The organism is Roseomonas populi, from assembly GCF_024594815.1.
GTDB classification, from domain to species: Bacteria; Pseudomonadota; Alphaproteobacteria; order Acetobacterales; family Acetobacteraceae; genus Roseomonas; species Roseomonas populi.
This window is the reverse complement of sequence record NZ_JANJOU010000008.1, coordinates 1-55,184: the sequence shown is the minus strand read 5'-3', so window position 1 is coordinate 55,184 and position 55,184 is coordinate 1. Positions and strand designations below refer to the sequence as shown.

At 70.7% G+C, this 55,184-nt stretch carries 58 protein-coding genes (1 of these 58 running past the window's edge); 23 read left to right on the top strand and 35 right to left on the bottom strand.

Annotated features, from left to right (window positions below; translation table 11 throughout):
* Positions 1–360, top strand: partial view of an alpha/beta fold hydrolase gene (locus NRP21_RS11095; RefSeq protein ID WP_257716264.1) — the 3' portion only. Its footprint begins 507 nt before the window's first position; 360 of the gene's 867 nt are visible here — the last part of the coding sequence; its start codon lies beyond the left edge, outside the window; the stop codon is at positions 358–360.
* A 48-nt stretch (positions 361–408) separates the two neighbouring features.
* On the opposite strand, the gene NRP21_RS11090 is transcribed toward NRP21_RS11095, so the two are convergent.
* The 14 genes from NRP21_RS11090 to NRP21_RS11025 form a co-directional block, all read right to left on the bottom strand.
* Positions 409–2,181 carry an ABC transporter substrate-binding protein gene (locus NRP21_RS11090; protein WP_257716263.1) on the bottom strand — a complete coding sequence of 591 codons (1,773 nt, stop codon included), beginning with the start codon at positions 2,179–2,181 and terminating at the stop codon, positions 409–411.
* Between the two features lie 50 nt (positions 2,182–2,231).
* Complete coding sequence (locus tag NRP21_RS11085; protein WP_257716262.1) at positions 2,232–2,513, bottom strand: DUF2160 domain-containing protein; 282 nt, start codon at positions 2,511–2,513, stop codon at positions 2,232–2,234.
* Between the two features lie 14 nt (positions 2,514–2,527).
* The gene (locus NRP21_RS11080) at positions 2,528–3,436 is read right to left on the bottom strand and encodes a carbohydrate ABC transporter permease (protein WP_456300234.1); all 909 of its coding nucleotides are present in this window, start codon (positions 3,434–3,436) and stop codon (positions 2,528–2,530) included.
* Entirely contained in the window at positions 3,433–4,320 is an 888-nt protein-coding gene (locus NRP21_RS11075) for a carbohydrate ABC transporter permease (protein ID WP_257716261.1), read from the bottom strand. The genes NRP21_RS11080 and NRP21_RS11075 overlap by 4 nt, the downstream gene beginning before the upstream one ends.
* 2 nt (positions 4,321–4,322) lie before the next feature.
* The gene (locus tag NRP21_RS11070; RefSeq protein WP_257716260.1) at positions 4,323–5,378 is read right to left on the bottom strand and encodes an ABC transporter ATP-binding protein; all 1,056 of its coding nucleotides are present in this window, start codon (positions 5,376–5,378) and stop codon (positions 4,323–4,325) included.
* Positions 5,378–6,454 (bottom strand): ABC transporter ATP-binding protein, encoded by a 1,077-nt coding sequence (locus NRP21_RS11065; protein WP_257716259.1) that lies wholly within the window; start codon positions 6,452–6,454, stop codon positions 5,378–5,380. Before NRP21_RS11065 ends, NRP21_RS11070 begins: the two co-directional genes overlap by 1 nt.
* A gap of 214 nt (positions 6,455–6,668) precedes the next feature.
* On the bottom strand, positions 6,669–8,618 hold the full coding sequence (locus NRP21_RS11060; RefSeq protein ID WP_257716258.1) for an elongation factor G: 1,950 nt from the start codon (positions 8,616–8,618) through the stop codon (positions 6,669–6,671).
* Between the two features lie 222 nt (positions 8,619–8,840).
* Positions 8,841–9,554 (bottom strand): amino acid ABC transporter permease, encoded by a 714-nt coding sequence (locus NRP21_RS11055; protein WP_257716257.1) that lies wholly within the window; start codon positions 9,552–9,554, stop codon positions 8,841–8,843.
* A 32-nt stretch (positions 9,555–9,586) separates the two neighbouring features.
* Entirely contained in the window at positions 9,587–10,414 is an 828-nt protein-coding gene (locus NRP21_RS11050) for an ABC transporter substrate-binding protein (RefSeq protein ID WP_257716256.1), read from the bottom strand.
* A 110-nt stretch (positions 10,415–10,524) separates the two neighbouring features.
* The gene (locus NRP21_RS11045) at positions 10,525–10,998 is read right to left on the bottom strand and encodes a MaoC family dehydratase (protein ID WP_257716255.1); all 474 of its coding nucleotides are present in this window, start codon (positions 10,996–10,998) and stop codon (positions 10,525–10,527) included.
* Entirely contained in the window at positions 10,995–12,602 is a 1,608-nt protein-coding gene (locus tag NRP21_RS11040) for an acyl CoA:acetate/3-ketoacid CoA transferase (protein WP_257716254.1), read from the bottom strand. Before NRP21_RS11040 ends, NRP21_RS11045 begins: the two co-directional genes overlap by 4 nt.
* Positions 12,602–13,744 carry an acyl-CoA dehydrogenase family protein gene (locus tag NRP21_RS11035; protein ID WP_257716253.1) on the bottom strand — a complete coding sequence of 381 codons (1,143 nt, stop codon included), beginning with the start codon at positions 13,742–13,744 and terminating at the stop codon, positions 12,602–12,604. Before NRP21_RS11035 ends, NRP21_RS11040 begins: the two co-directional genes overlap by 1 nt.
* An 8-nt stretch (positions 13,745–13,752) precedes the next feature.
* Positions 13,753–14,130 (bottom strand): tautomerase family protein, encoded by a 378-nt coding sequence (locus NRP21_RS11030; RefSeq protein ID WP_257716252.1) that lies wholly within the window; start codon positions 14,128–14,130, stop codon positions 13,753–13,755.
* Positions 14,130–15,149: a LacI family DNA-binding transcriptional regulator gene (locus NRP21_RS11025; protein WP_257716251.1), complete on the bottom strand. Its 1,020-nt coding sequence runs from the start codon at positions 15,147–15,149 to the stop codon at positions 14,130–14,132. Before NRP21_RS11025 ends, NRP21_RS11030 begins: the two co-directional genes overlap by 1 nt.
* Positions 15,150–15,290: 141 nt before the next feature.
* Between NRP21_RS11025 and NRP21_RS11020 the strand changes: the two genes are divergently transcribed.
* Entirely contained in the window at positions 15,291–16,238 is a 948-nt protein-coding gene (locus NRP21_RS11020) for a dihydrodipicolinate synthase family protein (protein WP_257716250.1), read from the top strand.
* Positions 16,239–16,250: 12 nt separating this feature from the next.
* Entirely contained in the window at positions 16,251–17,144 is an 894-nt protein-coding gene (locus NRP21_RS11015) for a dihydrodipicolinate synthase family protein (protein WP_257716249.1), read from the top strand.
* A gap of 52 nt (positions 17,145–17,196) precedes the next feature.
* Here NRP21_RS11015 and NRP21_RS11010 read toward each other — a convergent pair whose 3' ends face one another.
* From NRP21_RS11010 to NRP21_RS10960, 9 genes are all read right to left on the bottom strand, one after another.
* Positions 17,197–18,057: an ABC transporter substrate-binding protein gene (locus NRP21_RS11010; RefSeq protein WP_257716248.1), complete on the bottom strand. Its 861-nt coding sequence runs from the start codon at positions 18,055–18,057 to the stop codon at positions 17,197–17,199.
* Between the two features lie 187 nt (positions 18,058–18,244).
* Positions 18,245–19,150, bottom strand: a complete 906-nt coding sequence (locus tag NRP21_RS11005) for a LysR family transcriptional regulator (RefSeq protein WP_408639615.1) — start codon at positions 19,148–19,150, stop codon at positions 18,245–18,247.
* 51 nt (positions 19,151–19,201) lie between these two features.
* The gene (locus NRP21_RS10990) at positions 19,202–19,498 is read right to left on the bottom strand and encodes a DUF4286 family protein (protein ID WP_257716247.1); all 297 of its coding nucleotides are present in this window, start codon (positions 19,496–19,498) and stop codon (positions 19,202–19,204) included.
* Positions 19,495–20,418 (bottom strand): dihydrodipicolinate synthase family protein, encoded by a 924-nt coding sequence (locus NRP21_RS10985; protein WP_257716246.1) that lies wholly within the window; start codon positions 20,416–20,418, stop codon positions 19,495–19,497. Before NRP21_RS10985 ends, NRP21_RS10990 begins: the two co-directional genes overlap by 4 nt.
* On the bottom strand, positions 20,415–20,858 hold the full coding sequence (locus tag NRP21_RS10980; RefSeq protein ID WP_257716245.1) for a MaoC family dehydratase: 444 nt from the start codon (positions 20,856–20,858) through the stop codon (positions 20,415–20,417). The genes NRP21_RS10985 and NRP21_RS10980 overlap by 4 nt, the downstream gene beginning before the upstream one ends.
* Positions 20,859–20,862: 4 nt before the next feature.
* Entirely contained in the window at positions 20,863–21,264 is a 402-nt protein-coding gene (locus NRP21_RS10975) for a MaoC family dehydratase (protein WP_257716244.1), read from the bottom strand.
* Complete coding sequence (locus tag NRP21_RS10970; RefSeq protein ID WP_257716243.1) at positions 21,261–22,424, bottom strand: acyl-CoA dehydrogenase family protein; 1,164 nt, start codon at positions 22,422–22,424, stop codon at positions 21,261–21,263. The genes NRP21_RS10975 and NRP21_RS10970 overlap by 4 nt, the downstream gene beginning before the upstream one ends.
* Positions 22,421–23,620: a CaiB/BaiF CoA transferase family protein gene (locus NRP21_RS10965; protein ID WP_257716242.1), complete on the bottom strand. Its 1,200-nt coding sequence runs from the start codon at positions 23,618–23,620 to the stop codon at positions 22,421–22,423. Before NRP21_RS10965 ends, NRP21_RS10970 begins: the two co-directional genes overlap by 4 nt.
* A 168-nt stretch (positions 23,621–23,788) precedes the next feature.
* On the bottom strand, positions 23,789–24,565 hold the full coding sequence (locus tag NRP21_RS10960; RefSeq protein ID WP_257716241.1) for an HpcH/HpaI aldolase family protein: 777 nt from the start codon (positions 24,563–24,565) through the stop codon (positions 23,789–23,791).
* A 395-nt stretch (positions 24,566–24,960) separates the two neighbouring features.
* Between NRP21_RS10960 and NRP21_RS10955 the strand changes: the two genes are divergently transcribed.
* From NRP21_RS10955 to NRP21_RS10935, 5 genes are all read left to right on the top strand, one after another.
* The gene (locus tag NRP21_RS10955; protein ID WP_257716240.1) at positions 24,961–25,644 is read left to right on the top strand and encodes a phosphoribosyltransferase; all 684 of its coding nucleotides are present in this window, start codon (positions 24,961–24,963) and stop codon (positions 25,642–25,644) included.
* A 165-nt stretch (positions 25,645–25,809) separates the two neighbouring features.
* Positions 25,810–26,280 carry a (2Fe-2S)-binding protein gene (locus NRP21_RS10950; RefSeq protein WP_257716239.1) on the top strand — a complete coding sequence of 157 codons (471 nt, stop codon included), beginning with the start codon at positions 25,810–25,812 and terminating at the stop codon, positions 26,278–26,280.
* Positions 26,281–26,292: 12 nt separating this feature from the next.
* Positions 26,293–28,515, top strand: a complete 2,223-nt coding sequence (locus NRP21_RS10945; protein WP_257716238.1) for a xanthine dehydrogenase family protein molybdopterin-binding subunit — start codon at positions 26,293–26,295, stop codon at positions 28,513–28,515.
* A 183-nt stretch (positions 28,516–28,698) separates the two neighbouring features.
* Complete coding sequence (locus tag NRP21_RS10940; protein WP_257716237.1) at positions 28,699–29,694, top strand: Bug family tripartite tricarboxylate transporter substrate binding protein; 996 nt, start codon at positions 28,699–28,701, stop codon at positions 29,692–29,694.
* 132 nt (positions 29,695–29,826) lie between these two features.
* Complete coding sequence (locus NRP21_RS10935) at positions 29,827–30,192, top strand: c-type cytochrome (RefSeq protein WP_257716236.1); 366 nt, start codon at positions 29,827–29,829, stop codon at positions 30,190–30,192.
* A gap of 105 nt (positions 30,193–30,297) precedes the next feature.
* On the opposite strand, the gene NRP21_RS10930 is transcribed toward NRP21_RS10935, so the two are convergent.
* Entirely contained in the window at positions 30,298–31,095 is a 798-nt protein-coding gene (locus NRP21_RS10930) for an SDR family NAD(P)-dependent oxidoreductase (RefSeq protein WP_257716235.1), read from the bottom strand.
* A gap of 11 nt (positions 31,096–31,106) precedes the next feature.
* Complete coding sequence (locus tag NRP21_RS10925; RefSeq protein WP_257716234.1) at positions 31,107–32,132, bottom strand: Bug family tripartite tricarboxylate transporter substrate binding protein; 1,026 nt, start codon at positions 32,130–32,132, stop codon at positions 31,107–31,109.
* Positions 32,133–32,231: 99 nt separating this feature from the next.
* Here NRP21_RS10925 and NRP21_RS10920 point away from each other — a divergent pair, with 99 nt between their 5' ends.
* The 7 genes from NRP21_RS10920 to NRP21_RS10890 are packed head-to-tail and all read left to right on the top strand — an operon-like array spanning position 32,232 to position 38,243.
* The gene (locus NRP21_RS10920) at positions 32,232–33,032 is read left to right on the top strand and encodes an IclR family transcriptional regulator (RefSeq protein ID WP_257716233.1); all 801 of its coding nucleotides are present in this window, start codon (positions 32,232–32,234) and stop codon (positions 33,030–33,032) included.
* A 25-nt stretch (positions 33,033–33,057) separates the two neighbouring features.
* A complete protein-coding gene (locus NRP21_RS10915) occupies positions 33,058–33,630 on the top strand; it encodes a carboxymuconolactone decarboxylase family protein (RefSeq protein WP_257716232.1) in 573 nt (190 codons plus the stop codon).
* Positions 33,627–34,574, top strand: coding sequence for an SMP-30/gluconolactonase/LRE family protein (locus NRP21_RS10910; RefSeq protein ID WP_257716231.1), 948 nt, complete (start codon positions 33,627–33,629; stop codon positions 34,572–34,574). The genes NRP21_RS10915 and NRP21_RS10910 overlap by 4 nt, the downstream gene beginning before the upstream one ends.
* Positions 34,575–34,602: 28 nt before the next feature.
* A complete protein-coding gene (locus tag NRP21_RS10905) occupies positions 34,603–35,580 on the top strand; it encodes a Bug family tripartite tricarboxylate transporter substrate binding protein (RefSeq protein WP_257716230.1) in 978 nt (325 codons plus the stop codon).
* Between the two features lie 37 nt (positions 35,581–35,617).
* Positions 35,618–36,418 (top strand): SDR family NAD(P)-dependent oxidoreductase, encoded by an 801-nt coding sequence (locus NRP21_RS10900; RefSeq protein WP_257716229.1) that lies wholly within the window; start codon positions 35,618–35,620, stop codon positions 36,416–36,418.
* Positions 36,419–36,441: 23 nt separating this feature from the next.
* Entirely contained in the window at positions 36,442–37,419 is a 978-nt protein-coding gene (locus tag NRP21_RS10895) for a Bug family tripartite tricarboxylate transporter substrate binding protein (protein WP_257716228.1), read from the top strand.
* Entirely contained in the window at positions 37,419–38,243 is an 825-nt protein-coding gene (locus NRP21_RS10890) for an amidohydrolase family protein (protein WP_257716227.1), read from the top strand. Before NRP21_RS10895 ends, NRP21_RS10890 begins: the two co-directional genes overlap by 1 nt.
* Before the next feature lie 53 nt (positions 38,244–38,296).
* On the opposite strand, the gene NRP21_RS10885 is transcribed toward NRP21_RS10890, so the two are convergent.
* From NRP21_RS10885 to NRP21_RS10860, 6 genes are all read right to left on the bottom strand, one after another.
* Positions 38,297–38,713: an FAD-dependent monooxygenase gene (locus NRP21_RS10885; protein ID WP_308219877.1), complete on the bottom strand. Its 417-nt coding sequence runs from the start codon at positions 38,711–38,713 to the stop codon at positions 38,297–38,299.
* A 43-nt stretch (positions 38,714–38,756) separates the two neighbouring features.
* A complete protein-coding gene (locus NRP21_RS10880; protein ID WP_257716226.1) occupies positions 38,757–39,011 on the bottom strand; it encodes a hypothetical protein in 255 nt (84 codons plus the stop codon).
* The gene (locus NRP21_RS10875) at positions 38,996–39,574 is read right to left on the bottom strand and encodes a hypothetical protein (RefSeq protein WP_257716225.1); all 579 of its coding nucleotides are present in this window, start codon (positions 39,572–39,574) and stop codon (positions 38,996–38,998) included. The genes NRP21_RS10880 and NRP21_RS10875 overlap by 16 nt, the downstream gene beginning before the upstream one ends.
* A 730-nt stretch (positions 39,575–40,304) precedes the next feature.
* Positions 40,305–41,471 carry a CaiB/BaiF CoA transferase family protein gene (locus tag NRP21_RS10870; protein WP_257716224.1) on the bottom strand — a complete coding sequence of 389 codons (1,167 nt, stop codon included), beginning with the start codon at positions 41,469–41,471 and terminating at the stop codon, positions 40,305–40,307.
* A complete protein-coding gene (locus NRP21_RS10865; RefSeq protein WP_408639619.1) occupies positions 41,471–42,673 on the bottom strand; it encodes an acyl-CoA dehydrogenase family protein in 1,203 nt (400 codons plus the stop codon). The genes NRP21_RS10870 and NRP21_RS10865 overlap by 1 nt, the downstream gene beginning before the upstream one ends.
* Positions 42,674–42,784: 111 nt before the next feature.
* Positions 42,785–43,672 carry a LysR family transcriptional regulator gene (locus tag NRP21_RS10860; protein WP_257716222.1) on the bottom strand — a complete coding sequence of 296 codons (888 nt, stop codon included), beginning with the start codon at positions 43,670–43,672 and terminating at the stop codon, positions 42,785–42,787.
* Positions 43,673–43,793: 121 nt separating this feature from the next.
* Between NRP21_RS10860 and NRP21_RS10855 the strand changes: the two genes are divergently transcribed.
* The 5 genes from NRP21_RS10855 to NRP21_RS10835 are packed head-to-tail and all read left to right on the top strand — an operon-like array spanning position 43,794 to position 48,850.
* Positions 43,794–44,675 carry an HpcH/HpaI aldolase/citrate lyase family protein gene (locus tag NRP21_RS10855; protein ID WP_257716221.1) on the top strand — a complete coding sequence of 294 codons (882 nt, stop codon included), beginning with the start codon at positions 43,794–43,796 and terminating at the stop codon, positions 44,673–44,675.
* 18 nt (positions 44,676–44,693) lie between these two features.
* A complete protein-coding gene (locus NRP21_RS10850; protein WP_257716220.1) occupies positions 44,694–45,689 on the top strand; it encodes a Bug family tripartite tricarboxylate transporter substrate binding protein in 996 nt (331 codons plus the stop codon).
* A 3-nt stretch (positions 45,690–45,692) separates the two neighbouring features.
* Entirely contained in the window at positions 45,693–46,967 is a 1,275-nt protein-coding gene (locus tag NRP21_RS10845; protein WP_257716219.1) for a CaiB/BaiF CoA transferase family protein, read from the top strand.
* Positions 46,968–46,990: 23 nt separating this feature from the next.
* Positions 46,991–47,839, top strand: a complete 849-nt coding sequence (locus tag NRP21_RS10840; protein ID WP_257716218.1) for an amidohydrolase family protein — start codon at positions 46,991–46,993, stop codon at positions 47,837–47,839.
* 27 nt (positions 47,840–47,866) lie between these two features.
* A complete protein-coding gene (locus NRP21_RS10835) occupies positions 47,867–48,850 on the top strand; it encodes a Bug family tripartite tricarboxylate transporter substrate binding protein (RefSeq protein ID WP_257716217.1) in 984 nt (327 codons plus the stop codon).
* A gap of 36 nt (positions 48,851–48,886) precedes the next feature.
* On the opposite strand, the gene NRP21_RS10830 is transcribed toward NRP21_RS10835, so the two are convergent.
* From NRP21_RS10830 to NRP21_RS10815, 4 genes are all read right to left on the bottom strand, one after another.
* Positions 48,887–49,465 (bottom strand): RES family NAD+ phosphorylase, encoded by a 579-nt coding sequence (locus NRP21_RS10830; RefSeq protein ID WP_257716216.1) that lies wholly within the window; start codon positions 49,463–49,465, stop codon positions 48,887–48,889.
* Positions 49,462–49,995 carry a type II RES/Xre toxin-antitoxin system antitoxin gene (gene parS / locus NRP21_RS10825; protein ID WP_257716215.1) on the bottom strand — a complete coding sequence of 178 codons (534 nt, stop codon included), beginning with the start codon at positions 49,993–49,995 and terminating at the stop codon, positions 49,462–49,464. Before parS ends, NRP21_RS10830 begins: the two co-directional genes overlap by 4 nt.
* A gap of 66 nt (positions 49,996–50,061) precedes the next feature.
* Positions 50,062–50,895, bottom strand: a complete 834-nt coding sequence (locus NRP21_RS10820) for an SDR family oxidoreductase (protein WP_257716214.1) — start codon at positions 50,893–50,895, stop codon at positions 50,062–50,064.
* A 38-nt stretch (positions 50,896–50,933) separates the two neighbouring features.
* Entirely contained in the window at positions 50,934–51,818 is an 885-nt protein-coding gene (locus NRP21_RS10815; protein ID WP_257716213.1) for a DMT family transporter, read from the bottom strand.
* Positions 51,819–51,957: 139 nt separating this feature from the next.
* On the opposite strand from NRP21_RS10815, the gene NRP21_RS10810 reads away from it, so the two are divergent.
* The 3 genes from NRP21_RS10810 (at position 51,958) to NRP21_RS10800 (ending at position 54,353) form a co-directional block, all read left to right on the top strand.
* Complete coding sequence (locus NRP21_RS10810) at positions 51,958–52,710, top strand: SH3 domain-containing protein (RefSeq protein ID WP_257716212.1); 753 nt, start codon at positions 51,958–51,960, stop codon at positions 52,708–52,710.
* 245 nt (positions 52,711–52,955) lie between these two features.
* Positions 52,956–53,360, top strand: a complete 405-nt coding sequence (locus tag NRP21_RS10805) for a hypothetical protein (protein ID WP_257716211.1) — start codon at positions 52,956–52,958, stop codon at positions 53,358–53,360.
* A gap of 291 nt (positions 53,361–53,651) precedes the next feature.
* Positions 53,652–54,353 (top strand): PEP-CTERM sorting domain-containing protein, encoded by a 702-nt coding sequence (locus NRP21_RS10800; protein WP_257716210.1) that lies wholly within the window; start codon positions 53,652–53,654, stop codon positions 54,351–54,353.
* Positions 54,354–55,184 lie beyond the last annotated feature (831 nt).

Sequence of the window (55,184 nt, the reverse complement as noted above, 5' to 3'; positions counted from 1 at the left end):
CGGGACGTCTATCTGTTCTGGCCGTGGTACCGGCGCGACGCCGCGCATCGCCGGAACCTGGGGCTGCCAAGCGCGGAGGAGTTGCACGACAAGGTCGTGGAGGTGCTGAAGGCCGCGCGCACCTACCACATCCCGTACAATGCCGCCTTTGCCTACGACAAATCGGCCCGGCTTCCGCTCGTGCGGGTTCCCACGCTGGTCGCCTGCGCGAAGTCCGACATGTTCGCCGAGTACTTCGATCGCGTGAAGGACCTCATCCCGGGGTCGGAGGCCTTGCTGACCCCCGGCACAGGAAGTGAGGAAGGGCTCGCGGGAACGGTGGCGCTGTTCGAGGCTTTCCTGAACCGCCCGGCACCCTAGCCACGCGGTTCCGGGGGAGCGGCATCGGGTCCGCTCCCCCGCACCGCGTCAGTTGCGCTTCGGCGGTGTGGCCGGCCAGCCGCGGATCAGGGTGTCGTAGTCAACCGTCTCCCCGCGTGGCTTCTCATCCGCCAGCTTCCGTTGCGGCGCGATGTTGCCGTCCTTATGCGCCTGCTCGTACCAGTGCTCCGCGCTGGTGCGCGGGTTGAGGCGCGGCCCGCAATCGCCCTGGACGTTCGCGCGCTGCAGCCGCTCCATCACCCCGTCCTGTGCCGCGGCCAGGGCATCCATGGCCTGCTGCGGCGTTCTCGCGCCGGAGGAGGCGTCGCCGATGTTCTGCCACCAGAGCTGGGCGAGGCGCGGGTAGTCCGGGATGTTCACGCCGGTCGGCGTCCACTGCACCCGGGCCGGGGAACGGTAGAACTCGACCAGCCCGCCCAGCTTCGGCGCCCGCTCCGTGAAGGACTCGTGCCAGATGTCGCTCTCCCGGATGAATGTCAGGCCGACATGGCTCTTCTTCAGGCTGGTGGACTTGGCGACGCAGAACTGGGCGTAAAGCCAGGCAGCGCGGCGGCGATCGGCGGGGGTGGACTTCAGCAGCGTCCAGGACCCGGCATCCTGGTAGCCGAGCTTCATGCCCTCCCGCCAATAGGACCCGTGGGGGGAGGGCGCCATGCGCCACTTCGGCAGCCCCTCGGCGGTCACCACTGGCAGTCCGGGCTTCACCATGTCGGCCGTGAAGGCGGTGTACCAGAAGATCTGCTGCGCGATGTTGCCCTGGGCCGGGACCGGGCCGCTCTCCGAGAAGGTCATGCCGGCCGCCTCCGGCGGGGCGTACTTCTTCATCCACTCCACGTACTTCGTCACGGCATAGACCGCGGCCGGCCCGTTGGTGTCGCCGCCCCGCTCGATGGAGGAGCCCGTCGGGCGGCAGCCCTCCATCCGGATGCCCCACTCATCCACCGGCTTTCCGTTCGGGATGCCACGGTCGCCATTTCCCGCCATGGAGAGCCAGGCATCGGTGAAGCGCCAGCCGAGCGACGGGTCCTTCTTGCCGTAGTCCATGTGGCCATAGACCTTGACGCCGTCGATCTCCTTCACCGTGTTCGTGAAGAACTCGGCGATGTCCTCATAGGCCGACCAGTTCACGGGCACGCCGAGGTCGTAGTTGAACTGGCGCCGGAAGGCCTCCCGGATCTGCGGGCGGGTGAACCAGTCGTAGCGGAACCAGTAGAGGTTGGCGAATTGCTGATCGGGGAGCTGGTAGAGCTTGCCGTCCGGCCCTGTCCCGAAGCTGCTGCCGATGAAGTCCGGCAGGTCCAGCGTCGGCAGCGTCTGCTCCTTGCCCTCGCCGGCCATCCAGTCCGTCAGCGGTACGGCCTGCTGGTAGCGGAAATGAGTGCCGATCAGGTCGCTGTCGTTCACCCAGGCATCGTAGACGTTGCGGCCGGACTGCATCTGGGTCTGGATCTTCTCGACCACGTCGCCTTCCTGCAGCAGGTCGTGCCGCAGGCGCATGCCCGTGATCTCCGAGAAGGCACGGGCCAGGGTCCGCGCCTCGTACTCATGCGTGGTGATCGTCTCCGACACCACGTTGATCTCCTGGCCGCGGAAGGGCTGCGCGGCGCGGGCGAACCAATCCAGCTCCTGCATCTGCTGGTCGCGGGACAGGGTGGAGGGCTGGAACTCGCTCTCGGCCCATCGGCGGGCCGCATCCGTGGCCTGCGCCAGGCTGTGGCGCGGCGCCAGGATCGCCGGGGCGGCGAGTACGGCACCGCCCCCGATCAGCAGCCTTCTCCGGCTCGTGCTCATGTCGTTCATTGGCGTTTCCTCCCGTATGCCATACGCGCCCGGCGCGGAGGCGCCGGCAGTCAGGCCCAGCGGAACAGGGCTGCGCCGAAGAGAAGCGAAAGGATGCTCGCGCCCCAGAGCGGGGCATCACCGGCCAAGGCCAGCCAGCCGAGATGGATGAATGCGGCACCGAGCAGCGTGAGGAAGAGCCGGTCCCCCCGCGTGGTCGGCAGGCCGAGGATCCCGATCCGCTCCGTTTCCGGCCGGAGGGCCGCCAGGAGCGTCATGACCACCAGGGTGGCGAGGAGCAGCGCGAAGAAGAGCGCCGTCTGCCAAGTCCACGCCATCCAGGACAGGCCCATCACATCCGCCCCCCTCACACGCGGCCGAGCGCGAAACCGCGCGCGATGTGATTGCGGACGAACCAGATGACGATGGCGCCGGGAATGATGGTGAGCACGCCGGCCGCGGCCAGGAGTCCCCAATCCATGCCGGCGGCGGAGACGGTCCGCGTCATGGTGGCGACGATCGGCTTCGCGTCCACCGTGGTCAGCGTGCGGGCCAACAGAAGCTCCACCCAGGAGAACATGAAGCAGAAGAAGGCGGCGACGCCGACGCCACCCGCGACCATCGGCAGGAAAATCCGGACGAAGAAGGCCGGGAAGGACCAGCCGTCGATGGCCGCCGTCTCGTCGATCTCGCGCGGCACGCCGGACATGAAGCCTTCCAGGATCCAGACGGCGAGGGGGATGTTGAAGACGCAGTGCGCCAGCGCGACGGCCCAGGGTGTGTCGAACAGGCCCACCGCGCTGTAGAGCTGGAACACCGGCAGCGCGAAGACGGCGGCCGGCGCCATGCGGTTGGAAAGCAGCCAGAAGAACAGGTGCTTGTCGCCGAGGAAGCGGTAGCGGCTGAACGCGTAGGCCGCCGGCAGGGCGACCAGGAGCGAGATGGCCGTGTTCAGCAGCACGTACTTCAGGCTGTTGATGTAGCCGCTGTACCAGGAGGCATCGGTGAAGATGCGCCTGTAGTTCTCCAGCGTCGGCCTTTCCGGCCAGAGCGTCATGCCGGATGCGATCTCGGCATTCGTCTTCAGGCTCATGTTGACCAGCCAGTAGATCGGCACGAGCAGGAACACGATATAAAGGGCGAGCAGCAGGCGTGGCCCGATCGCCCGCAACATCTCCGGCCGCGCCGAGCGGCGGGTGCCCGGCAGGACCGCGGGGACTGGTGCCGCGTCCTTGCGCCCGACAGGTGCGGCCACGCGGGGCTGGGCACCGCTCATCGGCCCGCCTCGCCCTGCCCACGGGTGGTCGTGGCGAAGAAGACCCAGCACACCGTCAGGATGATCAGGTTGTAGACGATGGACACCGCCGCCGCCTTACCCAGATCGAATTGCCCAAGCGCGATCTTCACGAGGTCGATCGAGAGGAAGGTCGTCGCGTTGCCCGGCCCGCCGCCGGTGACGACGAAGGGCTCCGTGTAGATCATGAAGCTGTCCATGAAGCGCAGCAGCACGGCGATGGTCAGCACGCGCTGCATCTTGGGCAGCTGGATGGCCCGGAACACGGCCCAGGCCCCGGCGCCGTCCACCTTCGCCGCCTGATAGTAGGCGTCCGGGATGGCGCGCAGCCCGGCGTAGCAGAGCAGGACGACCAGGGAGGTCCAGTGCCAGACATCCATGGCGACCACGGTGATCCAGGCGTGCAGCGGGACCTGGGCGTAGTTGAAGTCGATCCCCAGGCCGTTCACCGCCGCGCCCAGCAGGCCGATGTCGCGCCGCGCGAAGACCTGCCAGATGGTGCCGACGACATTCCAGGGGATGAGCAGCGGCAGCGCCAGCACGACGAGGGCGGCGGCCACGCCCCAGCCCCGCCGCGGCAGGACCAGCGCAACGGCGATGCCGAGCGGGATCTCGATGAGCAGGCACAGCGCGCTGAACAGCAGCGTCCGCCACAGCGCATCGAGGAAGCGACCGCCCAGATCGGTGGAAGGGTCCAGCAGTTCCTTGAACCAGCCGGTGCCGTTCCAGAAGAACTGGTTGTTCCCGAAGGTGTCCTGCACGGAGTAGTTCACCACCGTCATCACGGGGATCAGGGCCGAGAAGGCCACCAGTGCCACCACCGGCAGGACCAGCAGCCAGGCCCGGTTGTCGCGCGGCTTGGCCATGGCTAGGCCTCCCCCCGGGCCAGGCGCCCGTCGGCGTATATGTGCAGGCGGGCGGGATCGAGGGCGAGGCGCGGCTCCGCCGGCACCGGCATTCCTTCGGGCAGGGTCGCGGCGAAAGGGCGCCCGTCCAGCAACAGCCGCGCGATGCGGCGGCGGCCGAGATCATCGACGCGCTGAACCGTAACCGGCAGCCCGTCGCGCGCCAGGGTCGCGAAGTCCGGGCGGATGCCGAGCTCAACCTTCCCGGGAAGCGCCGGGTAGGCGTGCGGCAGCGCGATGCGCCCACCGCCTGCCAGCACGGCCTCCCGGCCCTCTACGGTGCAGGGAAGCAGGTTCATCCCGGGGCTGCCGATGAAGTGCCCGACGAAGGTATGCGCCGGGCGCTCGAACAGCGCCTCCGGCGTGCCGACCTGCACCACCTCCCCCGCCGACATCACGGCCACGCGGTCGGCGAAGGTCAGCGCCTCCGTCTGGTCGTGGGTCACGTAGATCATGGTGACGGGCACCTGGCGGTGCAGTTCCTTCAGGCGGGACCGCAACTCCCACTTCAGGTGCGGGTCGATGACGGTCAGCGGCTCGTCGAACAGGATGGCGGCCACGTCGTCGCGCACCAGGCCGCGCCCGAGCGAGATCTTCTGCTTCTCGTCGGCGCCCAGGTTCCTGGCGCGGCGGTCGAGGTCCCGGGTCAGCCCCAGGAGCCCCGCGACGTGCTCCGCCCGTGCCCTGGCGGCCGCCGCGGGGACGCCCCGGTTCCGCAGCGGAAAGGCCAGGTTCTCCCGCACCGTCATGGTGTCGTACACGACCGGGAACTGGAACACCTGCGCGACGTTGCGCCGCTCCGTCGGCAGTGCCGTCACGTCGGTGCCGTCGAACAGCACCCGCCCTTCGCTGGGCCGCAGCAGGCCGGAAATGATGTTCAGCAGCGTTGTCTTGCCGCAGCCCGAGGGGCCCAGCAGGGCATAGGCGCCGCCATCCTCCCAGACCATGTCCATGGGCTTCAGCGCGTAGCCGCCACCAGGATAGGCATGGGCCAGGTGGTCGAAGCCGATGCGGGCCATCACGCGGGCTCCGCCAGCGCGGCGGCGGCCAGCTGCCCGTCCGCGCCGAAGGCGAGGCACCGCCGGGGGTCGAGCCAGACCGTGGCAGCCTCGCCCGGCTCCGGCCGCCGGATGCCCGGCGCCAGCACGACCCAGGGCAGGCCGCCGACATCCAAGTGGATGTAGCTCTCCGATCCCGTGACCTCGGCGACGCGCACGACCGCCGGGATCGGCACCGCCCCCGGCAGCGGATCCAACGACAGCTCGTGCGCGCGGATGCCGATGGTGCACGGCCCGTCCGGCAGGAGGGCCGCGGGCGCCGGCAGCACGATCCCGCCCGCCAGGACGAGCCGCCCATCCCCCTGCCTCGCCGGCGCCTCGTTCAGCGGCGGGTCGGAGAAGACGCGCGCGGTGGCGAGGTCCGCAGGGCGCCGGAACACCTCACCCGCCGGACCCACCTGCGTGACGCGGCCTTCCGAGAGGGTCGCGACGCGGCCACCGAGCAGCAGGGCCTCCGCCGGCTCCGTCGTTGCATACACGAAGACGCTGCCGCTCTCGGCGAAGAGCCTCGGCAGTTCCTCCCGCAATTCCTCGCGGAGCTTGTAATCCAGATTCGCCAGCGGCTCGTCCATCAGCACCAGGGCCGCGCGCTTCACCAGCGCCCGGGCGATCGCGGTGCGTTGCTGCTGGCCGCCCGAGAGCTCCAGGGGGCGGCGGGATAGGTAGGGGGTCATCCGCAGCAGCCCCGCGGCGCCCTGCACCCGCGCCTCAATTTCCGCGCGCGGCAGGCGGGCGACGCGCAGAGGGGATGCGATGTTCTCGAACACCGTCATGGACGGGTAGTTGATGAATTGCTGGTACACCATGGCGACGCTGCGCCCGCGCACGGGGCGGCCGGTCACGTCGCGCCCTTCGGCGAAGATGCGGCCGGAACTCGGCCGGTCCAGCCCGGCGAGAAGCCGCAGCAGGGTCGTCTTGCCCGCACCGGTCGGGCCCAGCAGGACATGGGGCCGGGCGGCGGACAGCTCCATCGTCACGGGGTGCAGCAGCGGTTGCCCGCCGGCGGTCAGGCCGATGCCCTCGAGCGAGACGCTCACCCCGGAGCCTTCCCGGCCGTCGCGGCCCTGGGCGGCAAAGGCCCGCGCCGGCCCCGGGCCAGCCCTGGGCCGCCGGTGCCGCCGGCGACGAAACGGTCCCGGATCTTATGGCGATCCTTCCCCGGCACGCTGGAAATCCTTGAGGCGTTTCCTGGACGTCCAGGCACTCTGACGACATCGAAACCATGTCACAAATGAAAAATGCCGCCCCTGCCTAACGGCTTCGCACCTCCGCCAGATGATCGAAGCGGTGCACGAAGCTCCCCAGGCCCTGGGTCTGCGAGCGCAGCTCGATGATGAAGTCGCCGAGTTCGGCGGCGGGCACCAGGGCCTGAACCTCGTCCCAGCCATCCCAGCCATCCTTCGCGGAGAAGCCGAGGATCTGCCCCCGCCGCCCCGTCAGCAGGCGCTGGACAGTGGAGGTGAAGCCGGCGGGGGTCGAGACGGCCACGTCCTGCACCGGTTCCAGCAGGAAGGGGCCGGCCGTCGCCAACCCTTCCTGCATCGCCATGCGCGTGGCGGTCGCGAAGGCCATGTCGCTGCTGTCCACGGCGTGGAAGCCGCCATCCAGCAGGATGACCGCGATATCCACCACGGGCTGGCCCAGCGGTCCCTTCCGGGTGGCCTCCTCCGCCGCCTGGGCGATGGCGGGGATGAAGCGCTTCGGGACGGATCCGCCCACCACCTTCTCGTCGAAGTGGAAGCCGGAACCGCGAGGGCGCGGCGCGATCTGCAGCTTCACGTCGGCGAACTGGCCGTGCCCGCCGGTCTGCCGTTTCAGGCGCGCGTGCTGGGTCACGGCGTGGCGGATCGTCTCCCGGAAGGCGACGGGGGGCGGGGCCGTGCGCAGCTTCACGCCCGTCAACGCGGCCAGGCGGTCCAGGGCGGCGCGAAGGTGGATCTCCCCCTGGCCGCCCAGGACCGTCGTGCCGCTCTCGGCATCCTGGGTCACCGTCAGGGCCGGGTCCTCCTCCGCCAGCCGCTGCAGGCCGGTGGACAGGCGCACGTCGTCGTTCCGCGCCTCCGGCGCGATACCCAGGGCCAGGCTGGGCGGCGGCGGCTCCGGGAAGGGAAGGGGGGCAGGCCCGCCGAGGACGGCCCCGGTGCGGGCGCCCTCCAGCCGCCCGAGGGCGACGAGGTCCCCCGCCACGGCCTGGCGCACCTTCTCCATCTCGCCGCCGGGGAAGCGGTAGATGCCGCCGACGCGCTGTCCATCCAGCGCCATGCCATCCTCCAGCACCCCCCGCCAGGCCCGCACGAAGGACAGCCGGCCGGCATGGCCGGCCTGGAGGGTCCGGAAGACCTGTGCGAGCGGCGCGCCCGTCCCCTCCACGCCGCGCCGTGCCGCCGTCTCGGCCGCCGAGGGGACATCGTGGCGAAGGGTCTTCCAGAGGCGCTGGATGCCGCTACTGCGCTCGGCCGAGGTGAGGAGAACGCTCATCACGGCACCGCTCCCCTCGCCGTGGTGGAGCGGCCGGTAGATCTCGGCGGGCTCCGGCGACAGGTCGTCCAGGATCTTCTCCAGAAGCGCGTCGTCATGGTCGGCGAGGGTCTCGAGAAGCTCGCTGCGGGCCTCTCCCTTGCGGGCCTGCACCGCGTCCGGCAGGTCCACGCGCTCGGACGGCTCGCCGCGGCGGTAGCGGTAAGCGCGCTCGCTCACCAGGTCCACGTAACCGGTGACAGCTTCCCCGTCCCGGATCGGGATCTGCCGCAGGACCAGCTTGCGCCGCGTTTGCCCTTGCAGGGCCGCGAGGCTTTCCCGGATCGTCCCGGCCAGCGTGTCGATTTTGTTTATGACGACGATGGCGGGCGTCCCTGTCTCCTCGAGGCGGCGGAACAGCGGCGCGAGGCTCGCGCCGCGCGCCGGCGCCGCATCGCAGACCACCACGGCCAGATCGGCGGCCGCGAGCGCCGCCTCCGCCTGGTAGGTGAACTCGACGGAGCCCGGGCAATCCAGGATCGACCATTCCGACCCTGCCACCCGGCAATGCGCCAGCCGCAGCTCCGTACCCGGCCCGCGCTGCGCGGCCCGGCGCGCGGGCGGGGTGCCGGACGCGGTCAGGAGAGCCTCGAACAGGGCAGACTTGCCGCTTCCCTGCGGGCCCACCAGCGCGATGGCGCGGTGCGGAACGTGGCCGGACGGGTCATCGGGTTGGGGTGCCATCGAACGTCCTCCCGAACGGCCCCTTGTTCATGTTTTCCTGGCCGATCCCCCGGATCATCAATCAGGAAGACGCGGAAGCGGTTGTCATAGTGCCGTGACCGACCTCATCGGACCCTGCCCCGGCAGCTCTCCCCAGGTCATCCTTCCAGAATTCATGGCGGCGTTTCTATTCCCGAGCCTTCCCTCGCTTTTCGACGCTGAACGTCCGATCAGATGGCGACCTCACACCGCTTCCGCGGTCCGGGCCTGGATCGGCGCCGCCTTGCGGGTGACCTCGGCGTAGCCTCGCCCGTAGTGCCGCTCCAGCCGGACCTGGACGAGATTCCACAGCGTGGTGAGCACAAGGTAGTAGACGGCCGCCACGCAGTAGAGCTCCAGCACCTCGAACTTCTCCTGCATCAGCACCTGGCTACGGCGCATGACCTCCTCCAGCGAGATGACGGAGGCGAGGGAGGTGGCCTTGAGCAGCCCGTTCAGCGAGTTGCCCAGCGGCGGGATGATGAGGCGGGCGACCTGCGGCATGAGGACGAGGCGCAGCGTCATCCAGCGGGAGAGGCCGAGTGCCTTGGCGGCCTCAGTCTGGCCCTTGGCCACGCCGTTGAAGCCGCCGCGGATCGTCTCGGAGAGATAGGCGGCCTCGTTCAGGCTCAGGGCGAGCAGCGCGGAGGGCAACACGCCGAGCCGGATGCCGAGCTGCGGCAGGCCGGTGTAGATGAGGACGAGCTGCACCAGCAGCGGCGTGCCGCGGAAGACCCACACGTAGAAGCCAGCCACGCCCGAGAGAGCGATGCTCTTCGACATGCGCATCAGCGCCAGCGCGGTGCCGAGGATCAGGCCAATGATCATGGTGGCGATCGTCAACCCGATCGTCACCCCGACGCCTTCCAACAGGTAGGCATTGGTCAGGTAGGACAGGAAGGCCCCTACGTCGAACATCGGCCCGATCCTTCTCGGTTGGTCGCAGTGGCTCAGTTCGGCCCGTTGCCGCGAATGGCGAAGGTGGCGTTCGCCAGGCTCGTCATGCCGAACTTGTCGAAGAGGCGGTCATAGGTGCCGTCGGCCTTCAGCTCGTTCAGCGCGGCGGCGAAAGCCTCGGCCAACGCCTTGTCGCGGAAGGCGAAGGTGATGTCGGTGCCGAAGAGGCTGCGGACGTGGATCTTCGCGATGCCGCGGCTCACCATCTCGTTCGCCGTCTCGTCGATGTTGATCGCGGCCTCCAGCTGGCCGGCGCGCAGGGCGGCAACGGTCTCGCTGGCGGTGGAGAAGGTGCGGAAGTTCACGGGGCGCAGGCCGCGCGCCACCATCTCCGCATTCGCCTCGCGGGCCTTGCGCTCGTTGTAGGTGCCGGTCTCCACGCCTACCGTGCGGCCGGAGAGGTCGTCGAACTTCGTCAAGCTCAGCGTGCTGTTCGGCAGGGTGTAGATGCTGATGGCCTGCTGCGCGTAGGGCACCAGGTAGAACATGTTGGACCGCTCCTCGGTCCAGAACATGCCGGTGTTGATCGTGTCGAACCGGCCGGCGCGCAGGCCGGGGATCATCGGCGGGAAATCCATCCGCATCAGCACGGGCTCGATGCAGATCTTCGCGGCGGCGGCGCGTGCCAGTTCCACGTTAAGGCCCTGCAGCTCGCCCTTGCTGTCCACGAACTGCTGTGGCGGCAGGGTGGGGTTGATGGACATGGTCCACTTGCCCGCTTCCACGAAGCTGCCAGCCGGCACGCGGGGCGTGCAGGTCTGCGCCGTGGCGGCAGAGCCGAGGAAGGCGGCGCCGGCAAGGCCGAGGAGGAGACGTCGCATAGGCATCATACGGTTCCCGTTGCTGGGGTTGTACGACCGGCAGGCGAGAGGCGGGCGGTCACCTCAAGACAAACAAGAAAGCGTCGCAATAAGCGTGCCTGGAGCGCAGCCTAGGCAGCGTCCCGGGTGAGGATCAGAGAGGTGTGCTCGGCGTCGATCACCACCTCGCCGCGCGCGTTCACCAGTTCCAGGAACTCGGTGACCACGCCGCGACCGGGGTTGCGGGTAGGACGCTTCGCGGTGAAGCGCATGCGGAGGTGCAGCTCGTCCCCGGCAAGGACCGGGGCTCGAAAGCGCACCTTGTCCCAGCCCAGCGAGGCGATGGAAGTGCTTTCGTAAAGCCGCAACTCGGTCTTCAGCCCCTCCATCAGCGAGAGGCCGAACAGCCCGTGCGCAATCACGGTGGGAAAGCCGCGGCTCCGGCAATACGCCTCGTCCGTGTGCAGCGGGTGGTGATCCCGCGTCAGCTCGGCGAAGGCGGCGATCTGCGCGGCGGTCACGGTATGCGGGCCGGTGCGCCACTCCTCGCCGAGGGTGATGTCCTCGAGGAAAAGGCTTGTGGAGGCGGGGGCGGAAGCGCTCATGCGGCGTGCCTCGGGCGTGCTGCCTTCATCAGGAACTCGTCCCGCAGCGCCATGGGGCCAGGGCGGAACAGGCGGGCGTCCATCGGCTTCACGGCGGGGCTGACCAGGGGCTGGAAGCCCATCTGATCCAGCACGTCCTCCTGCATCCGGGCGCCGGGGGCGACTTCCGTCAGCACAACGCCCTCCTTCTCCAACTGGAAGACCGCGCGCTCGGTCACGAAGGTGACCTCCTGGCCCTTTTCCCGCGCCAAGTGGCCACTGAAGCTGATCTGCTCCACGGCGGGCACGAATTTCTTCATCTGCCCTTCCTGGCGGATGGCGATGCCGCCATCGGAGAGGCCGATTTTCAGGCCGCCGCCCGTCATCGTGCCGCTGAACACCAGGCGGCGCGTGTTCTGGGTGATGTCGATGAAGCCACCCGATCCGGCGAAGCGGTTGCCGAACTTCGTGACGTTCACGTTGCCCTGCGGGTCCACCTCCGCGAAGGAGAGGAAAGCCGCGGAGAGGCCGCCGCCGTCGTAGAAGTCGAACTGGTAGCCCTGGTCGATGATGGCGCGCGGATTCACCGCCGTGCCGAATTCGCGGGCATGGCCGGGCACGCCGCCGATCACGCCGGCTTCCACGGTAAGGGTGATCAGGTCCTCGATCCCCTCCTCCGCCGCCACGTTCGGAATCATGGCGGAAACGCCGACGCCGAGGTTCACCACATCGCCCGGGCGCAGTTCCAGCGCGGCGCGGCGGGCCATGACGCGGCGCTCGCTCATCGGGTCGGGCAGGATGGAGGAGGTGGGGACGCGCGTCTCGCCGCTTCGGCTGGGATCGTAGACCGTGCCGAAGGTCTGCATCTGCTCCGGCTCGACCACGATGTAGTCGATGAGGAAGCCGGGGATCTTCACCATATGCGGGTTGAGGCTGCCGCGGCGGGCGAGGCGCTTCACCTGGCAGATCACCGTGCCGCCGGCATTGTGCACGGCCTGCGCGATGGAGAGGTCCTCCCGCGTCGTCGCCTCGTGCTCCATCGTCACGTAGCCGTCCTCGTCCGCCGTGGTGCCGCGGATGAGGGCGATGCGCGGGGCGCCGGGGACGCGGTAGAAGAGCCAGTCACGGTCCAGCAGCCGGACATGGTCCACCAGCTGCTCGGTCGTGCGCGCGTTCATGCGCCCGCCGCTCTCGGCCGTGCCCTGGCGCGGGTCCATGTAAGTCTCGAGCCCGACATGGGTGAGGATGCCGGGCTGGCCGGAGGCCATTGCGCGGCACAGCCCGGTCATCACGCCCTGGGGGAAGTTGTAGGCCTCGATGTGGTTGCCATCGATCAGGGCCATGAAGGGCACCTGCAGCCCGTAATGGCCGCCAATCACGCGGCGCACGAGGCCCTGGTGACCGAAATGGCACATCCCGTGCTCGTGGATGGCGCCGATGCCCGTGACGTGGAACAGCGTCAGGTCATGCGGGCCCTGCCCGGCCAGGAAGCGGCGCTCCACCGCCTCGATCAGCGCCTCCGGCGTGCCGGTGCCGCCATTGCCGCCGACGATGACGAAGTCGCCATCCTTCACCAGAGCGGCGGCCTCGTCGGCCGAGATGTGGCGCGGGGCGGTGGCACCCATCAGGCCGTCTCCTTTTCGACCTGCCGGGCGATGATCATGCGCTGAATCTGGTTCGTGCCCTCGTAGATCTGGGCCAGCCGCACGTCACGGAACAGGCGCTCCACCCGATACTCCCGGGAATAGCCGTTGCCGCCATGGATCTGCAGCGCGTTGGAGACGTGCTTCACCGCCATATCCGTCGTGAAGAGCTTGGCCTGGGCGGCCTCCTTCGCGATCGGCATCTCCGCGTCGTAGAGGCGGGCGGCGTGGTGGATCAGCATGCGGGCCGCCGCGATGTCCGTGGACATGTCGGCGATCATGAACTGGATGGCCTGGTGGTTGATGATAGCCGTGCCGAACTGCTTCCGGGTCTTCGCGTAGGCCACCGCGTCCTCGAACGCCGCCTGGGCCATGCCGAGAGCCATGGAGGACATCATCAGCCGGCTGAAGTTGAAGTTGCCCATGGCCATCTTGAAGGCGCCGTTCTCGGGCCCGACCACGGCATCGGCGGGCGCAAGCACGCCGTCCAGCGTGATCATGCAGTCCTCCAGCCCGTGCATCCCCAGCAGCTCCTCGTTCTTGCCGCGGTGGATGCCGGGGGCGTGCCCGTCCAGCATGAAGCAGGAGATGGCCTTGTGGCCGCCCTGGTCGCCGCTGCGGGCGAAGACCATCAGCGCGTCCACGACATTGCCGAAGGTGACCCAGGCCTTGGTGCCGTTCAGCACCCAGCCATCCGCGTCGCGCTTCGCGGTGGTGCGGAGGCCCGCCACGTCGGAACCGTGGTCGGGCTCCGTCACGGCGGTGGCGGGAATGATGTCGCCGGCGAGGATGCCGGGGATCATCGCCTTGTGCCGATCGTTCCCGTGGTGGTCGAGGAAGAGCGCGGCCTCCACGGGGATGGCGAAGGCGTTGCCGACCGCGCCGGAGCAGCGCGCGATCTCTTCCATCACGATGCAGGCGCCGATCGCGCCCATGCCGGCCCCGCCCGCCTCCTCGCGCAGGGCCACGCCGAAGAGGCCCAGATCGGCCATGCCCTTGTAGAGGGTGCGGTCGAAGCGGTCCTCGCGGTCAATCGCGGCGGCGCGGGGCAGCACCTCGCGCTCGGCGAAGCGGCGGGCCGTCTCGCGAAGGGCGGCCTGGTCCTCGGTGAAGAAGCGGTGCATCGGCGATCTCAGGCGGGTTCGGCGTCGGAGGAGAGGAGGCCGGCATGGGCCACCTCGTCCTTCGCGCGGTCGAAGAAATAAACGGCGAGGGCCTTGGCAGTGGTGCCGTAGATCTCGGCGAGCGGTCCCGTGATGGCAGCGGCCTTGCGGCGCTCCGGGATGTCGCGGCGATAGGCGTGCACCTTGACAAAGATGCGCTGCTCCTCCGGCAGCGCACCCATCACCCCCGCATGGGCGTAGGCGCCCGAGGCAACGTCCAGGAAGTAGATCGTCACCGTCTCCGGGCCGACGGAGAAGGCGTCGCAGATGCCGTCGGTGACTGCGGTGGCCACCTTCTGGCGGCGCTCGGCCGGGAGAGGCGGGGCGAGGATTTCGATATAGGGCATCAGTGGGCCACCGGACGAACGGATTGGCGTTGGATCAGTCGCGCGCCGATACGGTACTCGCCGGCGGCGGATGGGGCTGCATTCGGGCGAAGGCGCTGCAGCAGGCGATCGGCGGCCAGTTCGGCCATGGCGTTGGCGCCGCTGTCCACCACGCTGATGGCGGGACGCTGCCAGGCGAAGCCCGGTACGTCCTCGTAGCAGAGGAGGGAGATGTCGTCGGGCAATGCAATGTTGCGTTCTGCCAGCCCGCGCAGCACGCCGAGCGCGGATTCGTGGTTGGCGGCGAACAGCGCGGTCGGCCGGTCGTCCCGGTCCAGCAGTTGCCGGCAACCGGCAAGCCCGGTCTCCGGCTCGTAGCGCCCGGCATGGACGAGGGTGGGATCGAAGGCGATCCCCGCTTCCTCCAGCGCGCGGCGATAGCCGGAAAGGCGCTCGCGGCCCGAGGTCGTCTCCTGCCGGCCGACGATCAGGCCGATCCGGCGATGTCCGAGCTCCAGCAGGTGCCGCGTGCCGGCATAGGCGCCCTCCGGATCCGCGGCCAGCACGGTTTCCAACTCCACCGTCTCGTCGCGGCGCACGACGCAGGTCACGGGCGTGCCGCTCGCGTCCAGCGAGGCGAGGAGGGCGCCGTTATGGCCGGTGGGGCAGATGATCAGGCCATCGACGCGCTGGTCGGCCAGCGTCTCGATCGTTTCCGCCTCCTGCTCGGGATCATCGGCGGTGATGCAGAGCAGCGCCTGATACCCCTCGGCGCGGAGGCGACGCTGCACCACCTCCGCCAGCACGCGGAAGGAGGCGTTGGTGAGGTTGTGCACTACCAGCCCGACGAGCCGCGTGGAGCGCGTCTTCAGCCCGCGGGCGAGGGTGTTAGGGCGGTAGCCCAGCTCCGCCGCAATGCGCTGCAGCCGCGCCTCCGTGCTCTTGCTCGTCAGCCCGCCGCCGGCCAGGGCGCGCGAAGCCGTGCTGACCGACACCTTGGCGGCCCGCGCGACGTCTCGAAGCGTCACCGTCGTCTGCATGCACCGACCATGCTCCGCAAACGTTTGCGGAAGCAAGCCCCAATTTTGGGCACCGAAACCCAAAACTTCCTTTGACTTGGCGGCTTCTGATCCGTTTTAGTGCATCCGCAAACGTTTGCGGCACTTGCGAAGGGATTTCCCTTGGACCTGACCGGCATCGGCGGCATCTGGCCCGCCTCCCTCACCCCCTTCGACCGGGACGGCGCCATCGACGAGGCGGCGCTGCGGGCCCATCTGCGGCACCTGGCCGCCACGCCGGGCGTGCGCGCGTTGGTGGTGAACGGCCATGCCGGCGAGACAAGTTCGCTGGATCGCGCGGAACGGAAGCGCGTGGTGCAGGTCGCGCGCGAGGTGGCGGGCGAGGCGACGGGCGTGGTGGCCGGCATCGTGGCGGAGGACCCGCGTGCCGCCTGCGACCTGGCGCGCGACGCGAAGGAGGCCGGGGCGGACGCGATCCTGCTCTTCCCGCCCCTGCTCTTCGCTGGCGGCGCGGAGGCGCGGCCGGAGATGGTGCTGCGCTTCTTCCAGGCCGTTGCCGAAGCCGCGGCGCTGCCGATCGTGCTGTTCCAGCTCTCCCGCCCCTCCGGCCTCGGCTACACGCCGGATCTGCTGGCGCGGCTGCTGCGCGAGGTGCCCTCCATCATCGCGGTGAAGGAGGGCAGCGACCTCGTCGCCTCCTACGAGGACAACCTGGAGGTGCTGAAGGCCTGCGGCCGCAAGGTCAGCATGCTGACGAGCAACAACTCCTGGCTCCTCGCCTCCCTTTCCCTGGGCGGAGACGGCATCCTCTCCGGCATCGGCAGCGTGGCGTCCAGCATCCTGGCCGAGATGCACGAGGCGGCCGCGCGCGGCGATTTCGCTGCCGCCCGGCGCGCGAATGATCGCCTGCGCCCGCTGGTGCGCGTGTTCTATCGCCGCCCGGCGCTGGACATGCACAACCGCATGAAGACCGCCCTGAACCTGATGGGGCTGATGCCCAACCCGGCGCCCCGCGCGCCGCTGTTGCCGATCGAGGCCGGGGAGCGGGAGGAGATCCGCCGCGCCCTGATCGCCGCCGGCCTGCTCCCCGCCGCCGAGATGGCGGCCTGAGGACCGAGAACAATGAAAACCTTTCGCGGCACCTACACCGTCATGATCACGCCCTTCGACGAGAAGGGAGAGCTGGACCTGCCGGCCCTGCGCCGCTTCGTGGAATGGCAGATCGAGCAGGGCATCCACGGCCTGATCCCGCTGGGCTCCACCGGCGAGTTCCTCTCCCTCTCGGATGACGAGCACATCGCGGTGGCGGAGACGGTGATCCGCCAGGCTGCCGGCCGCGTGCCCGTCCTCATCGGCACGGGCGCGGAGGACACGCGCCAGTCCGTCCGCCTCAGCCGCCGCGCGGAAGCCCTGGGCGCGGACGGCGTGATGATCATCCCACCCTTCTACTCCACGCCGACGGATGACGAGCTGGTCCATCACTACAAGACCATCGGCGACGCCATCGGCATCCCCATCATGGTCTACAACAACCCGGCCACCGCCAACGTGGACCTGAACCCGCAGCTCGTCGCACGCATCGCCGAGGTCCCGAACTGCCTCTACATCAAGGAGTCCACGCTCGAGGTGACGCGGGTGCGCGACATCATCCGGCTCTGCGGCGACAAGATGACGGTGTTCGGCGGCATCCTCGGCTTCGAATCCTTCGTGGAGGGCGCGCAGGGCTGGGTGGCCGTGGCCTCCAACATCGCGCCCGGCCCGCTGGCCCGCCTGTTCGAGCTGGTGGCCGACGAGGAGAAGATCCGCGAGGCGCGCGACCTCTACCTGCGCTACCTGCCGCTGATCGAGTTCGTGGGCGGCCAGTACTACGTGGCTGGCAGCAAGGCGCTGCTGCGGCACATGGGCTTCCCCGTCGGCAACCCGCGCCCGCCACGCCTGCCGCTGCCGGCCGAGCGCGACGCGATGGCGCGGGACATTGTGCGGACGCTGGACCTGGCCTTTCGCCAGGCCGCCTGAGAGAAGCGATGAGGGAAGCGGCCGGGCGGTCACGCCGCCCGGCCGGTCGGCCTCAGCCCGGGCCGGGGCCACGGATGGCGAAGGGCTGGTCAGCCGGCTGCGGCGTCAGCCCATAGCGCTCGAACAGCGCGCCGTAGGTGCCGTCCTTCCTCATGGCCTCCAGCGCGGCGGCCACGGCTTCCGCCACGGGCCGCTGGCGGAACGCCATCGCGCTCGGCGCGCCGCCCAGGCGGAACAGCACGGTGCGGATCATGTTCCGCTTCGTCATGTCTACGGCCATGTAGTCCAGCAGCGCGGCGGCATCGCCCTGGCCGGCGCGCAGCGCGGTCATCGCCTCGGTCGCCGTGGTGAAGCCGCGGATCGTAATGGGCGGCTTGCCGCGGCGCACCAGGTCGTCGCTGACCGCGCGCAGCCACCGCTCCTGGTAGGTGTTCACCTCGATCACCACGGCCTTGCCGGAGAGATCGTCCGGGCTGTTCACCTGCAGGCTGCTGTTGGGCGGCAGGCCGACGCTGATCGCCTGCAGCGCGTAAGGCACCATGTAGGCGACCTTCGACCGCTCCTCGGTCCAGAACATCGCGGTGTGGATGCCGTCGAACCGCCCGGCCTGCAGCGCCGGGATCATCGGCGGGAAGTCCATGCGGATGAACTGCAGCTCCAGGCAGAGGCGCTTCGCGATCTCCTGCCCCAGCTCGATGTTGATGCCCTGCAGCTCGCCCTTGCTGTCCACGAACTGCTGCGGCGGCAGGGTGGGGTTGATGGCCAGCTGCAGCTTGCCGGGGGTGACGAGCTGGCCCGGCTGGACCTGCGCCACGGGCGTGCAGGCCTGGGCATGCGCCGCATCGCTGGCAAAGGGCAGCAAGGGGGCGGCGAGGAGGGCGAGCGCTAGCTTCAGTCGCGTGCGGTGTCGCATCGTCGGGTCTCCGGTTCGTCGCGCCGTGGCCGGGTAGGCGCCACGCCGTGGCCTGGGGCGGATGCAAGTCTGGGCCCATGCTGCCGCGCGCCGAAGACAATGCGTTATCAGAACACAGGGCGCGACTAAGCGCTGCGTGAATAGGGTGGGCCAGGCAGGGCGTCCCTCTCCCGTGGCCCGCACGCCCTCAGGCCGGCACTTCCGGGAATGCCTCCCGCACCGCCTCCCCCGCGTGCCGCAGGAAGGACTGCACGAGGCGCGAGGGCGGCTTGTCCCGCGCGAGGGCTGCGTGGACGGTGATGGGGATGGCGGGCCGGAAGGGGCGGATGGCAATGCGCTCCGCGGCGCCGGCAGCGGCAGTCAGGGGATCCACCACCGTGGCGCCGATGCCCTGCTCCACCAGGCTGACACCGGTGTTCATGAAGCGCACCTCAATGGAGGGCGCGAAGGGCTGCTTGGCCCGGCGGAAGGCGTCCGCGACCAGGTTGTGCACGCGGCTGCCGGCCGGGGCGGCGATGAGGGTAATGTCCTGAAGGTCCTGGGGAGTGACGAAGGGCAGGGCCACCAGCGGGCTGCCCTTTGGAAGGACGCAGGCCATGTCGAACTGGCGCAAGGGGCGGGTTTCGATGCCCGGGCGGGGATCGGGCTCCATGACGAGGCCCAGGTGGGTGATCCCGGCCTCCAGCGCGTCCAGCATCTCGATCATCGGCCGCGTCTCGATGGAGATGGCCACCCCCGGGTGATGCGGGACGAAGCGGCGGAGGATGGCGGGGACGAGGGACTCCGAGAGCTCGGCCGTGGTGGTCAGGCGTACGCGGCCGATGCGGCTGGTGCGGAGGTCGCCGGCCTTCTGGCGGATGCCCTGGAACATCAGGAACAGGGGCTCGGAATCGAGGAAGAGGCTGGTGGCCTCCTCGGTGGGGATCAGGCGGTTGTTGACGCGGTGGAACAGGCGGAAGCCCAGGTGGGATTCCATGTTCTTGATGGCGTTGGAAACCGAGGGCTGGGACATCCCGATCTCCCGCGCCGCACCCACGGTCGTGCGCAGCCGCATGACGGCGCGCAGGATCTCGAGCTGGCGGAGATTCAGCATGCCGCATCCCCCGGGGTTGAGCCGGGGGATGGTAGCAGGAAACGGGCCGGATCAGGCCCCGAGAGGCGCGAGAACCTGCCGTTGGAAGTTCCGGATGTGGGGGGTGAGGTGCATGAATCCCTTCACCGCGTGGAATTCCGGCGTGTCGTAGACCCACGGGCCGGCGATCTCGTACACGGCGGCGTAGCGGGGGCCGCCATCATCCACCGTGTAGCGGTGGGCGGAGAGCCAGCCAGGGCAGCCCAGCAGGTCGGGGATGTGGTTCTCCACGTACCAGCGGTTGAACTCCTCCTCCACCGCCGGGTCCACGTCCACGCGGACGATGTGCAGCCAGGGCGCCCCGCTCACGGCGCCACCCCGGCATGGGCCAGGGCGGCGCGCAACGCTTCCATCTCCACCGCCTCCAGCACGGGCAATGGGGCGCGGCAGACGGGCACCGGCAGGCGCCCCAGGATGTGGAGGCAGGCCTTGAGGCGCGGAGTGGCCAGGCCCGGCGGGGCGGTGCCATAAATGGCCTTGGCCAGCGGTGCCAGGCGCTCATGCAGGGCGCGGGCCGCGGGGATGTCCTCCGCCTTCACCGCCCGGTCCAGCGCCACCACCAGTTCCGGCACCACGGCCGCGAGGCTGACGAGGCTGCCGACGGACCCCGCCAGGAAGCAGGCGAAGAGGTGCTCGTCGCCCGAGGCCATGACGGCCACCTCCGGCCGGGTCTCCGCCGTCACGCGGCGGGTCTCGTCATAGGCGGCCGAGTCCCAGCTTCCCTCCTTGATGCCCACCAGCTTCGGCAGGCCCAGCAGCTCCTTCAGCAGCGCGGGCGGAAAATGAAGCCCGCCGGAGCGGACATGGCCCTGGAAGAGGAAGAGGGGCAGGTCGGTCGCATCGTGGATCGCCTGGTGATGGCGCAGCACCACGCGGGGATCGACGCCCAGGCCCCAGGAATACGGCGCGAAGACCATGATGGCATCGGCGCCCTCGGCCGCCGCGTCCCCCGCCTGGGCGGCGGCGATGGCGCTGGACTCCGCCATCACGCCCGCCACGATCGGCGCCGTCCCGGCGGCCTCGCGGCAGAGGCGCACCACGCGGCGCAGTTCGTCGCGAGTCAGGAAGGCGTTCTCGCCGGCATGGCCGTTGATGAGCAGGCCGTGCATGCCCTCGCAGGCCATCACGGCGCGGACATGGGCCGTCAGCCCGGCCTCGTCGATCGCTCCATCCGCCTGCATCGGCAGGATGATGGAGGCGTAGATGCCATGGAAGCGTTCGGCATTCATGCGGCCACCTGCGGGGGCTTGGGGCGGGGGTATTTCAGCGTGGCGCGGGCCTTCAGCACCTCAAGCCCCTCCCCATTTTTGCAGCTGCCCTCCCACACGATGGTGCGGGTGTCGGCGTGGCTCTCGGCGATCCACACCTCCACCGTCAGCGTGTCGCCGTAGAAGACCGGCCCGGTGAACCAGAAGCGGTCCTCGATGGAGACACCGATGGTGCCGGCCAGCTCCGCCGTGAGGACGCTGGTGCAGAGGCCGGCCACCATGATCCCGGGCGCGAGCCGCCGCCCGAAGCGCGTACCGGCCGCGTAGCTGTCATCCACGTGCACCGGGCCGAAATCGCCGGTGGCCGCGATGTAGAGGGCACCGTCCGCCTCGGTGACGGTCTTTGTCATCACCGCGCGGTCGCCGACCGACAGGCTGTCGAAGGGCTTCAGGTCGTACATGGCGTCAGGCTGCCGCGCGGAAGGGCAGCAATTCGGCCTCGCCCTCCATCACCGCCCCGGCACCGTCCAGCGTGCCGGTGAGGCGAAGCGTCAGCGCGCCGTTCTCCGCAGCCGTCACCTCGGCGGCGGCCTCTACGCTGCCGCCCACGGGAACGGGCGCCAGGAAGCGCAGGTCCATCCGGCCGATGCGACGGGAGGGGCCGCCGATGCGGGAGAGGCAGGTGGTGGCGAGAGCCCCCAGCACCAGCTCGAAGGCGATCATCCCCGGCGCGCCCTCCGCCTTGGCACGGTTGGCGTCCACATAGAGGGCGCCAAGATTGCCGGAGATGCCGGTGAACAGCGCCTGCTCCGCCGTGGTGAGGGTCTTGCGGAAGGCAACCCGCGTGCCGATGGCGATCCCGCTCACAGGGAAAGCCCGTTCTTCATCACGCCGCGGGCGACGAGCATGCGATGGATCTCCGATGTTCCGTCATAGATGCGGGTGACGCGGGCATCGCGCGCGATGCGCTCCAGCGGCAGTTCCTTGCTGTAGCCGGCGCCGCCGAAGAGCTGGATGCCGCGATCCGCCACGCGCCCCAGCATCTCGGAGGCATAGAACTTCACCATCGAGACCTTGTCGCGCGGGTCGCGGCCCTGGTCGATCTCCCAGGCGGTGTTCAGCACCATCATGCGGGCGGCGAAGATCTCCGCCGCGCTGTCCGCGATCATGGCCTGCACCATCTGGAACTCGCCGATGGGCTGGCCGAACTGGCGGCGCTCCGTCGCATGGGTGCGCATCATCTCCAGCACGCGCTGCGCCATGCCGACGCAGCGCGCGCCGATATGGCCGAGGCGGATGCCGGAGACACTGCTCATGATGAGCTTGAAGCCGCCGCCCAGCTCCCCGAGGATGGCGTCCTTCGGGATCCGGCACTCGTTGAAAGCCAGCTCCGCATGGCCGTACCCGCGGTGCCCCATCATCGGCTGCTTGCGCGCAACGGTGAAGCCGGGCGTGCCCTTGTCCACCAGGAACAGGGTAATGCCGCCGCGGGCGCGCTTCTCGCGGTCCGTCACGGCCATGACGATGGTGTAGTCGGCGATATCGCCGTCGCTGATGTAGTGCTTCGTGCCGTCGATCACCCACTCATCGCCGTCCAGCCGCGCCGTGGTGCTGATGGAAGCGGCATCCGATCCCGCGCCGGGCTCGGTGATGGCCATGGCGACGATCTTCTCGCCGGCCACGGTGGGCAGCAGGTACTTCTCCCGCTGCTCGTCCTTGCAGGCCAGCAGCATGGGGTAGACCTGGCCGAAGACGCGGCGGATCAGGGCATCGCTGGTCTTGCCCAGCTCCTCCTCCACCAGGCACATCTCCAACACGGAGAGGCCGCCGCCGCCCACATCCTCCGGCATGTTCATCGCAAAGAGGCCGAGCTCCTGCGCCTTGGCCTTCAACGCGCGCAGCTTGTCCGCGGGCACCTCGCCCAGCGCCTCTACCTCGGCCTCCAGCGGCTTCACCTCCTGCGTCACGAAGCGGCGCACGGTCTCGGTGAGGAGGCGCGTGTCCTCGGGGATGGAAAAGTCGATCATGCGGAGGCTTCCGGCCAGTTCACGGCGCCGTCGCGCTTCATCGTCTCCATCTCCTCCGGCGAGAAGCCGAGCTCCGCGAGGATGTCGCGGCTCTGCGCGCCGAGGGGTTGGGGAACGAGGCGCACGCGCGGCACCTCCCCGTCGTAGCGGGCGGGGTGAGAAATCAGGGTGACGGGATGGCCGGTCGCGCCATCCGTGGTGATGAAGGCGCCGAGGTGCTGCAGCTGCGGGTCGGATTGCAGGTCCCCGTAGTCCTGCATCGGCGCGTGCCAGACCTTGTGCTTCTCCAGCCCCGGCAGCCACTCGGCCGTCGGGCGCTGCTTCAGGCGCTCGGTGACGAGGCGCGCGATGTCCTCGCGCCGCGCGAAGGCGTCGCCCTCGCTCATCCCCGCCAACTCCGGCACTTCCAGCGCCTGCCCGATAATTCCGGGCGGGGACATGGAGAGCGCGAGGTGCCCGTCCGCCGTGGCGTAGATGCCGTAGGGCCCGCCGCTGAACCAGGAGGCGATGCCGCCCGGCCCGCGCGGGGAGGCAGCGCGGGCGCCGTTCATCCAGGCCGTCAGCGCCTCCGTCTGCAGGTCCAGCGCGGCCTGGAAGAGGTTCACCTCCACCAGTCGGCCCTTCCCCGTTCGCTCCCGCGAGAACAGGGCCGCCAGGATCGCCATGGCGTAGATCATCGCCGCGTGCTGATCGACCACCACCGCGCCCACCGGCGTCGGCGGCCCGTCCGCGCGCCCGGTGCGGGCCGCGAGGCCCGAGAGTGCCTGGAGCAGCAGGTCCTGGCCGGGACGGTCCTTGTAGGGGCCGGAGGAGCCGTAGCCATAGGCCGCGGCGTAGATCAGGCGTGGGTTCGTCTCGCGCAGCGCCTCATACCCCAGGCCCAGCTTCTCCATCGTGCCCGGTCGGAAGTTCTCCATCACCACATCGGCTTCCCGCAGGAGCCGCGCGACGACTTCCCGCCCCGCCGGGCTCTTCAGGTCCACGGCCAGGCTGCGCTTGTTGCGCCCGGTGGAGAGGAAGTTGACGCTCTGCCCACCCACGAAATGGTTCGCCACCGCCCAGTTGCGGTGGAACGCCCCTTCCGGCGGCTCCAGCGCGATCACGTCGGCACCGAGGTCCGCCAGGATCTGCGCCCCCAGCGGCCCCGCCAGGAAGTGGTTGAAGCTGACGACCTTGATGCCGGCGAGAAGATGCATCCGACGCCCAAACCCCTGAAAAGACCCGGCTGGCGGGACGGGGCGCAGGATGGCGGCAGGCGGCGCGGTGCCCAAGGGGCCAGACAATTCGAAATCAGGGCGGGGCTATAGGCCGGACCAATGCTCCGGGGAGGCAGCACCAAGGGCCCCGGCCAGGACGGGAGCCCTTCACCCCGCGCGCACCCTCAACCGCTCGGCCAGGGCGGCCCCGCCATCCACCAGCAGGTTGATGTCGTTCGTCGCGACGACCACGCTGGCGCCAAGGTCGAAGCCCAGCGGGCCGAGCAGGGGCTCCGGTACGCCGATCACCGCGAAGCGAAGCCCGTGCGCGCGCGCGGCATCGGCCACGCGCGCGAAGGCCGCCCGCACCACGGGGTGGTCCAGCTGCCCGGGCAGGCCGAGATCGGCGGCCAGGTCGTTGGCGCCCACCATCAGCGCATCCAGCCCGGGCGTGGCGGCGATGGCCTCGGCCGTTTCCAGCCCGGCGCGACTCTCGATCATCGGGATGATCACGGTGGCCGTCTCGGCCTCCGCCATGAAGCGCGGCGCAGGGGGCATGCGGTAGCCGAACTGCGGCAGCGGCGCGGGCAGGGAACGGCGGCCGGCGGGTGCGAAGCGGCAGAGATCGACGATCCGCGCGGCCTCCTCCGGCGTGTCCACATGCGGCACCACCACGCCTTCCGCGCCGATATCCAGGGCGCGGGCCAGATCCGGATGGTGCGGGCCGCCCACGCGGATCAGGGCGGGGAAACCAGCGGTGCGTGCGGCCACGGCGAGGTTCCCCGCCTCCCCGATGGTGATGGGCGTGTGCTCCAGGTCGATCAGCAGCCAGTCGAAGCCGGCGCTGCGCGCCACCAGCACCACCTCCGGCGTGCGCAGCACGCAGGCTGCCAGCGCGAAGAGCCTCTCGCCCCTGGCCAGGCGCGCGCGGAACGGATCGGGCATCGTCATTCTCCGGATGTGCGGGGGCGATGCTACGCACGGCGCGGGCCAGCCGTCTCCGCGGGCCCGGTCCGGGCCGATAATGGCCCCCGCCGCGCAGCCAGCAGGCCAGGCCTCCTCCGATCGGCCAGCCCGCCCGCCCTGTCCCCGGCTACCCCGGGTACGCTCCTCGGCCGTGAAATCTACGCGAGGCGGGCGGCGTCAATTGGCCCTGAAGCACCGTTTCGTTGTCGGCCAGGTTCCCGAACCACCCGCCATCCACGGCGTTGTGCCGGGTGACGCGGCGAGGCCGGTCCTGGCCGCAGACCCGCCTTCGCGGGAGAGGGAAAGGCCGGGATGCCGATCGCACCGCCCCTCCACCATGCCGCCTTGCTCCCGGCCGAAGGGACCGGACCAGGATGAGGTTCCGGGACCGGGCCGAGGCGGGCCGCCAACTCGCCGCCCGCCTCTCGCACCTGCGGGACGCCGGCCCGGTGGTGCTCGCCCTCCCGCGCGGCGGCGTGCCGGTCGGCTTCGAGGTGGCGAAGGCGCTGTCCGCGCCGCTCGACCTGCTGGTCGTGCGCAAGCTCGGCGCGCCCGGCATGCCGGAACTTGCCGCGGGCGCCGTGGTGGACGGAGCGGCCCAGGGCGTCGTCCGGAACGAGGAGGTGATCCGGCATTTCGGGATCACCGATGCCGCGCTGGAGCAGGAGGCGGCCCGCCAGCGCCTGGAAATCGCGCGCCGGCGGGCCGCCTACCTGCGCGGCCGCCTCCCGCTCGCCCTCACCGGACGCACCGCGATCGTCGTGGATGACGGCATCGCCACCGGCGCAACGGTGCGCGCGGCCTTGTCGGCGCTGTCCGGCCCGGCCGGAGCACGGCGGGTTGTGCTGGCGGCGCCCGTCGCCGCGGAAGCGGTGGCGGGAGAGTTCCGGGCGCTGTGCGACGAGGCCGTTTTCCTGCACACGCCGCGGGCGCTCCGCGCCGTGAGTGCCTATTACGACGACTTCGACCAGACCGAGGACGGGGAGGTGGTCGCGCTGCTCGACCGGGCCTCGGCCTGGATGGGTGCCTCCGCCGCGGATCGGGCAGGGGAAGAATAGCCCCCCGGCAATGGCCGCCTTTTTGCCGGCGCCAAAGGGGGTGCTGGGGCGAGAGGCCCCTTTACAGGGCCCGCCACGTCGTGATGGCGCCGCCGCGCCGGTGGTGATTAAACTTCCGCAATTATGCAGAGAAGCCCCGGCACAGGGGCCACGGGAGACGTTCACATGCCCATCCGTTTCACCCTCAACGGCAAGCCCGTGGAGGCGGAGCCTGCCGCCTCCGACATGCCGCTCCTCTATCTCCTGCGGGAGGAGCCCTTCGCGCTGAACGGGCCGCGCTTCGGCTGCGGCCTGGCGCAGTGCGGCGCCTGCACCGTCCTGATCGACGGGCGCGCCGTGCGCTCCTGCTCCTACCCCGCCGAGGCCGTGGAAGGGCAGGCGGTGATGACCCTGGAAGGGCTGGGCACGGCCGCGAACCCGCACCCGCTCCAGGCCGCCTTCCACGCCGAAGGTGCGGGCCAGTGCGGCTACTGCACCAACGGGATGATCATGCAATCGGCCGACCTGCTCTCCCAGAACCGGCGGCCGAGCGAGGACGAGATCAAGGAGGCGCTGGCGCAGAACCTATGCCGCTGCGGCGGGCACAACCGCATGGTCGCTGCAGTGCGCCGCGCCGCCGCGCAAATGGCCGGTTGAGGGGAGGGGACCATGAAAGCCATGCTTTCCCGCCGCGCCGCCCTGACGGCGGGCGCAGGACTTTTCGTCGCGCTCGGCCTTCCGGGCGCGCCCGGTGCCCTGGCGCAGACCAACCTTTCGAACCCGCCGGCGACGGACGTGGATTCCATGATCGTCATCAGCGCGGACGGGCGCTGCGCGGTGCTGACGAGCAAGACGGAGTTCGGCCAGGGCATCCTCGCCTCCCTCGCCCAGATCGCGGCCGAGGAGCTCGACCTGCCCTATGAGATGGTCGAGGTGCCGCATCCCGACACCGACCGGATGCCGGACCACGGCCTGACGGGCGGCAGCGCCACCCTGCAGGTGGTCGGGCCGCGGGTCCGGATCGCCGCCGCCACCGCCCGCGCCGCACTTGTCCGCATGGGCGCCGAGAGGCTGGGCGTCACCCTGGAGGCGGTGGAGACGGCCGATGGCGCCGTGCGCGTGAAGAACGCGCCGGACCGCCGCGCGCCCTATGCCGAGCTGATCGGTGGGCGGCGCTTCGACCTCCAGCCCGACCCGAACGCGCGGGTGAAGCCGCGCGCGGAGTGGAAGGTGGCGGGCCGGCCGCAACCCCGGCCCGAACTGCTGGCGAAGCTGACGGGCGGCGGCGACTACATCCACAATCTTCGCCTGCCGGGGATGCTGCACGCCCGCGTGATCCATGCCCCAGGCCTCGGCGCGGAGCCAGCCTCGGTGGACGCCTCCTCCATCGCGGAGATCCCCGCGCGGATCGTGCGGCGGAACGGGCTGCTCGCGGTGGTGGCGGAGCGCGAATGGGACGCGGTGCGCGCAGCGCGCGACCTGAAGGTGGAGTGGACGGCGGGGAAGGCCATCCCCTCCATGGAGGAGGTCTATGACGCCGCGCGCCGCACGCCGGAGGTCCGCCAGGACGTGACGGTGAACCGGGGCAACCCGGAAACCGCGCTGACCGAGGCCGCGATGCGGCTGGAGGCGACCTACAGCTTCGGCGTGCAGACCCATGGCACCATCGGCCCTTCCTGCGCCGTCGCGCAGTTCGAGGGCGGGCGGCTGACCGTGCATTCCGGCACCCAGGCGCCCTTCGACCTGCGGGAGCAGATCGCGAAGACACTGGGCCTGGGCTCGCCGGAGGTCCGCGTGGTCTATCACCACTCCTCCGGCTGCTTCGGCCGGAACGGGCTGGAGGACGCGGCCGCCGAGTGCGCGGCGCTGGCGATGGAGCTCGCCCCCCGCCCCGTGCGGCTGCAATGGATGCGGCACGACGAGCACGGGTCGGAGCCGAAGGGGCCGCCCGTGGTGATGGACCTGAAGGGCGGCATCACGGCCGAGGGCCGCATGGCGGCGTGGGACTCCGAGGGCTGGGTGCCGCACTCCACCGTCACCCTGCTCCGCACCACGGCATCCCAGCTGCTGGACAAGGAGGATGGCGGCGCGCCCGGTTCGGGCAACTGGCACGCCAACTCCAACCCGCCCTATGACGGCATCCCCGCGGCGAAGACCGTGGTCCACCGGATCGCGGAAACGCCCTTCCGCCCCTCCTGGATCCGCACGCCGGGCCGGGTGCAGAACTGCTTCGCGGTGGAATCCTTCACGGACGAGCTGGCGGCGGCGGCGCGGAAGGACCCGGTGCGGTTCCGGCTCGACCACCTCTCCGACCCCCGTGGCCGCGCGGTGATCGAGGCGGCGGCCCGGATCGCGAACTGGGATGAGCGACCCTCTCCAAGAGGAGGGGAGGGGAGCGGGAATTTCCGGCGCGGCCGCGGCATCGCCTATATCCGCTACGACAACACACGGACCTATGTGGCCTGCGTGATCGCGGCAGAGGTGAACCTGGACAACGGGGCGATCCGGGCGACCGATGCCTGGATTGCCGAGGATTGCGGCCAGGTGATCAATCCCGACGGCATCCGGATGCAGGCGGAGGGCTGCGTCGTTCAGACCCTGTCCCGCTGCCTGCGCGAGGAGATCGCGTGGGAGGGGAACCGGATCACCACCCTCGACTGGGCGAGCTACCCCCTCATCACATTCCCGGAGGTGCCGCGGATCACGGTGGAGATCCTGGACAGGCCGGACCAGCCGATGTGGGGTGCCGGGGAACCGGCGGCCGCCGTGATCGCGCCGGCCTTCGGCAACGCGATCTTCGACGCAACCGGCGCGCGGCTGCGGCGCGCGCCCTTCACGCCGGAGCGGGTGAAGGCAGCGCTGAACGGCGCGGCCAAGACGCCGCTGCCCTAGCCAGGGCGGCACCCGCCGCTCCAAGCCGGCCCTGACGTGACCCACGACGTGCGGGAACGGCACGGCGATCCGGCCGAGGCACGCACTCTCGCCGCGGCAGGCCGGCCTTCCGCTCACCGGCGGCGTCGTTCAACCGGCTGCGCGGCAGGCTCGCGGCGTGAGCATTCCAGGAGAGACGAAAGAATGACCCCCATCATCACTCGCCGCGGCCTCGGGCGCGGCCTCGTGGCCGGCGCGGCCGTACTCTCATCCCGTGGTTTGGCCCGGGCGCAAGGCGCATGGCCGAACCGTCCGGTGAAGCTCGTCGTGCCCTTCGGGCCTGGGGGCGCGGCGGACACGCTCGCCCGCGTCATCGCCCAGCCCTTCCCACAGGCCGCGGGCGGCGGGTCCCTCGTCGTGGAGAACCGCTCGGGCGGCGGCGGCACCATCGGGGGCGGCGCGATCGCGACGGCGCGGCCGGACGGCTACAACCTCATGGTCGCCGATATGGGGCCGAACGCGGTGGGGAAAGAACTCATCCCCGCGCTCTCCTACGATCCGCTCCACGCCTTCACGCCGATCGTGCACCTGGTGAACCTGCCCCTCGTGCTGATCACGCGCGCGGACCTGGGCGTGTCCGACGTGCCCGCGTTCATCGCGCTCGCGAAGTCGCGCAGCCGGCCCCTGTCCTACGCGGCACCTTCCGTCGGCCACCCCACGCATCTCGCGGACGAGCTCTTCCTCGCCAAGGCCGGCGCGCGCTCGGAGCCCGTGCAGTACCGCAGCGGGGCCGAAGTGCTGCGCTCCCTGGTCGCGAAGGAAACGGACTGGGCGATCATCTCCGTCTCCTCCGCGCTGCCCTTCATCCAGGAAGGGAAGGTCAAGGCGCTCGCCGTGGCGAACCGCGAGCCGATTCCGTCGCTGCCGGGCCTGCCGCCCATCGCGGCGACTCTGCCGGGCTTCGAGGCGACGACGTGGCATGGCATCGCCGGGCCAGCGGGCATGGATACCGCCCTCGTCCAGCGGATCAACGAGGTGTTCAACGCCATCATCGGCCGGCCGGAGGTGCGGGAGAACCTGACCCGTACGCAGGGTGCCGAGTTCGTCGGCGGCTCGCCCGATTCCTTTGCGACCTTCGTCCGGAAGGAAGCGGAGCGCTGGCTTCCCATCATCCAGGCCGCGAGCATCCGGGCGGAGTAGCCGGGTGGCCCTGGCGCCCATGGCGTGCCCGCACCGCCGGGCTGGACCTCCTCCCGCGCCATGCGCACACTCCGCACGCGCGGGCGAGCGGGCCACCACCTGTTGCCCAGCGCCTGATGTCGGAGCCATGTGATGCATCGTTCCCTGGTGATTCTGGCGCTTGCCGCCCTGGCGACGCCAGCGGCGGCAGCGGATGCCGAGAGGGGAGGGACCCTGTTCCAGCGGCAATGCGTTGCCTGTCACCAACTGGCCCAGCCCCGCAACGGCGTGGGGCCGCACCTCCAGGGCGTGGTTGGCCGGGCTGCCGGTTCGGTCCAGGGGTTCAACTACTCGCCCGCGATGAAGAATGCCGGGATCGAGTGGACCCCGGATCAGCTGGACACCTACCTGGCTAATCCCATCGCGAAGGTGCCGGGCTCCCGGATGCCGACGCGCGTGCCCAACGAGGCGGACCGCGCCGACATCATCGCCTTCCTGCAGGGCGCCGCCACGCCCTGAGCCGGCCGGCCATTCCCGATCAAGGTGCTTTCGATCGGCAGGATGGCGGCCAGCACCGGTGATTGCAGGACAGCAACGCGATCGCCCGGGTTACCGGGGCGCCGCTCACCCCCGCTTTTCCAGCAGCCCCCCGTCCACGGGCAGGATTACGCCGGTGATGTAGCCGGCCTCGTCCGAGGCCAGGAACACCGCGGCGTTCGCCACGTCCCAGGCCGTGCCCATCCGCCCCATCGGCACCAGCGCCTCGCGCTCCGCCCGCACCACCTCGCGCGGCACGCCGCGCTCCTGCGCGCGGCGCTCGATCGCCATGGGCGTGTCGATCAGCCCGGGCAGGATGACGTTGGCGCGGATGCCGTGACGCGCGTTCTCCATCGCGATGTGCTGGGTCAGCGCGTTCACCCCGGCCTTGCTCGTCTTGTAGGTCACGGTCGGCCGCGCGGAGAGCGAGGAGGTGGAGGAGATGTTGATGATGCAGCCGGACTTCTGCGCGACCATGTGCGGCAGGGCGTGCTTGCAGGTCATGAACATGCCCTTGAGGTTCATGCCCATGATGGCGTCCCACATGTCGGCGTCCATCTCCGCCGTCTTCCGGTCCCCCCTGGAACGGCCGACATTGTTGTGCAGCACGTCGATGCGGCCGTAGCGCTCCACGCAGGTCCGGGCGATGGCGGCGCAGTCCTCCTCCTTCGTGATGTCGGCGCGCAGGGTGGAAGCGGGGCGGCCATGCCGCTCCACCGCTGCGCGCGTGGCCTCCGCCCACTCCTCGTTGATGTCCACCAGCAGCAGCGTCGCGCCCTCTTCCGCGAAGCGCTCCGCCACCGCGCGCCCATTGCCGATCGTCTCGCCGGGCTGCTGCCCCGCGCCGACGACGATCGCGACCTTGCCTTCAAGCCGTCCGGCCATGTTCTTTTCCTTCAATCCGAGGTGATGCGGCCGTCGGTCACCACGCGCCGCCAGCGGGCCTCCTCGGCACGCATGAAGCGGGTCATCTCCTCGGGGCTGTTCACCGCGACGGTCAGCCCCTCGCTCGCCAGGCGGGAGTGGTAGGCGGGCGCGGCCGTCACCTTCTTCATCGCCTCGTTCAGCCGCGCCAGGATCGGCGCCGGCGTGCCGCCGGGTGCGAAGACGGCGTACCAGACCTCCGCCTCGTAGCCCGGCAGGGTCTCCGCGATCGTGGGCACGCCCTCATAGGCCGGGGTGCGCTGCGGGGAGGTGACGGCCACCGCGCGCATCCGGTCGCCCTTCACGAAGGCCGCCACGCCGCCCGCCGTGCCGAACACCATGTCCAGCCGCCCACCCAGCAGATCGGTATAGGCCGGCCCCGCGCCGCGATAGGGCACGTGGGTGATGTCCACCCCGGCCATCAGCTTGAACAGCTCCGCCGCCAGGTGCACGGCCGATCCGTTGCCGGAGGATCCGTATGTCAGCTCTCCCGGCTTCGCCTTCGCCGCGCTGATGATGTCCGCCACGCTGCGATAGGGGCTGTCCGGCCGCACCACCAGCACGTTCGGCCCGTGGCAGATCAGCCCGACCTCGGAGAAGCCCTTCTCCGTATCGTAGGGCAGGCTTTTCACGAGCGAGGCGTTGATCGCTAGCGCCGAAGTGGTGAGCAGCAGCGTGTAGCCGTCCGGCGCCGCCTTGGACGCCAGGTCGGACCCCAGCACCGTGCCGCCGCCCGGCCGGTTGTCGATCACCACGGCCTGCCCGAGCTCCGTCGAGAGCATCTGGGCCAGCTCTCGCCCGACCACATCCGTCCCGCCGCCAGCAGTGAAGGGCACGATCACCCGGATAGGCCGGGAGGGATAGGCATCCGCGCCCAGGGCCGGGAGGGCGCGCAGCGGGGCCAGGAGCCCAGCCGCGGCGGAAAGGCGCAGCAGGCTCCGCCGCCGCGTGGGCGGTCTCGTTCCGGCGGCCCGGTCGCCGCGCTGCCCGGTGTTCATGGCGCATCCCTCCGCTTCGTTCTGGCGGCAAGCTAGGCCGCCACTTCCGTCCTGCGCAAGTCACTTCCATCACGTGAAAGGAAGGGCTAGCCTGCCGGTATGGCAAAGCAGCCCCGACGCGCACCGAAGCCCGCCGCGGAACCCGCGCCCGAGGAGGCGCCGGCGCCCTCCGGCGCGCCGCTGCGCGCCGTGCCGCCCCTCGCACCCGTCGGCGGGCTGCCCGGCGACGGCGTGCGCGCCGTGGACCGTGCCCTGGTCCTGCTGCGCGCCTTCCGGGAGGAGGACGGGCCGCTGGGCCTGACGGAGCTTTCCCGCCGAGCCGGGCTGAACATGACCACCGCGCTGCGCCTGCTCGGCACGCTGGAAGGGCACGGCTTCGTCAAGCGCCTGCCCTCCGGCGGCTACCTCCTCGGCCCCACCCTGCTGCTGCTGGGCGACCTGTTCCGCCGATCCCTTCGCCTGGAGCACCACGTCATGCCCGCGCTGGAGCGACTGCGCGCCGAGAGCCGGGAGAGCGCCGCCTTCTTCGTGCGGGAGGGCGATCAGCGCCGCTGCGTCTTCCGCCTGGATTCACCCCAGCTCGTGCGTGACGTCGCCCATGTCGGCGAGGCCCAGCCCCTCGGCCGCGGCGCCCATGGCCGCTCGCTCATCGCGCTGGAGATCGGCGAGGCCCTGCCCGTGGTCAGCCGGGGCGAGCGGCTGCCCCAGATCGCCGCCATCGCCTGCCCCGTGCTGGACGCGGACGGCAAGGTCGCCGGTTCCATCGGCATCTCCGTGCCGCTCTACCGCTTCACGCCGGAGACGGAGGCGATCTGCGTGCCCCTGGTGCTGCGGGAAGCCATGGCCATGACTCGCGACCTGGGCGGCGACCCGGCGCCGCTGGAACGCGCCGCGCGCTGAGCGCCGCAAGGGAGAAACGGAAGAGATGGCACGCATTCAACTGACGCCCGAGGCGGATCGCACGGTCGAGGAGCAGGAGGTCTGCCAGGAGGCCGTCTCCGGCATCCGCGGCCGCGTGCCCGCCCCGATGATCGCCTGGCTGAAGAACCCGGAACTGGCCCGCCGCGGCCAGCGCCTCGGCGAGCTGCTGCGCTACCAGACCACGCTCGAGCCGCGCCTGAGCGAGCTGGCCATCTTGATCGTCGGGCGCCACTGGACGGCGCACTACGAGTGGACCGTGCACAAGCGCGAGGGGCTGAAAGCCGGGATGGACCCGGAGGTGGTGGCCGCCATCGCCGAGCGCCGCGCGCCCGTGCTGCGGGACGCTCAGGAGCAGGCGATCTACGATGTCTCCACCACCCTGATGGCCACGCGCCGCGTGCCGGACGACCTCTACCGCCGCGGGGTGGAAGTCCTGGGCGAGCGCGGCATGGTCGAGCTCGTGGCCCTGCTCGGCTACTACACCCTCGTCGCGATGACACTGAACGTCTTCGAGATCGGCCTGCCCGACGCCTTCGCGCCGGAACTGGGCGCAGAACCGGGAGACCCTGTGCCGTGACGGCCTGGGAACCGAGCCTCCGCTACCCTGATCCGGCAATTCGCGCGCTGGACCACAGCTTCGAGCGGTATCACCTGGCGCTGGCCGGCGTGGAGCGCCTCCACACCGGCTGCCGCTGGGCCGAAGGCCCGGTCTGGTTCGGCGCCTGGCGCAGCCTGCTCTTCAGCGACGTGCCCAACGACCGCATCCTCCTCTGGAGCGAGGCCACCGGCACCGTCTCCACCTTCCGCGCCCCCTCCAACCGCGCCAACGGCAACACGCGGGACCGCGAAGGACGCCTCGTCACCTGCGAGCACGGCAGCGAGGCCGGCGGCCGCCGCGTGACCCGGACCGAGCATGACGGCGCGATCACCGTGCTCCTCGACTCCTTCGGCGGCAAGCGCCTGAACTCCCCCAACGACGTGGTGGTGAAGTCGGACGGCTCCATCTGGTTCACCGACCCGCCCTTCGGCATCGTCGGCCACTACCAGGGCGAGAAGGCCGAGCAGGAGCTCCCCGCCAACATCTACCGCATCGACGGCGCCACCGGCCGCGCGACGGTGGTGGCGGACGACGTGAACGGCCCCAACGGCCTCGCCTTCAGCCCGGACGAATCGAAGCTCTACGTCATCGAATCCCGCGCCCGCCCGCGCAACATCCGCGTCTTCGACGTGGCGGGCGACACCCTGCGCAACACCCGCGTGCTGGTCGATGCCGGCACCGGCACGCCGGACGGCTTCCGCGTGGACGTGGACGGCAATCTCTGGTGCGGCTGGGGCATGGACCCGGAGCAGGACGGCGTACGCGTCTTCAACCCCGCCGGCGAGCCCATCGGCCACATCCACCTGCCGGAGCGCTGCGCCAACCTCGCCTTCGGCGGGCGCCACCGCAACCGGCTGTTCATGGCTGCCAGCCACTCCCTCTACGCGCTCTACGTCAACACGCAGGGAACGCCCGGCGGCTAGCCGCGCCCTGATCCGGAAGGAAACGCCCATGACCACCCGCCGCCAGCTCGCCGGCCTGATTGCCGCCGCAGCGATCCCTCTCGCCCGCCCCGCCCTCGCGCAGTCCGCCCGCATCCCGGACGGCCCCATCCGCCTCGTCGTGCCCTTCCCGCCCGGCGGCCCGAACGACCTCGTCGCCCGCGTGCTCGGCCAGAAGCTCGGCGCCATCCTCGAGCGCAACGTGGTGGTGGAGAACCGCTCCGGCGCCGGCGGCGTGATCGGCACGGACAACGTGGTGAAATCCGCGCCCGATGGCCGCAGCCTCTGCCTTACCAGCGCGGGTGCCATCGCCATCTCCCCCGTGCTCGGCGCCCCCATGCCCTTCGACGTCGCGAAAGACGTGGCCCCCATCACCCTCGTCGCGCTGATGCCGGAATTGCTGGCGGTGCCGCCCTCCCTCCCCGTGAACAGCGTGGCGGAGCTGGTGGACTACGCGAAGAAGAACCCGGGGAAGGTGAATTACGGCTCCTCCGGCATCGGCTCCATGCCCCACCTGGCCGGGGAAGCCTTCCGCGCCGCCGCCGGGATCGACATCACCCACGTCCCCTATCGCGGCGCCGCGCCTGCCGTCACGGATCTCATCGCCGGCCAGGTGCAGATGATGTTCGCGGACATGCCGGCCATGATGTCCCAGGTGCAGGGCAACGCCCTTCGCCCCATCGCCCTCGCCAGCGGCGAGCGCTCCCCCCTCCTGCCGCAGACGCCCACCATGGCCGAGGCCGGCGTGCCGGTCGTCGCGGACAACTGGTACGGCCTCGTCACCTCGTCGAAGGTGCCCGCCCCGATCCAGGCCCTGCTGCAGGAGGCCGCCGCGCGCGCCCTGCGCGACCCGGATCTGGTGAAGGCTTACGCCGAGCAGGGCGCCCGCCCCGTCGGCGGCACGCAGGCCGAGTTCCGCGACTTCATCGTGGCCGAGAGCGCCCGTTGGGGCGAGGTCGGCCGCCGCGCCAACATCCGGATGGACTGAGGCGGAACGCCTCCCTCAACAAGCAGGAGACCAAACAATGGCAGGACGCCTCGAAGGAAAGGTCGCCGTCATCACCGGCGCCGGCTCCGTCGGCCCGGGCTGGGGCAATGGCCGCGCCGCCGCCGTGCTCTTCGCGCGCGAAGGCGCGCTCGTCTACGGCGTGGACAAGAACCCCGGCGCCATGGATGAAACCGCCGCCCGCATCCGCGAGGAAGGCGGCCGCTTCGCCGCCGGCAGCTGCGACGTGATGAGCAGCGATTCCATCGCCGCCATGGTGCAGGCGGCGCTGGCAGAATACGGCCGCATCGACGTGCTGGTGAACAATGTCGGCGGCTCCGCCAAGGGTGGCCCGGTGGAGATGAGCGAGGAGGTCTGGGACACCCAGATCGACTACAACCTGAAGAGCGTCTTCCTCACCTGCAAGCACGTCCTGCCCGTCATGGAACGGCAGGGCGGCGGCGCCATCGTCAACACCGCCTCCACCTCCGGCCTCCGCTGGACCGGCGCGGCACAGGTCGCCTACGCGGCCTCCAAGGCTGGGATCATCCAGTTCTCCCGCGTCGTCGCCGTGGAGTACGCCGCCCGCAACATCCGCGTGAACACCGTGGTCCCCGGCCAGATGCACACTCCGATGGTGGAGACGCGCTTGGCCGGCCAGCGCGCGGGCGGCGACGTGCAGGCGCTCCTCGCTTCCCGCGTCAAGCGCATCCCGCTCGGCTTCGCCGGCGACGGGCGCGACACGGCGGCCGCCGCCCTCTTCCTCGCCTCGGACGAGGCGCGCTTCGTCACGGGCACGGAGATCGTGGTGGATGGCGGCATGTCCGTCCGCTGCGACTGAACGACAAGACGAGGAAACGTCCCATGGTCCCGCCCCTTGCCCGCCGCGCCCTGCTCGGCGCGGCCCTGGCCGCACCCGCGCTGCGCGGCGCCGCCGCCCAGTCCTTCCCCGACAAGCCCATCCGCCTGCTTGTGCCCTTCCCGCCGGGTGGCCCGGTGGATCTCTCCGCCCGCATCGTGGCCCAGGCGCTGTCGGAGGAGCTGAAGACTTCCGTGGTGGTGGAGAACCGCTCCGGCGCCGGCGGGGTGGTGGGCACGGACGCGGTCGCGAAGGCCCAGCCGGACGGCTACACCCTCGGCTTCAGCAGCACCGGCGCCGTGGCGGTGAACGTCACGCTCCTGCCGAACAACCCATACGACTCCCGCAAGGACTTCGCGCCCGTCTCCATCGTGGCCGGCGTGCCCACCCTGCTCTGCGTGAACCCCAAGCTCCCGGCCCGCAGCGTGGCGGAGCTCGTCGCGCTGGCCAAGGCGCAGCCCGGCCGCCTGAACTTCGGCTCCTCCGGCCCTGGCGGCACGCCGCATCTCTCCGGCGAGCGCTTCAAGCTCGCCACCGGCGCCAACATCGCCCATGTCCCCTATCGCGGCGCCGCCCCCGCCATCACCGCCCTGCTGGCGGATGAGGTGGAGGTCGCCTTTCTCGACCTCCCCGTGCTGCTGCCCCATGTGCAGGAAGGCCGCCTCCGCGCCCTCGCCGTCACCAGCCCGCAGCGCTCCCCCGCCCTGCCCGAGGTCCCGACCTTCGCCGAGGCCGGCGTCCAGGGCATGGAGATCGAGAACTGGTATGCCCTCCTCGCCCCCGCCGGCACGCCGCCCGATCGCGTGGCCCGTCTCCATGCCGCCACCGCCGCCGCCATGGCCCGGCCCGCCACCGCCAACCAGTTCATCTCCCAGGGCGCCCGCATCATCGTCAGCCGCCCGGACGAAGCCCTGTCCTTCATCCGCGAGGAAGTGGGCCGCTGGGGCGAGGTGGTGCGCGCCGCCGGCGTGAAGGCCGACTGATGCCCGGCTACACACCCCCGCCGAACGCCTGCGACGCCCACTGCCACATCTGGGGCCCCACGGCGCGCTTCCCCTTCGCGGAGAACCGCCCCTTCACCCCGCCTGACCGCGGGAAGGAGGACCTGGCCGCCCTCTACGCCCGCCTCGGGCTCACCCGCTCTGTCATCGTCCAGGCCATCGTCCACGGCACCGACAACCGCGCCATGCTGGATGCCATCGCCTCCAGCAACGGCCGCTACCGCGGCATCGCCCTGATCGACGACAGCTTCGACGACAAGGCCCTCCAGGCCCTGCACGAGGGCGGCATCCGCGGCGTGCGCTTCGGCTTCGTGAAGCACCTGAAGGCGCGCCCCGACCTCGGCTTCTTCCGTCGCACCGTGGACCGCATCGCCCCCCTCGGCTGGCACGCCCAGATCCACCTGGACGCCGCCGACCTGATCGAGCTTCGGGACGAGCTGGACGCCCTCCGCATCCCCTTCGTCATCGACCATATGGGCCGCGTGGACGCCGCGGGCGGCCCCGACCAGCCCGCCTTCCGCGCCCTGCTGGAACAAGTGCGGCGTGAGAACTGCTGGGTGAAGCTCTCCGGCAGCGATCGCGTCTCGGCGACCGGTGCACCCTTCCACGATGCTCTGCCCTTCGCCCGCGCCCTGATCGCGGCCGCGCCGGACCGCGTCGTCTGGGGCACGGACTTCCCGCACTCCAATCCCCGCCACGCCGTGGAGGACGACGCCGCCCTGCTGGACCTTCTGCCGCTGATGGCGGAGGAGAGCGGCCTGCAGCGCCTGCTGGTGGACAACCCCGCCCGCCTCTACGGCTTCTGACAGCGGCGGCATCAGGGGCCAGCGCCGGGCAACAGCCCGGCCTGGCCGCTCCATCACGCCCGGACGGCGAAGCCCGCCAATGTCGCGTAGCCCTGCGTCACCGCCGCGATCTCCTCCGGCCGTACCACGTCCTCCAGCCTCTCGAAGCCGGCAGGCGCACGCTCCGCGACCAGGTCGATGACCCGCTCCGGCCCGCCCGTCCTGTTGGAGCCGACCAGGGCCGCCGTGGCCGGTAGCCGCCCCGCCTCGTAGGCCGCCAGCGCATCCTGGGCCGGTCGCGACGCCAGCAGCTCCGCAAGGCAGCGCGCGTCAAGGATCGCCTGGGACGCGCCGTTGGAGCCCACGGGGTACATGGAATGCGCCGCATCCCCCATCAGCGTCACGCGCCCTCGCGTCCAGAAGGGCAGGGGATCCCGGTCACACATCGGGTACTCGAAGATCTCCCTCGTCGCACGGATCAGCGCTTCCACGTCGATGAAGGGCAGGCACAGCCGCCCGGCGAAATGCGCGAAATCATCGTAGGCGCCGAGGCGCCTGGAGGAGCGTGCTGTGCACGCTGGCCCGCACATAAGGGTGCAGGAGGGCAAGGTCCGGCAGCAGCTCGCCCGCATGCCTGGCCGCCAGGGCGGGGCGGTCCTCGAACAGCGCCAGCATCATCCGGCGGTGGCGCAGCAGGCGGCGGAGCCGTGCCGCCTCCTGGCGCTCGGCCGTGCCGCCCTGCGCCATCGCCTCGATGCGCGGCTCCAGCAGGCTCAGCAGCTCCTCCACCAACCGGAACTGCCAGCGGTTGCAGAGGACCCAGCAGATGGAGAGAACGAGGTCCGGGAAGGCCACCAGCGGCGTGTGGCCGCGGGGGTCACCAGATCCGTGATGCTGTGCGAGCTGGCCGAGACGTCGCGGCAGACCTGCTCCAGCAGCCGGTAGGCGCGGCGCGCGTCGCCGGAGTGGAAGGCGTGCTGGCCCGCCTCAAGGTCCAGCCCCTCCGCGTGGAACCAGGCAGCCGCGCGCTTCGCGAGCCTGCTGGCGAGCGCCGGCGCCTCGTCCTTCAGAAGCCGCCGCATGAATTCGAGGAACAGCGGGTGAAGCCGGAACCACCGCCGATCGTCGTCGAGCGGCTGGAGGAAGAGCCCCTCGCGCAGGAGGGCTTCCAGCCGCGCCTGGCTGCCGGCCTCCCCCGTCAGTGCATCGCAGAGCGGCGCGCAGATGCGGCCGGGCAGGGCGACATGCAGCAGGAAGGTCCTGGTCTCGTCGGGAAGCCCGTCCAGCACCTCCTCGCGGAAATAGTCGAAGAGCAGGCGCGTCTCGCCGCCGATCGCCCGGGCGCCCGCCATCCCGCGCCGCGCGGGCCTGCAGGGCGAGGGCGAGGGGCCAGCCCTGACTCCGCGACTGGATCTCGGAGAGTTCCGCCGGGGTCGGGTCCAGGCCCGACAGGGCGCGGTAGATCGCCCGCGCCTCGTCATCGTCCAGCCGCAGCTCCTCCGGCCCGATCTCGAGAAGCATCCCCATGGCCCGGGGCCTTCCCAGCCGTAGCCCGCCCAGTGTCCGGAGCGCGAGGACGACCGAGGGGAACCCGTCAGGGTTGGCGAGCCGGGCCGCGATGACCGCTTCCGCACCCGGCCCGAGCTCATCGACCAGCAGGATGGCGGGTTGCGCCGGCCGGGCCAGGGCGCCCCGGAGAGTTGCGGCATCCGGCCCCACCAGCAGCACGGCGTCGAGGCCCGCCCGGCCCGCGTGCCCGTGCCATTCCGCCAGGGTGGACGACTTGCCATAGCCCGCAGGGGCATGGAGCAACGTCAAAGGGTGCCGCAGGGCCGCTTCCATCCGTGCCAGCAGCCTCGGCCGCGGCACCAGGGCTCCGGCGGGCGCGACGGGGGCATGATCAGGCAAATCCGGAGATCCCGCGTCCTCTCGCGCGGTCGCGCCGAACAGCACGGCCTGAACGGGCCGGCCTTCTTGCTGCGGTCGCCGCGCCAGCCTTGCCGATATGCCCTGTCCCTGTCCCCCCATTTTACCGTCCCGTCATCGGATGGATCGCTTCTGGCCTCCCGGTCCTCTCGGCGGTCAGCTAGCCCGCCCTGCTCCGGCGGCATCCGTCGGGAAAGCGGCGAACTCCGCGCGGATGCGCTCGGTGTGCTGCCCGAGAGCAGGAACGGGGCCGAGCTCGCGCGCGCCGTCGCTGAAGAGGGCGGCGGGGGCGGCCACGGACACGGGGCCACCCGGCGTTTCCAGCGTCACGCGCCGCAGGGCGGGGTGGCGCGCGAGGCCAGGCACGTCATTGACGAAGCCGAAGGCCGTGCGGGCCGCGGAGAGGCGCTGCGCGGCCTCATCCCGCGTCAGGCCGGCGAAGACGGCGGCGACATGCGCATCCACCACCGGGCGGTTCGCCACGCGCTCCACGTTGCTGCGGAAGCCCTCGCGCCCCGGCAGGTCCGGCTCCAGCAGGAAGCGGGCGCAGAAATCCGCCCATTCCCGCTCGTTCTGGATGGAGATGAGCACGGGCACCCCGTCCGCCGTCTCGAAGGCGCTGTAGGGGCAGATGGAGGGGTGGGCGAGGCCCACCCGCTGCGGCTCCCGCCCCGTGCCCTCGTAATAGACCAGCGGCACGTTCATCCAGTCCGCCATGCCGTCGAAGAGGGAGATGGCGATGCCCTTGCCGCGCCCGGTGATCCCGCGCTCGATCAGGGCCTCCAGCACGGCGGCGTGCGCGTTCATCCCGCAGGCGATGTCGCAGACCGAGACGCCGACGCGCCCCGGCCCCTCCGCCCGGCCGGTGACGCTCGCCAGCCCGCTCTCGGCCTGGACCAGCAGGTCGTAGGCCTTCATGGCGGCGTAGTCGCCGCTCTCGCCGTAGCCCGAGACGTCCACGGTGATCAGGCGATCATGCGCCGCCCGCAGCTCGGCGCTGCCGAAGCCCGCCCGCGCCGCGGCGCCGGGGGCGAGGTTCTGGATGAACACGTCCGCCCGCGCCAGCATGCGCCCCAGCAGCGCCAGGTCCTCCGCCCGCTTGATGTCGAGGACGAGGCTCTCCTTCCCCCGGTTCAGCCAAACGAAGTAGCTGGATGACCCCTTCGCGCTCGCATCGTAGCCGCGCGCAAAATCCCCCTCGGAGCGCTCGATCTTGATCACCCGCGCGCCGGCGTCCGCCAGCTTCGCCGTGCAGAGCGGCGCGGCCACCGCCTGCTCCATGGCGATCACGAGAAGCCCGGCGAGCGGCTTGGAACCGGGCATCAGAAGGAGCGCGGAAGGCCGAGGATGTGCTCGGCGACGTAGGAGAGGATGAGGTTCGTGCTGATCGGTGCCACCTGGTACAGCCGCGTCTCCCGGAACTTGCGCTCTACGTCGTACTCGTGCGCGAAGCCGAAGCCGCCGTGGAACTGCAGGCAGGCATTCGCCGCCTCCCAGCTCGCCTTGGCCGCCAGGTACTTCGCCATGTTCGCCTGCGCGCCGCAGGGCTGGTTGGCGTCGAACAGCCGGCAGGCCTCGAAGCGCATCAGGTCCGCGGCCTCGATCTCGATGTAGCTCTCGGCGATCGGGAACTGCACGCCCTGGTTCTGCCCGATGGGGCGGCCGAAGACCTGCCGCTCCTTCACGTAGGGCACGACCTTGTCGATGAACCAGTGGCCGTCGCCGATGCACTCCGCCGCGATCAGCGTGCGCTCCGCGTTCAGCCCGTCGAGGATGTACTTGAACCCGCGCCCCTCCTCGCCGATCAGGTTCTCGGCCGGGATCTCCAGGTTGTCGAAGAAGATCTCGTTCGTCTCGTGGTTCACCATGTTCTCGATCGGGCGCACGGTCATGCCGTTGCCGATCGCGTCCCGCAGGTCCACGAGGAAGATCGACATGCCCTCGGACTTCTTCTTCACCTCGGCCAGCGGCGTGGTGCGGGCGAGCAGGATCATGAGTTCGGAGTGCTGGATGCGGGAAATCCAGACCTTCTGGCCGTTGACCACGTAGCGGTCGCCCTTGCGCACCGCCGTGGTGCGGATCTTCGTCGTGTCCGTGCCCGTGGTCGGCTCCGTCACGCCCATGGACTGCAGCCGCAGCTCGCCGGAGGCGATCCGGGGCAGGTAGCGCGCCTTCTGCTCGGCCGAGCCGTGCCGCAGCAGCGTGCCCATGTTGTACATCTGCCCGTGGCAGGCGCCGGAATTGCCGCCGGAGCGGTTGATCTCCTCCATGACGATGGAGGCCTCCGTCAGGCCCAGCCCGGACCCTCCATACTCCTCCGGGATCAGCGCCGCGAGCCAGCCGGCCTTGGTCAGCGCGTCCACGAAGGCCTCGGGGTAGCCGCGCTCGGCATCCACCTTGCGGTGGTACTCGGCCGGGAACTCGGCGCAGAGCGCGCGGACGGCGTCGCGCAGCTCCTGATGGGCGTCGGTGCTGGTGAGCAAGGCAGTTTCCTCAGACAGGTTGAGTGCCGCCGGCCGGGGCAGGCCGCAGCTCCGCCCCGCCGCCGGCCTCTCCCGCATGCTGGCCGGAGCGGCATTCTCCCTCATGGATCGTGGCGTGGGAACAGCGGGGGCCAGCCCCGCGGCCCGGTCCTCTCACGGTCGGCCATCCCCCTCGCGCCCAGAGAGCGTGGCGATGTCGCCGCGCAGGGCGTCGATCAGGGCCACGCGCGGGGAGGCCCGTTGCCAGACGAGGCCGATCGAGCGGCTCGGTGCATCCGGCAGGGGAAGCTTGGCAAGGGAGAGGCCGCTCGGCCATGGCGGTGCCCAATCCGGCACGATGGAGATGCCGAGGCCCCGGTCCACCAGCACGGCGATGGCGTCCAGCGTCTCCAGCTCGAAGATCTCGCGGGGGCGGATGCGCCGGCGCCGCAGATAGTCGCCGGCGAGCTTCCCGCCCCAGGAGCGCTCGTCGTAGCGGATGAAGGGCTGGGTCGAGAGGAGGGCCATCGGCTCCTCCCCCGCCAGGCTCTCCGGCACCAGCAGCACCATCGGCTCGATCCGCACGTCCATCCAGCCGCAGGATTTCGGCACGCCGAAGGGAGGCTGCGCGATGAGGGCCGCGTCCAGTGCGGCGTCGAGGATCGCGGCGTAGAGCTCGCTCGACCGCCCGGGCTGCAGGCGCACGTCGATCCCGGGATGACTGGCCCGGAGCGAGACGAGAAGGTCGGGCAGGAGGCCGATCGCGGCGGTGGTGACGGCGCCCAGCCGCAGCTCCCCTGCCAGGACGCCCTCCTCCAGCCCGGCGGACAGGTCGCGCAGTCCATGGAGCAGCGGCCGGGCGCGCTCCGCGATCCGCAGCCCGGCGGGGGTGGGCGCGACGCCCCGCCCGGTGCGGGCGAGAAGCGCGGCGCCGATCTCCCCTTCCAGCGCCCGCAGCCGCTGCGTCACCCCGGCCGGGGTCAGGTGCAGGCGCCGCGCCGCCTCCGAGATGGACCCGCCCTCCACCACCGCCAGGAAGGTCTCGAGGAAGCGCGTGTCCACCTTTCACAAAACCTATCAGGTCATTGTTCAATCTCTTATCTTTCGTTGCCCTCCTCAAGGGCTATGCTCGCGGAAACCGGCCGCCGGGCGCGCGGGCGGGACAAGAACTCCGGAGGACGCGTTGGCTCCCGCCATCATGCGCAGCAAGCTGTTCGTCCCGGGCTCGCGCCCGGAGCTGTTCGCCAAGGCCGTGGCCTCGCGGGCAGATGCCCTGTCCTTCGACCTGGAGGATGCCGTCGCCCCGAACCGCAAGGAGAAGGCGCGGGAGAACCTCGCCGGCTTCCTGCGCGGCGCGGAGCATGGGGGAAAGGTGATCGTAGTCCGCGTCAACGGGACCGGCACGCCGCACTTCCTGCCCGATCTCTCGGCGGTCGCGGTGCCCGGCACGCACATGGTGAACCTCCCGATGGTGGGGGACGCCGCGGAGGTGCGGGACGCCGCCGCCGCGCTGGAGCGGGCGGAGCGGGAGAATGGCGTCACGGAGCCGATCGGCCTTCTCTGCAACGTCGAGACGCCGCGCGCCCTGCGCCTGGCCCATGAGATCGCGGCGGCGCATCCGCGCGTCCGCGGCCTGCAGATCGGCTACGCGGACCTGCTGGAGCCCGCCGGCATCGACCGGATGGACGAGGCGGTGCTCGCCCACCTCCGCATGACCCTGCGCCTGGCCGCGGCCGAGGCGGGGGTGCCGGCCTATGACGGCGCCTTCGCGAAGGTGGACCGGCCCGATGCCTACCGGGCCGAGGCCGAGGCCGCGCGCCGCATGGGCTTCGCGGGCAAGAGCTGCATCCACCCCAGCCAGATCGTTGCCGCCAACGAGGTGTTCCAGCCCACCCTCGCCGAGATCGCCCGCGCCCGCCGCGTGGTGGAGGCGGCGCGGGAGCAGATCGCCGCCGGCACGGGCGCCTTCATGGTCGATGGCGGCATGGTGGACGCGCCGTTCATCGCGAGCGCGGAGGCGCTGCTGGGCCTCGCCCAGCGGCTCGGCCTGCCGGCGACGGATTGAGAGACGAGGGAGGAAGAGATGAAGGGCATCACGAGGCGCGGCCTGACGGCGGCGATGCTGGCGGCCCCGGCCGTGGCGCGGGCCCAGAGCGGGGGTGGAGGCGGGGGCGGGGGCGCCTCCTGGCCGTCTCGGCCGGTGCGGGTCATCGTGCCCTTCCCGCCAGGGGGCAGCAACGACGCGGTGGCGCGGCCCCTGGCCGAGCACTTCCAGGCCAGTTTCGGCCAGCCCTTCGTCGTGGAGAACCGGCCCGGCGCCGGCAGCACCATCGGCTCGGCCGAGGTGGTGCGGGTGCCCGCCGATGGCTACGCGCTGATGGTCACCTCCTCCACCTTCTCGACCAGCGCCGCGGTCCAGCGCACCCCCTATGACGCGGCCGGCGACTTCGAGGCAGTGACGATCCTCGCCTCCGCACCGCTCGTCGTCCTCGCCGCCCCGGACTTCCCGCCGAAGAGCCTCCGCGAACTCGTCGCCTATCTCCGCGCGAACCCGGACAAGGTGGATTACGGCTCCGCCGGGCCGGGCAGCATCAATCACCTCTCGGCAGCGCTTTTCGCCCAAAAGGCAGGTGGATTGCAGATGCAGCACGTTCCCTATCGCGGGATGGGGCCGGCGACGACGGACCTCGCGGCCGGCACGATCCAGCTCCTCTTCACCACGCTCCCCTCCGCGCGCGGCATCATCGATTCCGGGCGGGTGAAGGTGATCGGCTGGACCGGCGAGGACCGCCCCGCCGGTGCCCCGGCCGCGCCCACCCCGAAGGAGAGCGGCCTGCCGGACTACGAGGCGAGCATCTGGTGGGGCCTGCTGGCGCGCCGGGGCATCCCGCCCGCCATCCGCGACCGGCTGAACGCCGCCGCGCTGGAGACGCTGCGGGGCGGGCGCCTCGCCGAGTACCTGGCTGGGGAAGGCGCGACGCCGCAGCTCCTCCCGCCCGCCGAGGCGGACGCCTTCCTGAAGCGCGACCTCTCCCAGTGGCGCAGCGTCGCCACGGCCGCGAACATCCGCGTCGAGTAGCCCATGGCCGAGACCTCTCACCTGCACCGCAAGAGCTTCGACTCCTCCGCCACCGGCGCTCTCCACGGCGTGCGCGTGCTGGACCTCTCGCGCCTCGTCGCGGGCAACACCCTGACGAAGGTGCTGTCCGACCACGGGGCGGAGGTGGTGAAGGTGGAGCCACCCGAGGGCGACACGCTCCGCGCCTGGCGCGTGCAGGGTGTCGAGACCTCCTGGAAGATCTTCTGCCGCAACAAGAAGAGCATCTGCCTGGAGCTGCGGAACCCCGACGCGCAGGAGGCGGTCCGCCAGCTCGCCGCCACCTCCGACATCCTGGTGGAGAGCTTCCGCCCGGGCGTGCTGGAGGCGATGGGCCTCGGCCCCGAGGTGCTGCTGGGGATCAACCCCCGTCTCGTCATCGTCCGCATCAGCGGCTGGGGGCAGGACGGGCCCTTCCGCCACAAGCCCGGCTTCGGCACGCTGGTGGAAGGGTATTCCGGCTTCGCCGCCGTGAACGGGTTCCCGGACCGGGAGCCGGTCCTGCCGCCCATGTTCATGGGCGACGGCTATGCCGGCCTCTACGGCGCGGCCACCGCGATGATCGCCCTTCTTGCCGCGCGCGGGGCGCACGGGAAGGGACAGGTGATCGATATGTCCCTCATCGATCCCATGCTGATGGTGATGGACCCACAGGTGGCGAACTATCGCCTGACCGGAAAGACCAAGCAGCGCACGGGCAGCCGCAGCACCAACACCTCGCCCCGCAACGCCTACCGCACGAAGGACGACCGCTGGGTCTGCCTCTCCTCCTCCACCCAGGGGATGACGGCAAAGCTGCTGGCCTCCATCGGGCGGCCGGAGCTGATCGAGGACCCGCGCTTCCGCACCAACCCCGACCGACTGCGCAACTGGGAGGAACTCGACGGGATCGTCGCCGGCTTCGTGGCCGGGCGGACGCTGGAAGAGAACCTGCGCCACTTCGACGAGGCAGGCGTGACGATCGGCCCCATCTACGACGCCTCCGACCTGCTGGACGATCCCTATGTCGGCGCGCGGGAGGCGCTGATCGAGGTGCCGGACGAGGAGATGGGCTGGATCCCCATGCACGGCATGGTCGCGCGCCTGTCCGGCACGCCCGGCATCCTGGCGCGCCCGGCACCGAAGCTGGGCGAGCACAGCCGCGAGGTCCTGCTGCCCGTGCTGGGGGAGGCGGAGTACGGGCGGCTCTCCGGCTCCGGCGTGATCCGCGAGCACGGGCACGGGACGCCAGCCGCCAGCGCCGCGGGTGCCGGCGCGTGAGCAAGGCGGACGGCGGAGGGCCCGTGCCCAACTCCTCGGGCACTCGCCCGCCGCGCCTTCCGATGCCGGAAGGCGCCTGCGACAGCCACATCCACGTCGTCGATCCGGCATTCCTGCCGCCCGGGACGGATGCGGCGCCCTTCCGCGGCATGGGACCGGAGGACTACAAGGCCCTGCAACGGCGGCTGGGCACCCAGCGCGCAGTGGTCGTCCAGCCCAAGGCCTTCGGCACGGACAATGCCGGCACGCTCGCCGCCGTGGCGGCGCTGGGGCCGGGCGCGCGCGGAATTGCCGTGCTGCACCCGGACGCCACCGAGGCGGAGCTGCGGCGCCTGGACGCGGGCGGCATCCGCGGCCTGCGCTTCAGCGTTTGGAAGCCGGCCGACACCGTGACGACGATCGACATGATCGAGCCGATGGCGGAGCGCATCCGTGCCATGGGCTGGCACGCGCAGATCAACATGTCCGCGGATCAGATCGCCGGGAACGCATCGTTGCTGGAGCGCCTGGCCTGCCCAATCGTGTTCGACCACCTCGGCCGCATCCCGCCACCGGGCGGCACCGGGCATCCGGCTTTCAGGGTGCTGGAGAGGCTGCTGGGGCGCGGCGATGTCTGGGTGAAGCTCTCCGGGGCCTATCTCGATTCCATCGAGGGTGGGCCGGACTACCCCGACATGGCGGAGGTCGCCCGGGGTCTCGCGCACCTCGCGCCGGAACGCACGGTCTGGGGCAGCGACTGGCCGCACGTGACGGAGCGGCACAAGCCCGACGATGCCGGCCTGCTCGACCTGCTGCTGGACTGGCTGCCCGACGAGGCGGCCCGCCGCCGGGTGCTGCGGGACAACCCCGCCATCCTGTACGGCTTCGGATAGCACTGCGCGCCCCAGGGAGGAAAAGCGATGACGAGCGAGAGGGATCACTGGCCCACCCGCCGCGGCCTGCTGCTGGCAAGCGGGCTGGCGGCCTGCGCCGCCCGCGGTGTCCGGGCGCAGGGCACCTACCCGGACCGGCCGCTGCGGGTGACCGTGAGCTACGGCGCGGGCGGGGCGGTGGACACGCTCGCCCGCATCGTCATGCCGCGCCTCGGCCAGCGCCTGGGGCAGCCGGTGGTCATCGAGAACCGGCCGGGCGCGGGCGGGACGATCGGGGCGGCCTTCGTCGCCCGCTCCACACCCGATGGCTACACCCTGCTGGACGACGGAAGCGGCTTCGTCATCAACGCCGCGCTCATGCAGCTGCCCTACAACATCCGGCAGGACTTCCGGCCGGTGGCGCGCGTGGCGACGATCCCGAACGTCATTCTGCTCGGGCCCTCGGTCCAGGCGCGCTCCCTGAAGGAGCTCTTGGACCTGGCGCGCGCGAAGCCGGGCGAGCTGGACTGCTCCAGCACCGGCGTCGGCTCCTCCCAGCACCTGGCGCTGGAGATGCTGAACCGCATGGCGGACGTGCGGATCAACCACGTGCCCTACCGCGACGCCCCCTCCTCGCAGAACGACCTACGGTCCGGCCGCATCGCGATGACCTTCGCGACGGCGACCACCGCCATCCCCCTGAACGGGCAGGACGGCATGCGCGTCATCGCCCAGGGCGGGGAGGAACCCATTCCGCGATTGCCCGGCGTCACCGCCATCTCGGAGCTGGTGCCGGGCTTCCGGAGCGAGGAGTGGCAGGGCGTCTTCGCGCCCGCCGGCACGCCGCGCGACATCGTGGCGCGCCTCAACGCCGAGCTGACCGAGGCGCTGGCCGAGGAGACGATCCGGGAGCGCTTCACGGCGCTTGGCGCCCGCAGCCGGCGGGAGACGCCGGAGGAGTTCGCCACCTTCGTGGCCGCCGAGGCCGAGCGGTGGTCCGCCCTGGTCCGCGAGGCCCGGATCGCGCTCTGAGGGCTGCCCTGGCCCGCTGCGGCGATCGCTCTCGGCTCACCGCGAGGCAGAAGGCCCCCGGGGCCGGGGGCGCCGCCGCGCCGGCCGGGGGGCAGCGACATCGGGGGCCGGCGGAGAGGGTGGGACCAGCCGCGGGTCCAGGCTGAAGGGCGCCTGCGAGCGGCGGGTGTAGCGGCCCGCTGCTCGGTCCGGTGCGATGAGGAGGTTCCAGCTGGCCGTCGATACCGCGCTCGGGATCAGCACCAGGGGATGTTGATCGAGGACCGAATCCCCGAAGGCGGTCTGGGCCGGGTCCGAGTAGCGGGGGTGTAGCCAGGCCGGATCGGGAATTTCCGATGGCTGGACGACGAAGATCCCGGACGGATCCGGGATGACGAGGGAGGTCAGGACGTGCGGCAGGAGGTCGAGCGTGTCGAAACCCTTGTGGACCGCGACCTCGAGGATGGCGGTGGCGGCATCGAGGGAGGCGTAGACCACGCGGCGCCCGGGCGAGTTCCAGCGGCCGCCGCCGCGATAGGCGCCCTCGCCGCTGTCCCAGCCCTCCGCGTACCGGGCCTGGTCGAGCCGCCACGCGATGAACTCCGTGCCACCCAGATGAGGGGGCAGGGCAATCACGTATAGACGCCGTATTCCAGGCGGGTGAGGAAGTTCTTGACCATCGCCGTGCCGGCCGGGGTCGCCAGGAGGTCGATCGGGCGCTCGTGGTTGAGGCCCATGGCCGGGCGCTGCATCCAGGTTTCCGCAGCCTCCTGCGATCCGAAGACCTCCGTGGCCGCCGCCAGCACCTCGGCGAATTCCCAGGTGCGGCCGCTCTGCTCCTTCGTCAGCGGCTTCCTTTCCTGGGCGGCCGTCGCGCCGCGCGCGCGCTGGCCGGTCCGGACGCTGATGCCGATGGCGTGGTGGATGTCGGCCAGCCGGAGGACCTTCACGTGCCGGATCATGTGGTTCAGCGAGGCCTTCGGAAGCCCGTTGACCAGCAGGTGATGGATCTCGACCGGGCTCTGCGGGGCGCTCTTCAGGAGCTTGGCGCCGCCGAGAAGGGCCGCGGTGCGATCGAGAAGAGCACCGACGGAAGGCTGGGCGGGCGAGGGGAGGGTGGTCTGGGTCATGAGGGTGGCGCCATCTGTCGCACCAAGAAGTGCCATTTGGCGCCTTCGGTTTCAAGGGTTCGGCGGGGCAGCGGCACCGGGTGGCCGGAGCCCCCCGAAGCCTCAGCCCTCGTCGTCGAGGTAGTAGCGATGTCCTGTCATGACATGCTTGCCGCCGTCGATGGGCAGGATTGCCCCGGTCGTGTAGGAGCCGCCCCTCCCGCAGAGGAAAAGCAGCGCCGCCGCAATGTCCTCCGCCCGCCCGAGCCGCCGCATGGGAACGCCGGCTTCCGTGCGCGCGCGCGCCGCCGCGTCGGCGGTCGCGAAGGCCATCATGCGGGTCTCGAAAGGGCCGGGGGCGAAGGCGTTCACCGTGATGTGCCTCTCGACCAGCTCCTGGGCCAGGATGCGGGTGAGGTGGTGCACGGCGGCCTTGGAGGCGGCGTAGGAGTAGGCGCGGTTCCCCATGGGCTGCGAGCCCATGACAGACCCGAGATTGATGATCCGCGCCGGGTCGTCCGCCGTCGCCGCGTCGGTCAGCATCGGCAGGAGCGCCTGGGTGAGGCTGAACAGGCCGGCGACGTTGACGGACATCACGGTGTCCCAGGCCTTGAAGGGAAACTGCCCCATCGGCGCCCCCCAGCTCCGGCCCGCGTTGTTCACGAGGATGTCCAGCCGCGCCACCCGCTCCCTCGTCGCGGCGGCCAGGGCCTGCACGCCCGCCTCGGTTCCTACGTCCCCGGCCATGCCCTCGGCGCGCCCGGGCGCCCCGAGCGCATTCAGCTCCTCGGCCACCGCGGCGCAGACCTCTCCCTTGCGCGAGGCGATCAGCACCTCCGCCCCGGCCCGGACCAGCGCCTCCGCGATGATGCGGCCGATCCCCGTGCCGCCGCCCGTCACCAGCGCCGTCTTGCCGGCGAGGGAGAAGAGGGATTCGAAGTAGTCAGCGGCCGCCATGGCGGACCCTCCCGATCAATGGACGGCATTCCCGCGCGTCAGCCGCCCTGCCGGCGCAGCTGCTGCTCCCGCAGGAAGATGAAGAGGCCTGCGCCGACGATGATGCCGGCCCCGATCAGGGGGAGCGGCCCCATCACCTCGCCGAAGAAGAGATAGCCGAAGAGCATGCCCCAGAGGAGCAGCGTGTACTGGTAGGGCACGACGACGGAAGCCGGCGCCATCCTCAGGGCCTGATTGACGCAGAGGTTGCCGCAGAGGGAGCCGATGCCGAGCAGCAGCATCAGCGCGAGGTCCAGCGTGCCGGGCGGCGTCCAGCCCTGGATCAGCACGAGGGTCGCGCCGAAGGCGAGGGCGGCGATGAGCTGGGCCGTCATCAGCACCGTGCCCGGGGTGCCCGCCAGCTTGCGGGTGGCGATGAGGAAGAGGGCGTAGCTGAAGCTTCCGGCCAGGGCGCAGAGGGCGCCGAAGGAGAGGGATCCCGGCGAGGGGTGGAGCGCCAGCACCACGCCGCAGAAGCCCACCGCCACCGCCGTCCAGCGGCGCCAGCCCACCTTCTCTCCCAGCAGGAAAGGGGAGAGGGCGGTCACGTAGATCGGCCCGGCCATGTAGTAGGCCATGACCTCGGCCATTGGCAGGTCCGTCAGCGCCCAGAAGAACAGCGAACCCTCGAGCGTGGAGAAGACCACGCGCAGCAGCTGCAGCCCCGGGCGCGGCGCGCGGCGGAAGGCGCCACGGCCCGCGCGGCGGATGAAGGGCGCCATGGCCAGCAGCCCGGAGATGCTGCGCACCAGCATCAGCTGGCCCACCGCATAGGCGCCGACCAGCCACTTCCCGAGCGTGTCGTTGACGGCGAAGAGCAGGACGCCGAGCAGCATCATGGCAATGCCGCCGGCGGCGCCCACCGGTGCGGCACGCGAGAACATGGACACAGCGAATCCCCGTCTTCTTCGTCGTCTTGTCTGCCCTGGTAGACCAGCCCGGCTTTGGGGATCAGGGCCCCGTGACCACAACTCGCCGTATTTCTGGTGCCGGTTCACGGCCACCACCTCGAAAGGCAGATGCATGCGCCTCAGGCTTGTCGCGTCCTTGTTGATGACCGTGCTCACGGCGGCCTGCGACGACGCGGAGACCAAGAGGAAGCGCGTCCAGGCCGAGCAGGCGGCGCGCCTGGAGGCGGAAGCCGGGGCTGCGCGCAAGGCGGCCGAGGAGCGGTTGCGCTCGACGGCCCGCAACATCACGCCGGCCGCCAGGTTCAGGGGCGTGATCGTCCACCGGCAGGCCCTGGGCGGCTATGCGGTCTGCGGCCAGGTGAACCTCACCGGGGCGATGGAGGATCCGTTCCTGCCCTTCGTCTCGGTCGTCAGCGCGGGCGGGGAGCGGATCGAGCAGTTCGTCGCCGCCGGCAGCGCGGAGGCCACCCGGACCTATGTGGAGACGAACACCCGTTGCTTCGATGGCGGCGGGCCGACCTCCGCGCGTTCCGTCCTGCCCCTGCCGCCCGTGCCGGACACCTCGGCTTCGGCGCCGGCCCCTGCGGCGCCTCCACGGCCGCCGGCACCGGCCACGGCAGAGCCGGCCCCACCCCCGGCCCTGCCGGCTCCGCCTGCCGGGAGCCTGCCCGCGCAGGGGTCCGTCACGACGACCTCGGCCCATCCGGTCAACCTCCGGAGCAACCCGGCCGGCGGCGGTGCGGTCCTGCGCGTGGTGCCGAGAGGGACGAGGCTGCGGGTCTTCGCGGAGGCGCCGGGTGGCTGGTACCAGGTTGGCGAGACCGAGCCGGTGGGGTGGATCCATGGCTCGATGCTCGAGCGATAGGAGGCCGGGCGGGGTGGAGTGACGCTGCGCCGGCCGGCGCGTGCGTGCTGGCCGGCCGTGAGCCCCCCGCAAGGCGTTTCCGCCCGGAACGATGGGCACGGGGGCGCGGCACCGATCCGCACGGGCAGCGCCTCCGGCGTTTCCCCACATGGCCGGATCGCATTATGGCTGGCGCCGATCTTCTCCAGGAGGTTCCGATGTCCGAGCATGAGGCTGCGGCGACGCCATCCACGAAGGATGCTCACATGGCTCTCGCCCGCCTTCCCCTCGACCGTCTGGACGAGGCGGTCCTCGCCATAGCCGCGAGGATGGAGGAAGCGCAGGCGGCCGCCGGCGAGCAGGCGCTGCGGGCCGATCGCCTGGAACGGCAGGTCGTGGAACTCGAGCGCCAGCTCGCCATTGCCGAGGCAAAGCTCGCGGTGGAAACGATGCATTCCGCGGGCCTGGCGGCGCAGGCATCCCACCTGCTGGCTGTCGCCGTGGAGGCCGACGTCTTCGCCCTGCCGGAGTTGCTCGGCGAGCCGAGGAATGGGGAGCAGAAGAACGAAGGAGCGCCGAAAGGTCGCCTGGCGCAGATCTACGACGCAGCCTTCGACGCGAAGGGCGCCGACCTCGGTATCGAGGAGCCCGGCCGGTTCCGGGAGGCGTGAGAGGCAGGCGGCATCGCGGCCTGAGGCCCAGGAAACAGCAGCCGGGAGACCGGGGCCTTGCAGGGCCGCGGCGTCGGCCTCCTGCGTGCCGCCTACCTTCGTCATCCGTCCCTGAAGACCGCCTGGACGGGCAGGCCGGGGCCTGAAGGCCCGGCTGTCAGCACTTCTTACGACGACGCATTAACGAGCCCGGAGCGACACGACAATCTGTTGTTATGTATAGCAGAAATACCTTGGCATGATGCTTGCCCTCTTACCGCCGTTCACATCGAACACAGGGAGAGACTTACTATGCGTTCGTTCAAGGTGGCACTGCTCGCCGGCACCACGCTGGCCCTGCTCGGCGCCGGTAGCGCCCACGCGGCGTCCTACGCGATCTCCGTCATCACCGGCCTGACCAACGGCAACGGCTTCGACACGACCAACACGGCGCCGGCCTTCAGCGGATCGACCGCCTCGGCCTCTTTCACCTACACGGGCAACCTGAACTTCAGCAACACGGCGGCGCAGAACGGTCCCTCCAACCCCCCGGGCGACCTGAACAGCACCTTCGGCTTCACCGCGGGCAACGTCACGAACTACTCGGGCACCGGCACGGTGACCTATCAGGGCACCCAGGTCGCCGACTTCAGGAACGAGAACCGCTTCCTCAAGTCCAGCGGCAGCGTGGCCAACTTCGGCTACGGGTCCTACTACACCATCGCGCTGGGCAACCTCGTTGCCGGCACGAGCATGACGATCACGCATGACGACGGCATCAGCCTGTACCGGGACGGTGTCCGCGTCGGCGGCGTCAGCGGCCCGACCAACGTCGTGACGGATACCTTCAGCAATCTCGCGGCCGGCAACTACACGCTGTACTACAGCCGCCAGAATGGCAGCCCGTCCGTCCTGCAGGTCGCGGTGCCGGAGCCCACCTCGCTGGCGCTCTTCGGTGCCGGCCTGCTCGGCCTGGGCTACATCCGCCGCCGCCGGAACAACCCGACGGCCTGAGGCCACGCAGCGACAGCATGGCTTGGGGGAGGGTCGGGGACGCACGGTTCCCGGCCCTCCTGCGCCTCTATCCGTCGCGTCTCCGCTTCCAAACAGCAGGTTTCCGCCGCGGCCATCCTGCCAGCCGATAGCCATGCCAAGGGCGGCACTCGCTCTCGGAGTTTGGGCGACCCTGTCGTCGGCTGAAAAAAGGGATTCGAGAGCAGCAGCACCCCGCCTCGGCTTGTAGCGGGTGGGCTCTCGCGCAGGGCCGCAGGCATTGGCCTCGAGGCGTACGAGGCTCTGCCGGCGCTCTCACTCTGCCCGCAACCCTTCCCGGCAGCACAATCCGGTCCTTGGGAGCCAGAAGCGGCGCGTGGTGCTCGCACCGCCAGCCCCGATCCCGGGCGCACTCATTCCGTGCGGGGAAACCCTACGGCGAGATCCGGCGCGGCAGTCACGTTCCGATATCGTGCCGAAATCTGTGAGAAGAGAATAGAATCCCACAAGAAATCGCGCGGCGATCCTGAAGGATCGCTATCAAAAAGCAGTATTGATGGAACTGTGCAGGTGCAATAGAGCATCTTCATCAACAACGGAGGCCAAAGAACGTAAAATTTTCTGACAGATTCTGGCGTATCCCACCGCGATCTTCAGAAGATTCAATCTCACACAGCGGTGTTAGACGACGAGGGGTTCTATTTAATGAAGCTTACTAGTTTTTTTTACGAGAATGCTGGTCAGGGTAAGTTGGCTGGTGGCGTTGCGACGTTCGGGCAGGTTTTTGCGAAGGGGGAGCTGCCGGCGGGCGCGGGGCTGATCGAGACGATCAACGGGGCGAGCTCGGCCGTC

Bases quoted from the DNA above. Each gene is read 5' to 3' on its own strand.
- NRP21_RS10965 (WP_257716242.1), bottom strand. From the start codon at position 23,620: ATGCATCTTCTCGCCGGCATCAAGGTCGTCAGCTTCAACCACTTCCTG.
- NRP21_RS10920 (WP_257716233.1), top strand. From the start codon at position 32,232: ATGGCAAAGCAGCCCCGACGCGCACCGAAGCCCGCCGCGGAACCCGCG.
- NRP21_RS10945 (WP_257716238.1), top strand. From the start codon at position 26,293: ATGAAAGCCATGCTTTCCCGCCGCGCCGCCCTGACGGCGGGCGCAGGA.
- NRP21_RS10875 (WP_257716225.1), bottom strand. From the start codon at position 39,574: ATGGCGGGCGCCCGGGCGATCGGCGGCGAGACGCGCCTGCTCTTCGAC.
- NRP21_RS10820 (WP_257716214.1), bottom strand. From the start codon at position 50,895: ATGGCGGCCGCTGACTACTTCGAATCCCTCTTCTCCCTCGCCGGCAAG.
- parS (WP_257716215.1), bottom strand. From the start codon at position 49,995: ATGGCACTTCTTGGTGCGACAGATGGCGCCACCCTCATGACCCAGACC.
- NRP21_RS10815 (WP_257716213.1), bottom strand. From the start codon at position 51,818: ATGTTCTCGCGTGCCGCACCGGTGGGCGCCGCCGGCGGCATTGCCATG.
- NRP21_RS11025 (WP_257716251.1), bottom strand. From the start codon at position 15,149: ATGCAGACGACGGTGACGCTTCGAGACGTCGCGCGGGCCGCCAAGGTG.
- NRP21_RS10960 (WP_257716241.1), bottom strand. From the start codon at position 24,565: ATGCCCGATCCGTTCCGCGCGCGCCTGGCCAGGGGCGAGAGGCTCTTC.
- NRP21_RS11090 (WP_257716263.1), bottom strand. From the start codon at position 2,181: ATGAACGACATGAGCACGAGCCGGAGAAGGCTGCTGATCGGGGGCGGT.
- NRP21_RS10985 (WP_257716246.1), bottom strand. From the start codon at position 20,418: ATGAATGCCGAACGCTTCCATGGCATCTACGCCTCCATCATCCTGCCG.
- NRP21_RS11030 (WP_257716252.1), bottom strand. From the start codon at position 14,130: ATGCCCTATATCGAAATCCTCGCCCCGCCTCTCCCGGCCGAGCGCCGC.
- NRP21_RS11060 (WP_257716258.1), bottom strand. From the start codon at position 8,618: ATGGCACCCCAACCCGATGACCCGTCCGGCCACGTTCCGCACCGCGCC.
- NRP21_RS11035 (WP_257716253.1), bottom strand. From the start codon at position 13,744: ATGCACCGCTTCTTCACCGAGGACCAGGCCGCCCTTCGCGAGACGGCC.
- NRP21_RS10950 (WP_257716239.1), top strand. From the start codon at position 25,810: ATGCCCATCCGTTTCACCCTCAACGGCAAGCCCGTGGAGGCGGAGCCT.
- NRP21_RS11080 (WP_456300234.1), bottom strand. From the start codon at position 3,436: ATGAGCGGTGCCCAGCCCCGCGTGGCCGCACCTGTCGGGCGCAAGGAC.
- NRP21_RS11070 (WP_257716260.1), bottom strand. From the start codon at position 5,378: ATGGCCCGCATCGGCTTCGACCACCTGGCCCATGCCTATCCTGGTGGC.
- NRP21_RS11040 (WP_257716254.1), bottom strand. From the start codon at position 12,602: ATGGGTGCCACCGCCCCGCGCCACATCTCGGCCGACGAGGCCGCCGCT.
- NRP21_RS10895 (WP_257716228.1), top strand. From the start codon at position 36,442: ATGGTCCCGCCCCTTGCCCGCCGCGCCCTGCTCGGCGCGGCCCTGGCC.
- NRP21_RS10930 (WP_257716235.1), bottom strand. From the start codon at position 31,095: ATGGCCGGACGGCTTGAAGGCAAGGTCGCGATCGTCGTCGGCGCGGGG.
- NRP21_RS10970 (WP_257716243.1), bottom strand. From the start codon at position 22,424: ATGATCGACTTTTCCATCCCCGAGGACACGCGCCTCCTCACCGAGACC.
- NRP21_RS11055 (WP_257716257.1), bottom strand. From the start codon at position 9,554: ATGTTCGACGTAGGGGCCTTCCTGTCCTACCTGACCAATGCCTACCTG.
- NRP21_RS10980 (WP_257716245.1), bottom strand. From the start codon at position 20,858: ATGTACGACCTGAAGCCCTTCGACAGCCTGTCGGTCGGCGACCGCGCG.
- NRP21_RS11015 (WP_257716249.1), top strand. From the start codon at position 16,251: ATGAAAACCTTTCGCGGCACCTACACCGTCATGATCACGCCCTTCGAC.
- NRP21_RS10850 (WP_257716220.1), top strand. From the start codon at position 44,694: ATGAAGGGCATCACGAGGCGCGGCCTGACGGCGGCGATGCTGGCGGCC.
- NRP21_RS10800 (WP_257716210.1), top strand. From the start codon at position 53,652: ATGCGTTCGTTCAAGGTGGCACTGCTCGCCGGCACCACGCTGGCCCTG.
- NRP21_RS11005 (WP_408639615.1), bottom strand. From the start codon at position 19,150: ATGCTGAATCTCCGCCAGCTCGAGATCCTGCGCGCCGTCATGCGGCTG.
- NRP21_RS10955 (WP_257716240.1), top strand. From the start codon at position 24,961: ATGAGGTTCCGGGACCGGGCCGAGGCGGGCCGCCAACTCGCCGCCCGC.
- NRP21_RS10915 (WP_257716232.1), top strand. From the start codon at position 33,058: ATGGCACGCATTCAACTGACGCCCGAGGCGGATCGCACGGTCGAGGAG.
- NRP21_RS10835 (WP_257716217.1), top strand. From the start codon at position 47,867: ATGACGAGCGAGAGGGATCACTGGCCCACCCGCCGCGGCCTGCTGCTG.
- NRP21_RS10805 (WP_257716211.1), top strand. From the start codon at position 52,956: ATGGCTCTCGCCCGCCTTCCCCTCGACCGTCTGGACGAGGCGGTCCTC.
- NRP21_RS11045 (WP_257716255.1), bottom strand. From the start codon at position 10,998: ATGAGCGCTTCCGCCCCCGCCTCCACAAGCCTTTTCCTCGAGGACATC.
- NRP21_RS10810 (WP_257716212.1), top strand. From the start codon at position 51,958: ATGCGCCTCAGGCTTGTCGCGTCCTTGTTGATGACCGTGCTCACGGCG.
- NRP21_RS10900 (WP_257716229.1), top strand. From the start codon at position 35,618: ATGGCAGGACGCCTCGAAGGAAAGGTCGCCGTCATCACCGGCGCCGGC.
- NRP21_RS10845 (WP_257716219.1), top strand. From the start codon at position 45,693: ATGGCCGAGACCTCTCACCTGCACCGCAAGAGCTTCGACTCCTCCGCC.
- NRP21_RS11050 (WP_257716256.1), bottom strand. From the start codon at position 10,414: ATGCGACGTCTCCTCCTCGGCCTTGCCGGCGCCGCCTTCCTCGGCTCT.
- NRP21_RS11010 (WP_257716248.1), bottom strand. From the start codon at position 18,057: ATGCGACACCGCACGCGACTGAAGCTAGCGCTCGCCCTCCTCGCCGCC.
- NRP21_RS10940 (WP_257716237.1), top strand. From the start codon at position 28,699: ATGACCCCCATCATCACTCGCCGCGGCCTCGGGCGCGGCCTCGTGGCC.
- NRP21_RS11085 (WP_257716262.1), bottom strand. From the start codon at position 2,513: ATGGGCCTGTCCTGGATGGCGTGGACTTGGCAGACGGCGCTCTTCTTC.
- NRP21_RS11075 (WP_257716261.1), bottom strand. From the start codon at position 4,320: ATGGCCAAGCCGCGCGACAACCGGGCCTGGCTGCTGGTCCTGCCGGTG.
- NRP21_RS10905 (WP_257716230.1), top strand. From the start codon at position 34,603: ATGACCACCCGCCGCCAGCTCGCCGGCCTGATTGCCGCCGCAGCGATC.
- NRP21_RS10870 (WP_257716224.1), bottom strand. From the start codon at position 41,471: ATGCCCGGTTCCAAGCCGCTCGCCGGGCTTCTCGTGATCGCCATGGAG.
- NRP21_RS10935 (WP_257716236.1), top strand. From the start codon at position 29,827: ATGCATCGTTCCCTGGTGATTCTGGCGCTTGCCGCCCTGGCGACGCCA.
- NRP21_RS10890 (WP_257716227.1), top strand. From the start codon at position 37,419: ATGCCCGGCTACACACCCCCGCCGAACGCCTGCGACGCCCACTGCCAC.
- NRP21_RS10925 (WP_257716234.1), bottom strand. From the start codon at position 32,132: ATGAACACCGGGCAGCGCGGCGACCGGGCCGCCGGAACGAGACCGCCC.